The organism is Streptomyces chryseus (assembly GCF_014650755.1).
Taxonomy (GTDB): domain Bacteria; phylum Actinomycetota; class Actinomycetes; order Streptomycetales; family Streptomycetaceae; genus Streptomyces; species Streptomyces chryseus.
This window is the reverse complement of sequence record NZ_BMVO01000009.1, coordinates 1-56730: the sequence shown is the minus strand read 5'-3', so window position 1 is coordinate 56730 and position 56730 is coordinate 1. Positions and strand designations below refer to the sequence as shown.

Sequence of the window (56730 nt, the reverse complement as noted above, 5' to 3'; positions counted from 1 at the left end):
CGACGGCCGGTTCGGGTCTGGCGGGGCTCGCGGAGCGGCTGGACGCGGTCGACGGGATCCTGGTGGTCGACTCGCCGGTGGGCGGCCCGACGACCGTCACGGCGGAGCTGCCCTGGCGGGGCTGACCCGGAACCGACAGGGGCGGCCGCCGGGCCGCCCCCCGCCCCCGCTTTCCCCCCTCGGCCCCGCCGCGTCCTCCCCTGACCTGTCGCCGCCCGCGCGAGGCGACCAGCGGACTTCTCCCGAGTCGTACGCCACTAATCCGCACGCCTGGCCGCACGCCGGTTCGGATGCTGGGATGCTGGGGGCGTCGTGGTGAGGAGCAGTCAATTGCTGGGGGGCTACAGGGCCGTGGAGGACAGGGTGCGGGTCGTCATCGCCGAGGACTCGGTGTTGCTTCGGGAGGGTCTGACCCGGCTTCTGACCGATCTCGGGCACGACGTCCTCGCGGGCGTCGGAGACGCGGAAGCGCTGATCAAGACCATCGGGGACCTGGCGGCCCAGGACGAGCTGCCGGACGTGGTGGTCGCGGACGTACGGATGCCGCCGACCCACACCGACGAGGGCGTGCGGGCGGCGGTGCGGCTGCGCAAGGAGCACCCGGGCATCGGGGTCCTGGTGCTGTCGCAGTACGTCGAGGAGCAGTACGCGACGGAGCTGCTCGCGGGGTCGAGCCGGGGCGTCGGCTACCTGCTCAAGGACCGGGTGGCCGAGGTGCGCGAGTTCGTGGACGCGGTCGTCCGCGTGGCCCGGGGAGGGACCGCGCTCGACCCCGAGGTCGTGGCGCAGTTGCTGGGCCGCAGCCGCAAGCAGGACGTGCTGGCCGGGCTGACGCCCCGCGAGAGGGAGGTCCTGGGCCTCATGGCCGAGGGCCGGACGAACTCGGCGATCGCCGGACAGCTCGTGGTGAGCGACGGCGCGGTCGAGAAGCACGTCAGCAACATCTTCCTTAAGCTCGGACTCTCCCCGAGCGTGGGTGACCACCGCCGGGTGCTGGCGGTTCTGACGTACCTGAGGAACTGAGCACACGGGTCCTAGGACCGAAGGATGACTACGGAGCGTCGTCGAGCAGAACGCCGGGGGGCGAATGAACCATGGCAAAACAGGGCAATAGCGCGTCTCAAAACGGGGTCCAGTATGCGATTGACCCAGGGAAGGGCACCCTTACCGACGTAGGGTGGGCCCTGGGGCCACCGGCTGGCCGGCCGGCCCCGAGCAGCCGCCTCGAGGGAGGTCCAGTTCAGTGACCAGCCAGGTCAGTAGCCCGGCCGAGAAGGCCGACGGATCCGACGGCGCCGAGGGTGCCGAGAGTGCCGAGAGTGCCGAGAGTGCCGACGCAGCACATGACACCGTCGTCGGGGAACAGCGCAGCACGCCGGGCCGCAGGGCCTCCGACAAGGAGGTCCGCCGCCTGGACCGGGTGATCATCCGGTTCGCGGGTGACTCCGGTGACGGAATGCAGCTCACGGGTGACCGCTTCACCTCGGAGACGGCGGCCTTCGGGAACGATCTGTCGACGCTGCCGAACTTCCCGGCCGAGATCCGGGCGCCCGCCGGCACCCTGCCGGGCGTGTCCAGCTTCCAGTTGCACTTCGCGGACCACGACATCCTGACGCCGGGCGACGCGCCCAACGTCCTGGTGGCCATGAACCCGGCCGCGCTGAAGGCGAACATCGGGGACGTGCCGCGCGGCGCCGACATCATCGTCAACACCGACGAGTTCACCAAGCGCCCGATGGCGAAGGTCGGCTACGAGACCTCCCCGCTGGAGGACGGCTCCCTGGAGGCGTACAACGTCCATCCGGTGCCGCTGACCACGATGACGATCGAGGCGCTCAAGGACTTCGGCCTGTCCCGGAAGGAGGCCGAGCGCTCCAAGAACATGTTCGCGCTCGGGCTGCTGTCCTGGATGTACCACCGGCCGACCGAGGGCACCGAGAGGTTCCTGCGCGCGAAGTTCGCCAAGAAGCCGCAGATCGCCGAGGCCAACGTCGCGGCGTTCCGGGCCGGCTGGAACTTCGGCGAGACCACCGAGGACTTCGCCGTCTCGTACGAGGTCAACCCGGCGACCCGGGCCTTTCCCCCGGGGACGTACCGCAACATCTCCGGGAACCTGGCCCTGTCGTACGGGCTGATCGCCGCGGGCCAGCAGGCTGACCTGCCGCTCTACCTGGGCTCGTACCCGATCACGCCCGCCTCCGACATCCTGCACGAGCTCAGCAGGCACAAGAACTTCGGCGTGCGGACCTTCCAGGCGGAGGACGAGATCGCCGCCATCGGAGCGGCGCTCGGCGCGGCGTTCGGCGGGCAGCTCGCGGTGACCACCACCTCGGGACCCGGCGTGGCGCTGAAGTCGGAGACCATCGGCCTCGCGGTGTCGCTGGAGCTGCCGCTCCTGGTGGTCGCCATCCAGCGCGGCGGCCCCTCGACCGGTCTGCCGACCAAGACCGAGCAGGCCGACCTGCTCCAGGCGATGTACGGGCGCAACGGCGAGGCCCCGGTACCGATCGTCGCGCCGCGCACCCCCGCCGACTGCTTCGACGCGGCCATGGACGCGGCGCGGATCGCGCTGACCTACCGGACGCCGGTGTTCCTGCTGTCCGACGGCTACCTGGCCAACGGCAGCGAGCCGTGGCGGATCCCGGAGATCGACGAGCTCCCGGACCTGCGCGTGCAGTTCGCGACCGGCCCCAACCACGAGCTGGCCGACGGCACCGAGGTCTTCTGGCCGTACAAGCGCGACCCGCAGACGCTGGCGCGCCCGTGGGCGGTGCCCGGCACGCCGGGTCTCGAACACCGCATCGGCGGCATCGAGAAGCAGGACGGCACGGGAAACATCTCGTACGACCCGGCCAACCACGACTTCATGGTCCGCACCCGCCAGGCCAAGATCGACGGCATCGAGGTCCCCGACCTGGAGGTCGACGACCCGGACCACGCCAGGACCCTGGTGCTGGGCTGGGGCTCGACGTACGGACCGATCACGGCCGCCGTACGCCGGCTGCGCGCCGCCGGGACGCCCATCGCGCAGGCGCACCTGCGCCACCTCAACCCGTTCCCCCGGAATCTGGGCGAGATCCTGGCGCGTTACGAGAAGGTGGTCGTGCCCGAGATGAACCTCGGACAGCTGGCCACCCTGCTCAGAGCGAAGTACCTGGTCGACGCCCACTCGTACAACCAGGTCAACGGAATGCCGTTCAAGGCCGAGCAGCTCGCCACGGCTCTCAAGGAGGCCACCCATGACTGAGGCGCTCTCACTGGTCCCCAAGGCCGAGGCCAAGCAGTCGATGAAGGACTTCAAGTCCGACCAGGAAGTGCGCTGGTGCCCCGGTTGCGGCGACTACGCGGTCCTCGCCGCCGTGCAGGGCTTCATGCCCGAGCTCGGCCTGGCGAAGGAGAACATCGTCTTCGTCTCCGGGATCGGCTGCTCGTCCCGCTTCCCGTACTACATGAACACCTACGGGATGCACTCGATCCACGGCCGCGCGCCCGCGATCGCCACCGGCCTCGCGTCCTCACGGCGCGACCTGAGCGTGTGGGTGGTGACCGGTGACGGCGACGCGCTGTCCATCGGCGGCAACCACCTCATTCACGCCCTGCGGCGCAACGTCAACCTGAAGATCCTGCTGTTCAACAACCGGATCTACGGGCTGACCAAGGGCCAGTACAGCCCCACCTCCGAGGTCGGCAAGATCACCAAGTCCACGCCGATGGGCTCGCTCGACGCGCCCTTCAACCCGGTGTCGCTGGCGATCGGGGCCGAGGCCGGGTTCGTCGCCCGTACGGTCGACTCCGACCGCAAGCACCTCACCGAGGTACTGCGGCAGGCCGCCGACCACCCCGGCACGGCGCTGGTGGAGATCTACCAGAACTGCAACATCTTCAACGACGGCGCGTTCGACGCCCTGAAGGACAAGCAGCAGGCCGAGGAGGCCGTGATCCGGCTGGAGCACGGACAGCCGATCCGCTTCGGGGCCGACGGCTCCAAGGGCGTCGTACGGGACCCGGCGACCGGCGACCTCAAGGTGGTGACGGTGACCGCCGAGACCGAAGCGCGGATCCTGGTCCACGACGCGCACGCCGCCTCGCCGACGACGGCGTTCGCCCTCTCGCGGCTGGCCGACCCGGACACGCTGCACCACACCCCCATCGGGGTGCTGCGCAGCGTCGAGCGGCCGGTCTACGACACGCTGATGGCCGACCAGCTCGACGCCGCCATCGAGCAGCACGGCAAGGGCGATCTGAGCGCGCTGCTCGCGGGCAACGACACCTGGACCGTCGTCGGCTGAGTCCTTCCTTTCCGATATGCGAAGAGGGGCGCCCCGTCCTTGGACCGGGCGCCCCTCTTCGCGTCCGCGCGCCACCGGCTGTCATGACCGTCACGCAATACGGACATGACAAGGACGGCAGGCCGGCGTTACCTTCAGCAGATTGGTGTGCGCGCGTCGGGAGGGCCTGTGAAGTCGGTCAACGAACAGCGGTCGGGATTGCTGTACGGCATCGGCGCGTACGGGATGTGGGGGCTCGTCCCCCTCTTCTGGCCGCTCCTCAAGCCCGCCGGGGCGATGGAGATCCTGGCCCACCGCATGGTCTGGTCGCTGGCCGTGGTCGGCGTGGTCCTCGTGCTGGTACGCCGCTGGGCGTGGGTCGGGGAGCTGGTCCGCCAACCCCGGAAGCTGGGGCTCATAGCCGTCGCCGCGACCGTCATCACCGTCAACTGGGGGCTCTACATCTGGGCCGTCAACAACGGCCAGGTCGTCGAGGCCTCGCTCGGCTACTTCATCAACCCCCTGGTCACCATCGCGATGGGCGTCCTGCTGCTGAAGGAACGCCTGCGGCCGGCGCAGTGGGCGGCGGTCACAGTGGGCTTCGCCGCGGTGCTCGTGCTGGCGGTCGGCTACGGGCGGCCGCCGTGGATCTCGCTGGTCCTGGCGTTCTCGTTCGCGACGTACGGGCTGGTCAAGAAGAAGGTCAACCTCGGGGGCGTGGAGTCGCTGGCCGCCGAGACCGCCGTCCAGTTCCTGCCCGCGCTCGGCTACCTGCTGTGGATCGGGTCGCAGGGGAACGCGACGTTCGGTGCGCAGGGGCCCGGCCACGCGGCGCTGCTCGCCGTGACGGGCATCGTGACCGCCGTGCCGCTGGTGTGCTTCGGTGCGGCGGCGATACGCGTGCCGTTGTCGACGCTGGGGCTGTTGCAGTACCTCGCGCCGGTCTTCCAGTTCGGGCTGGGTGTCGTGTACTTCCACGAGGCGATGCCGCCGGAGCGGTGGGCCGGCTTCTCGCTGGTGTGGGCGGCGCTGGCCATGCTGACCTGGGACGCGCTGCGCTCGGCCCGGCGGGGTCGGGCGCAGGCGCTGCGGTTGGCGGCGGTCGCCGCCGCCGGGGCGGCGGGCGGTTCGTCCGGCCCCGTGCCCGCGGAGCCCGCGCCGACGCCGGCGTCGAAGTCGGCGTCGAAGTCGGCGTAACTGGAGCGCGACGGGCTCGTCAGGCGCACGGTGCATCCGGTGGTGCCGCCGCGTGTGGAGTACGAACTCACGCCGCTCGGCGCGACGTTGCACACCACGATCCGCTCACTGGTGACGTGGACCGAGCAGCACCAGAACGAGATCGCGGCGGCCCGCGCCGACTACGACGCCCGGACGACGGGCGAAGAGCAGCCGGCCGCGGGCGTCGCCGCGACGGATGCCGCCCGCTGAGCCGGTGGGGTGATCAGGGGGCCGGCGGCAGTACGCACTTCATGCTCCTCCTTCGCCCGCCCCGCTCAGGGCCTGGCGCGCCCGGTGGGCCCGCGCCTTGCTCCGGTTCCCACAGCGTTCCATCGCGCACCAGCGACGGCGACCGGGGCGCGAGGTGTCGACGAACAGCAGGTGGCAGTCGTGCGAGCCGCATTCGCGGATCCGGTGGGCGTGCGGTCCGGTGAACAGGTCGACCGCGTCGCGGGCCACCGTCGACAGCAGCTGGTCCCCCGTGGCTCCCGGCGCCCACGCCCGTACGGCGCCCACGCCCGCGCCCACGTCGATGCGGGCGACCAAGGGCTCGCGCGCCGCCCGCTCGTTGACCACGTCCAGGTCACGGGCGGCCAGGGCGCGGCCGTGGGCCCGGTCCCCGGCGAGCCGGTGGAGGGCGTCCCGCAGGGCGCGCGCGTCCGCGAGCTCGCCCGGGCCCACCGTGAGGTCGAGGCCGCCCGGCAGCCGGCTCCTCGCCGCCCAGCGGGCCAGGTCGGCCGGCTCGTGCAGCACCTCGTACCGGGCGAGCAGCCCGGGGCCGCCGGTCGGCAGCAGCTCAAGGCACAGGGCGCCTGGGTCGAAGAGGTAGGGGCGGCCCTCCGGCGTACGCAGGGTGAGGCCGGGCGAGTCTGTTGCGGGCTCCATCACGTAACCACTATAACTGGTTAGCATGACACTGCACTGGAAGCTCGTCGTGGACGCCAACGACCCGCACGCGCAGGCCGACTTCTGGGCCGCCGCCCTCGGCTACGCGGTGGAGGACAACGACGCGCTCATCGAGCGCCTCATCGGCATCGGCGCCGCGCCGCCGGAACTGACCGTGGAGTCCCACGGCCGCCGCGCCTGGCGGGATCTGGTCGCCGTCCGGCATCCGGACGACCCGTACGACGAGGACAGCGGGATGGGGCTCGGCCGCCGGATCCTCTTCCAGCGCGTACCGGAGCGCAAGACGGTCAAGAACCGGCTGCACATCGACGTGCACGCCGAGCCCGGCACCCGGGACGCGGAGGCCGCCCGCCTGGAGACGCTCGGCGCGGCGGTCGTCCGCCACGTGAAGGAGCCCGGCGGGGAATGGACGGTCATGAGCGACCCCGAGGGCAACGAGTTCTGCGTCCAGTGACGCTTCGGGCCGGCCCGAAGCTCTGACTTGGCTCAAGTCGGGGTTGGACCGTCCCGCCGGGCGGCATGGTCCCCGCATCAGCGACCGACGGGGGACCCGATGAAGGACGCCATACGCCCGGCCGGCGCGGCACTCGCCGCCTTCGCCTTTCTCAGCGGTACGGCCGCCTGCGCCACGCCGACGGCTCCCGAGCCGCAGCGGACCCTGAGCGCGCCCTCCCGGCCGCCCGGTGATCAGCAGCTGGCCCAGGTCGCCGCCGGGGCCCTGAGCGACCCGGACGACGTCGACGAGGAGGGCACGTTCGTCCTGTCGGCCACCGGCCCGGTCGGGGGCACCGACAGCCGCAGCCAGATCGCTCCCGGCACTCCCCTGGTCGTCGAGGCGGCCTGCGTGGGCGAGGGCTCCGTGACGCTCACCGTCACCTCGGGCCGGGCGACGGCCCGGCAGCACCTCACCTGCGCCGGCACGCCGCACGCGAGGACCTTCGCCCTCACCACCCGCGCGGGCTCGATCGCCTTCACCGCCGACCGGGGCCCGGCCACACGCGGCGGTCTCGCGTACCTCGCACGCCGTCCGGCATCCGAACAGCGCTGACCGGTTTCCGCTCTTGACGCACAGTCAAACTCTCGCTGAACATTCAGCACGCACAGCTCACGTACAGCCATGCTCAGCCCTGCGCACCACCAGCTCCAACGCCCCGCGCCGCCACCCGCGTCACGGGGCGTCTCGCACGTTCCGTCTGTCCCCGTACGGAATCCCGGAGCCCCCACATGAACCTCTCCCGTACCTCCCGCCTCTCCACTTCCAGACGCACCGTGGCCGCCGTCGCCCTCGCCCTCACCGGCCTGGTCTCCGCCACCGCGCCCACCGCGTCCGCCGCCCCGGCGGCGGCCCTCGCGGCCCCCGACATACCCCTCGCCAACGTCAAGGCGCACCTGACCCAGTTCCAGTCGATAGCCACCGCCAACGGCGGCAACCGCGCGCACGGCCGCCCCGGCTACAAGGCGTCCGTCGACTACGTCAAGGCCAAGCTGGACGCCGCCGGATTCACCACCTCCGTCACGACGTTCACCTCCGGCGGCGCGACGGGCTACAACCTCATAGCCGACTGGCCGGGCGGCGACCCGAACCAGATCCTGATGGCCGGCGCGCACCTCGACTCGGTCTCCTCGGGCCCCGGCATCAACGACAACGGGTCCGGCTCCGCCGCCGTCCTGGAGACCGCGCTCGCCGTCTCCCGCGCCCAGCTCAAGCCGACGAAGCACCTGCGGTTCGGCTGGTGGGGCGCTGAGGAACTGGGCCTCGTCGGCTCCAAGGCGTACGTCAACAGCCTCCCGGCCACCGAGCGCTCCAAGTTCTCCGGCTACCTCAACTTCGACATGATCGGCTCGCCGAACCCCGGCTACTTCGTCTACGACGACGACCCGGCCATCGAGAAGACCTTCAAGGACTACTACGCGGGCATCGGCGTCCCGACCGAGATCGAGACCGAGGGCGACGGCCGCTCCGACCACGCGAGCTTCAAGAACGTCGGCATACCGGTCGGCGGCCTGTTCACCGGCGCCAGCCGTACGAAGTCGAGCGCCCAGGCCCAGAAGTGGGGCGGCACGGCGGGCACCGCCTTCGACCGCTGCTACCACTCGTCCTGCGACACCACGGCGAACATCAACGACACCGCCCTGGACCGCAACAGCGACGCGATCGCCCACGCCGTCTGGACCCTGGGCAGCGGGCCGGTCGTCCCGCCCGGCGACGCGTACGAGAACACCGCCGACGTCGCCGTCCCGGACAACGGCGCGGCCGTCACCTCCACCGTCACCGTCGCGGGCCGTACGGGCAACGCCCCGGCCGCGCTCAAGGTGGGCGTGGACATCAAGCACACCTGGCGCGGCGACCTGGTCGTCGACCTGGTGGCGCCCGACGGCACGGCGTACCGGCTGAAGAACTCCAGCAGCAGCGACTCGGCCGACAACGTGATCGCCACCTACACGGTGGACGCGTCCGCCGAGGCGGCCAACGGCGCCTGGAAGCTCAGGGTCCAGGACATCGCCGCGCAGGACACCGGCTACGTCGACAGCTGGAAGCTCACCTTCTGATCCCGCCCCCGTGCGGTACGGCCCGGCCCCGGCGGGGGCCGGGCCGCCTCACGCCGTGATGTCCTTCGTCGTGAAACGCGCCCAGGCGGCGGAGCCGAACACCGCGGCGTACACGGCCTGCAGCGTGAGGTTGTCCAGCACCTCGTCCCAGTACACCGGCTGGCGCAACAGGTCCGCGAAGGACAGCCAGTAGTGCGGGAAGAGATACGGGTGGATCACGCTCAGCTGCGGGATCGTGTCCAGGATCTGCACCGTGATCAGGAGCCCGACGGTCGTCGCCATCGCCGCGACGCCGCTGTGGGTGAGCGTCGAGACGAACAGGCCGATCGCCGCCAGCCCGATCAGCGAGGCCGCCACCACCGCCGCGATCAGCACCGCCCTCAGCAGGCCCTCCCCGAAGCCGATCCGCGTGCCGGAGATCGTGGTGACCTCGCCGAGCGGGAAGAGCAGGGCCCCGGTGGCCAGTGCCGACACGGCGACGACCAGGGTCGCGACCAGGCAGAAGACCAGCGTGGACGCGTACTTCGCGAACAGCAGCCGGGTGCGTCCGGCCGGGGCGACCAGCAGATAGCGCAGCGTGCCGGCGTTCGCCTCGCCCGCCACCGCGTCGCCCGCGACGACGCCTACGGCCATCGGCAGGAAGACCGGCAGGGTCGCGGCGAGCGCCGCGAAGACCAGGAACAGACCGTTGTTGGTGATCTGGGTGAGGAAGGCCGGCCCGCCCCCTTCCGCTCCCCCGCCGCCGACCGGCGAACCGTCGCTCGTCTCGATCTTCACCGCGATGCCGATGAGGACGGGTACGGCGGCCAGCACCGCCAGCAGCGCGAGGGTGCGCCAGCGCCGGAAGGTGAGGGTCAGCTCGGACCGCAGCAGGCCCAGGGTCCACAGCGCGCCGGGACCCCGCGCACCGTCCTCCCGCCGGACCGTCGTCTCAGCCCGCGACATCGAAGCCCTCCCCCGTCAGCGCCACGAAGGCGTCCTCCAGCGAAGCGCGTTCGACGCCGAAGGACCTCACCCGTACGTCGGCCCGTACGAGCGCGGCGTTGAGGTCCGCCGGCTCGACGTCGCCGGGCGGCAGCTCCCCGGTCACCCGCTCCCGCGCGACCGTCAGGTCGGCGACCCCGTGCTCCTTGAGCACCCGCGCCGCCTGCGCCGTGTCCGGTGTGGTGACGACGAGCCGCCCGCGCGCACCGGCCGCCAGCTCGGTGACCGGGCCCTGGACGACGAGCCGGCCCCGGGACATCACCGCCGCGTGGGTGCACACCTGCTCGATCTCGTCGAGCAGGTGCGAGGAGAGGAAGACCGTCGTACCGTCGGCCGCCAGTTCCCGTACCAGCGAGCGGATCTCGCGCATGCCCTGCGGGTCGAGACCGTTCGTCGGCTCGTCGAGCACAAGCAGCCTGCGCGGCTGGAGCAGCGCGGACGCGAGCCCCAGCCGCTGCTTCATGCCCAGCGAGTACGCCTTGGCCTTCTTGCCGCCCGCCGCCGTCAGCCCCACCCGGTCGAGCGCCGCCGCGACCCGCGCCCGGCGGGTGCGCGGGTCGGCCGCCGGGTCGGCGGAGTCGTACCGGATCAGATTGTCGCGACCCGACAGGAACCCGTACAGCGCCGGTCCCTCGATCAGCGCGCCGACCTGCGGCAGGACGCTGCGGGCGGCGCGGGGCACCGGGTGGCCGAGCAGCGCCGCCGTACCGGAGGTCGGCGCGATCAGCCCCATGAGCATCCGGATGGTGGTCGTCTTGCCCGAGCCGTTGGGCCCGAGGAAGCCGAAGACGCTGCCGGCCGGCACGCTGAGGTCGAGGGAGTCGACGGCGAGCTGCCCGCCGCGGAAACGCTTCGTGAGCCCCCGTGTCTCGATCACGGCGGCGGACACGGCGTCACGGTCCACGGCGGACAACTCCTGCACCCCGGTCTTCCCCGCTCGCCTACTTCGCCGCGTTGGCGGCCCGGACCAGCGCGTCCTGGGTGACCGCGCCGACGTACATCTTGCCGTCGTCCGTCATCAGGGCGTTGACGAGACGCGTCTTGAAGACCGTTCCCGAGCCGAACTCGCCGGACACCTTGTCGCCCAGCGCGTCCAGGAACTGCTCGGCCTCCGGGGGCACCTCGCCCTTCTCGGGCGCCTTGAAGTCCTTCGCGCCGCCGGGGGACGAGATCTCGGCGACCGTGGTCCAGCCCTCGCCGACGACGTTGAGGCCCTCGAAGTCCTTCAGGTCCTCCTCGCCCTTGAACTCCTTGCCGAACTCCTTGCCGAACTCCTTCTCGTGGCCCTGCTGCTCGTCGGCCTCGGTCACCTTCGCGCCCTTGGGCGGGCTGAAGCTGAAGGTGTCCGCTGCCGGCTTGGCGAAGTCGACCTTGGTGAAGCCCGCGTCGACCGCGGCCTTGCCCCCGCCGGTCGGCGCGAGCGTGAACTTGAGCGGTACGCCGTTCTCCGCGTCGACCGCGATCCGGACGGACTCGATCGTCGAGCCGGACTGCTTGGGCTTGATGAGCAGCTGGTACGCGTCCCGGCCCGCGACCTGCGCCGTACCGTCGACCGTCACGGACGTGGTCTTGTCCGCGGCCTTCAGCGCCTCCTCGGCCAGTGCCTTGGGGGTCGTGGGGACGCCCTCGGGCAGCTTCTCGTGCTGGTCGGCGTCCTTGCCCGAGCCCTTGGCCGACTCCTTGGCGCCGGCGGGGGCCTCGGCGTGGAACGCCTCGTTCGAGGCACTGTCGTACGCCCACACCTCACCGGCGTTGTGGATGAGGCTGTACTCCGCGGCGTCGTCCAGGATCGAGACCCGCTGCTTGTCCGGACCGTCGGCCGCGACACGCAGTGTGTGCGTACCGGAGGCCAGTTCCATCAGCTTGGCCTGCGGGTCGGCCGACGAACCCTCGCCGTCACCCTCGCCCTTGGGCGCCAGGCTGCCCGTGATGCCGCCGAGCGAGGGGATGCCCAGGTCGGTGGTGATCTTCACGGTGCCGGAGAGCTGCTGCGTGTCCGACGCCGCGATCTTCTCGATCACCTGCTGAGCGGTGATCTTCGGCAGGTCGGGGTCGCCGGAGTCGGCGAGCGCCGGGACAAGCCCGAAGGTCGCCGCCGCCACCCCCGCCACCGCGACCGGGACGATGTAGCGCGCGGCCTTCCGGCGCCCCGCGGTGAAGTCCCCGCCCTCGGTGGTCTGTGCGCTGTCGTTCGGTGCCATCTGTGCCCTACCTCCGTGGTTGGCGGCCGTCGTCAGTTGCACTCGTCCACCCCGCGCCGCCATTCTCACCCGTACGGGTGGGGAGTGGTGCTTACCATCTGACCAAATCGGCGGGCGGGAAGCGTCAGACCCCGGGATCAACTCATGTACTGCTCGGGGATGACACACGGCGCCGGCGCCTCCCCCGTCAGAGAGGGAAGGCGCCGGTTGTCCCTTGCATCCAGTTCGCGGTCAGCGCTGGATGAAGACGTAGTCCGCCCGGTACGGAACGGCCGCGAGCGCGCCCGGCTCGCAGTCGCCGGCCGGCGCCGTGCCGCCCACCGTGTTCAGCCGCAGGATCTCGGTGGTCCGCGCGAACAGCCCGTGCTTCGCGCCGGACCGCTGGGCCCGGAGGTCGAGCTCGGGGATGTTGCCGGCGCCGTTCGGGCTCCTGGCGATGAGCGAGCCGGTGACCGCGCTGCGGTCCGGCGCGACCCACTGCGGCGTACCGGAGCCGGGCCGTACGAAGGAGTGGGCGATGCCGCCGGCGAGTACGGCGCGTACGTCGTGCTGCTGGAACGCGCGCGTGCCGTCCGCCCCTTCCTGGCAGGCGTAGATCTGCTCGCCCTTGACGACCGGGGCCTGGAAGCCGTGCAGCGCGCGGGAGAGGTCGAACCCGTCGGTGACCCGGTGGAACTGGCCGCGCACCGCGCCGCCCGGGAACTCGGCGGTGTGCAGGTTGGCGTAGAAGCCGGTGGGGTTCGCCTCGAAGTCCGCCAGCACGGCCGCGTCCGCGACCTCGACCGCGCCGGTCGCGGTCCGCCACCCGCTCAGGCCCTTGCCGAGCCCCTTGCCCTTGCCTGTTTCGCCCTCGCCCTTTCCTAGCTGCCCGGTGAAGTCGATCTTGAGGCCGCCGTTGGCACCCTTGCCGCCCTGGTGGATGTGGAGCGCGGTGGGCTTGTCGGTGCCGCGCCACTTCACGGCGAACGACACCGTGGTGCCCTTGACCCTGACGAACTCCAGCGCGACGCCGTCCTTGTCGCCCGCGGCGGGTCCGCCCTCCACCGGCACCTCGTTGGCGCCCCGCAGGCCGGCCACGAAGTACGACGCGGCACGCTCGCCGTTCCCGCCGGTCCGCGGGTGGGAACCCCCGCTGTCGGCGACGGCCGGGATCACGGCCGTCATGACGCCCGCCGCCGCGACCGCGGCGACTCCGATGACGGTGCTCCGGCGACTGCGCGTCCTCGCGATACCGCTCATGCCCGGACATCTCCCCGTTCCAGTGCCGCCGCCCGTCGCGTCGGCCTCCGACCAGGGATACGGAGTGAATCCGGGCGAACACTCAACGCGACCATGTGGCCTGGGTCACATGTGCGCCGTTATCCGGCGCGGTGCACCACCGCGTCGCACAGCTCCTCCAGAGCCGCCTTCGCGTAGCACTCGGGCAGTGGCGCGAGCGAGGCCCTGGCCTCCTCGGCGTACCGGATGGTGTCGCGCCGCGCCTGGTCGAGCGCGGGGTGCGCGCGCAGTCGCCGCAGCACCTCGCCGAGCCGGGCGTCGTCCGTGAGGTCGCCGTCCAGCAGGGCGCACAGCTCGACGTCCTCCGGGCGGCCGTGCTCGGCGGCCCGGGCGCGCAGCAGCAGCACCGGCAGGGTGGGGATGCCCTCGCGCAGGTCGGTGCCGGGCGTCTTGCCGGACTCGTGGCTGTCGCTGGCGATGTCCAGTACGTCGTCGGCCAGCTGGAAGGCGGTGCCGAGGCGCTCGCCGTACTGCGTCAGGATGTCGACGACGCGCTCGTCGGCGCCCGCCATTATGGCGCCGAAGCGCCCCGAGACGGCGATCAGCGAGCCGGTCTTGCCCGCGATGACGTCCAGGTAGTGCCCGACGGGGTCCTGGCCCTCGCGCGGGCCGGCCGTCTCCAGGATCTGGCCGGTGACCAGACGCTCGAACGCGTCCGCCTGGATGCGTACGGCCTCCGGGCCGAGGTCCGCCAGGATGCGCGAGGCGCGCGCGAAGAGGAAGTCGCCGGTCAGGACGGCGACGGAGTTGTCCCAGCGGGCGTTGGCGCTGGGGACGCCGCGGCGTACGTCCGCCTCGTCCATCACGTCGTCGTGGTACAGCGTCGCCAGGTGGGTCAGTTCGACGACCACGGCGGAGGGCACGATGCCCGGCGCGTGGGGGTCACCGAACTGCGCGGCCAGCATCACCAGCAGCGGGCGGAACCGCTTGCCCCCGGCCCGGACCAGGTGGCGGGCGGCCTCCGTGATGAAGGGGACCTCGCTCTTGGTGGCGTCGAGCAGCCCTTCCTCGACAGCTGCGAGTCCGGTCTGGACATCGGTCTCAAGAGCCTGGTCCCGCACGCTCAGTCCGAACGGCCCGACGACGGTCACGAGGGTCACTCCTGTCTGCTGACGATCACATGGATTGCCGATGTGTCGCTGTCTTCACTCAAGTCAGCCTATCCGGTCGCCTTTCGATCACAGTGAGCGCCTTCCCGTGGCCCTGAGCACAGTCCGATGAGCGACGAAACACTCCCTTCCTCCCGATATCAGGAGCAGTATCCGCTTCGTCCCGCACCGCTTCCACCTCCCCGCACGCAGCCACGGAACGTGAAGCCGTACGGGGAGATGCCCCGCCTCAGGCGCACCCCGCACCCCGTCCACCGAGGCCCGTGACGCGCCCGCGCCGCCCTCCCGAGCACCCCTTGGGCACACCGGCCCCAATTCCCCACTCCAGCAGGCCCCTTCCGGACATAAGGAACTATTTAAGCACTGCCGTCCCAGGCGACTCCCACGTAACGTGTTGTCCTCCACGACCTGGAAAGCGAGGCAGCACCGATGCCCGAGCAGAGCCCGCTCGACCTGGCCGAAGGCGACCTCTTCGGCCCGCACAACCTCCCCTACGGCGTCTTCTCCACCGCGGACGAGCCCGAGCGCCGCCGGGTCGGTGTGCGGATCGGCGGCCACGTACTGGACGCGGGGGCGGCGGCGCTCACCCTGGGCTCTCCGTACGCGGCGCTGCTCGCCCGGCCGACGCTCAATCCGCTGCTCGCGGCGGGGCGCACCGCCTGGCGCGACGTACGCCGGGCACTCACCGCGTGGGTCACCAGCCCGGCGCACCGCGCGGACATCGAGCCGCTGCTGCACCCGGTGACGGCGGTCACCCTGCACCTCCCGTACGAGGTCGCCGACTACGTCGACTTCTACGCCAGCGAGCACCACGCCACGAACGTCGGCAGGATCTTCCGCCCCGACGGCGACGCGCTGACCCCCAACTGGAAGCACCTGCCGATCGGTTACCACGGCCGGGCCGGCACGGTCGTCGTCTCCGGTACGGATGTCGTGCGCCCCAGCGGCCAGCGCAAGGCGCCGACGGATCCGGCGCCGGTCTTCGGTCCGTCGGTCAAGCTGGACATCGAGGCGGAGGTCGGCTTCGTGGTCGGCGCGCCCTCCACGCACGGCACGCCGGTCCCGCTCGCGGACTACCGGGAGCACGTCTTCGGCCTGTTCCTCCTCAACGACTGGTCGGCGCGGGACATCCAGGCGTGGGAGTACGTGCCGCTCGGCCCCTTCCTGGGCAAGTCCTTCGCCACCTCCGTGTCGGCGTGGGTGACCCCGCTCGAAGCGCTGGACGCGGCCCATACAGCGCCCCCGTCCCGCGACTTCCCCCTCCTGCCCTACCTGGACGACTCCGACGAGGAGGAGCCGGGCGGCTACGACATCCGCATCGAGGTGAAGATCAACGGCGAGGTGGTCTCGGCCCCGCCCTTCGCCACGATGTACTGGACGGCGGCGCAGCAGCTGGCCCAGATGACGGTGAACGGCGCATCGCTGCGGACGGGTGACCTCTACGGTTCCGGCACGGTCAGCGGTCCCGAGGTGAACCAGCGGGGCTCGCTCCTCGAACTCACCTGGAACGGCCGGGACCCGATCGAACTCGCCACGGGCAAGCGGACGTTCCTGGAGGACGGCGACGAGGTGACGATGACGGCGTGGGCGCCGGGCCCGCACGGCACGAGGGTCGGCCTGGGCGAGGTCACGGGGCGGATCGTTCCGGCATCGGAGTGACGGAGTGAGCGAGCCTCCCCCGTACACACGAACGGGGGAGCCGCTTGCGAGTACCCGCCGTACGCTGGACAGACCCGCCAGACTCCGTCCCATGGGAGCACTGATGAGCGTCGTACCCGAGGACCCGGAGCCCAGGTGGCCGGTCCCGCCCCCGGGCGGCTGGACCGCCGACGACCTGGACCGGCTTCCGAATCTGCCTCCGCACACGGAGCTGATCGACGGGAGCCTCGTCTTCGTGAGTCCACAGACCCTCTTTCATTCGCGGGCGGTCGACTTCTTCAACTGGCACCTGCAGTCCGTCGCCCCGCCGGAGCTGGAGGTGGTGCGCGAGTTCACCATCGACATCGACCGCTACAACCGGCCCGAGCCCGACGTGATCGTCGTGAACGGGGACGTCATCGAGGACCCGGAGCAGACCCGGTTCCCCGCCGGGTCGGTGCGGCTGGCGATCGAGGTCGTCTCCGCCGAGTCCAGGTCGCGGGACCGTGAGACCAAACCGGTGAAGTACGCGCGCGCCAAGATCCCCCACTTCTGGCGGGTCGAGAACAACGGTGGCAACGCTGTCGTCTACGTCTTCGAGCTGGAGCCGAGCACCGGGGCGTACACGAGCACGGGAATCTTCCACGACCGCATGAAGGTCTCGGTCCCGTTCGCCGTCGATCTCGACCTCAGCCGCATCACCCCTCGCCGGAAGGCCGGCGGCCAGCAGTAGGACGTGCTGGGCCCTCCGGGCCCAGCTCCTCCCCGCCACTGGCGCTCACTGCGACTCGGGCAGCTCCGTGTCCCACTCGGGCTCCGCGTCCCAGTCCCACTCCGCCGCCCCGCCGTCCGCACCCGGTGACGCCGAGGCCACCGCCTCGGCCGGGGCCACCGACCCGACCGGGCCTGCCGGTGCCGCCACCGGAGCCGACGCTCCCGCTCCGGCCGGCGCGCCCAGTACCCCGAGCACGCCCTCCCCGTACGTGGCCAGCTTCTTCTCGCCGAGCCCGGCGATGCCACCCAGCTCCGCCACCGAACCCGGCCGGACCGTCGCGATCTCCCGCAGCGTCGCGTCGTGGAAGATCACGTACGCCGGTACGCCCTGCTCCCGCGCCTGCTCCGCCCGCCACGCGCGCAGCGCTTCGAAGACCGGGACGGCCTCCGCCGGGAGGTCCGCGTTGGCGGAGGCCGCCTTCGCCTTGCGCTCGCCCTTCGCGGCCCGAGCGGCCGGCACCGGCTTCGCCTCCTTGCGCAGCCGCACCTCCCGCTCCCGGCTCAACACGGACGCGCTCGCGTCGGTCATCACCAGCGTGCCGTACTCACCCTCGACGGCCAGCAGCCCCTGCGCGAGCAACTGCCGCACCACGCCCCGCCATTCGACCTCGGACAGCTCCTCGCCGATGCCGAACACAGAAAGCTGGTCGTGGTCGAACTGGATGACCTTCGCGGTCTTGCGCCCCAGCAGGATGTCGATGATCTGGCCCGCCCCGAACTTCTGCCGGCGCTCCCGCTGCAACCGCACCACCGTCGACAGCACCTTCTGCGCCGGCACCGTCCCGTCCCACGTCTCGGGCGGCGTCAGGCACGTGTCGCAGTTGCCGCAGGACGCCGCACCGGGCTCCTGCCCGAAGTAGGCGAGGAGCTGCGCCCGGCGGCACTGCGCCGTCTCGCAGAGCGCCAGCATCGCGTCGAGGTGCGACGCCGCACGCCGCCGGAACGCCTCGTCGCCCTCGCCGCCCTGGATCATCTTGCGCTGCTGCACGACGTCCTGGAGGCCGTACGCCATCCACGCCGTGGACGGCAGCCCGTCACGCCCGGCGCGGCCCGTCTCCTGGTAGTAGCCCTCGACGGACTTCGGAAGGTCCAGGTGCGCGACGAACCGCACGTCCGGCTTGTCGATGCCCATGCCGAAGGCGATCGTCGCGACGACGACCAGCCCCTCCTCGCGCAGGAACCGCGACTGGTGCGCCGCGCGCGTCCCCCCGTCGAGCCCCGCGTGGTACGGCACCGCGTCGATGCCGTTGCGGCAGAGGAACTCCGCCGTCTTGTCGACGGAATTGCGCGAGAGGCAGTAGACGATGCCCGCGTCGCCCGCGTGCTCCTCGCGCAGGAACGACAGCAGCTGCTTCTTCGGGTCCGACTTCCCGACGATCCGGTACTGGATGTTGGGGCGGTCGAAGCTCGCCACGAAGTGCCGCGCCTCCGGCATCCCGAGCCGCTGCGTGATCTCCCGGTGCGTGGCGTCCGTCGCGGTCGCCGTCAGCGCGATCCTCGGCACCTCCGGCCAGCGCTGCCCCAGCACCGACAGGGTCAGGTAGTCCGGCCGGAAGTCGTGGCCCCACTGGGCCACACAGTGCGCCTCGTCGATCGCGAAGACGGAGATCTTGGCCCGGGACAGCAGGTCCAGCGTCGCGTCCAGACGCAGCCGCTCCGGCGCCAGGTACAGCAGGTCCAGCTCCCCGGCCAGGAACTCCGCCTCCATCGCGCGCCGCTCGCCGAAGTCCTGCGTGGAGTTGATGAACCCGGCCCGCACACCGAGCGCCCGCAGCGCGTCGACCTGGTCCTGCATCAACGCGATCAGAGGGGAGATCACGATGCCCGTACCCGGCCTGACCAGCGCCGGGATCTGGTAGCAGAGCGACTTGCCGCCGCCGGTCGGCATCAGCACGACGGCGTCCCCGCCGGCCACGACATGCTCGATGACCGCCGCCTGCTCACCGCGGAACGCGTCGTACCCGAAGACGCGGTGCAGCGTCTCCAGGGCGTCGCTCCGCGTCACCGCACCGGCTTCGACCGCCTCGACCATGCCACCTGTCCCGTCCATCGCTCTGTCCCCCGTACGTTCCGTGCCCGGCTCCCCACGATAGGGGCACGCACTGACACCACCGCCCAAAAGCTGCCGCCCGGCACCCCTGCGAGGAGGGGAACCGGGCGGCGATCACGCACCGACGGTCGGCCGTGCGGTCAGCGGACGAAGACGCCCGCCTGGCCGGCCAGGTCCAGGAAGTACTGCGGCGCGACGCCGAGCACCAGCGTCACCGCGACGCCCACCCCGATCGCCGCCGTCGTCAGCGGCGACGGCACGGCGACCGTGGGGCCGTCCGCCTTCGGCTCGCTGAAGAACATCAGGACGATCACCCGGATGTAGAAGAACGCGGCGATCGCGGACGAGATCACACCGACCACGACCAGCGCCCCGGCCCCGCCCTCGGCCGCCGCCTTGAAGACCGCGAACTTGCCGGCGAAGCCGGACGTCAGCGGGATTCCGGCGAAGGCCAGCAGGAACACCGCGAAGACGGCGGCCACCAGCGGCGAGCGCCGGCCCAGGCCCGCCCACTTCGACAGGTGCGTCGCCTCGCCGCCCGCGTCCCGCACGAGCGTGACCACGGCGAAGGCGCCGATCGTCACGAAGGAGTAGGCGAGCAGGTAGAAGAGGACGGACGAGATGCCCTCGGGCCTGGTCGCGATCACACCGGCCAGGATGAACCCGGCGTGCGCGATCGACGAGTACGCCAGGAGCCGCTTGATGTCGGTCTGGGTGATCGCGACGATCGCGCCGCCCAGCATGGTGACGATCGCGATGGCCCACATCACCGGACGCCAGTCCCACCGCAGGCCCGGCAGTACGACGTACAGCAGCCGCAGCATGGCGCCGAAGGCGGCCACCTTGGTCGCGGCGGCCATGAAGCCGGTGACCGGGGTCGGAGCGCCCTGGTAGACGTCCGGGGTCCACATGTGGAAGGGGACCGCGCCGACCTTGAAGAGCAGCCCCATGAGGATCATCGCGCCGCCGATCAGCAGCAGCGCGTCGTTGCCCATGGTGTCGGCGAGCGCCGGGTCGATCTGCTTGACCGTCCCGTCGACGACGCTCGCGATCCTGGCGTACGACACCGAGCCCGCGTACCCGTACACCAGGGCGATGCCGAACAGCAGGAACGCCGACGAGAAGGCCCCCAGGAGGAAGTACTTCACCGCGGCCTCCTGCGACATCAGCCGCTTGCGGCGGGCGACGGCGCACAGCAGGTACAGCGGGAGCGAGAAGACCTCCAGCGCCACGAACAGCGTCAGCAGGTCGTTGGCCGCCGGGAAGACGAGCATCCCGGCGACCGCGAACAGCATCAGCGGGAAGACCTCGGTCGTGGTGAAACCGGCCTTGACCGCCGCCTTCTCGCTCTCACTGCCCGGTACGGACGCGGCCTGCGCGGCGAACGAGTCGACACGGTTGCCGTGCGCGTCCGGGTCGAGCCTGCGCTCGGCGAAGGTGAACACGGCAACCAGCGACGCCAGCAGGATCGTGCCCTGGAGGAAGAGCGCCGGGCCGTCGACGGCGATGGCGCCCTCCGCCGCGATCTGCGCCTTCGTGGTGCCGTACCCGCCGGCCGCGAGCGCAACGACGGCCGCGAACGCGGCGGTGATGGCGACGACCGACAGGAACAGCTGCGCGTAGTACCGGGCCTTGCGCGGCACGAAGGCTTCGAGCAGTACGCCGACGACGGCCGCGCCCACGACGACCAGCGTCGGCGACAGCTGGGCGTACTCGATGTGCGGGGCCGTGAAACCGCCCTCGGCGCCGGGCGCCGCGACCGTCGTCCACAGGCTGTGGACAGCTGATGCGCTCACTTGGCCGCCTCCGCCTCAATCTCGGGGGTGGGGTCCGTTTTGCGGACGTCGTTCATGGTGTGCTGCACGGCCGGATTGACGACGTCCGTCAGCGGCTTGGGAAAGACGCCGAGGAGCAGCAGCAGCGCGATCAGCGGCGCCACGACCACCAGCTCCCGGGCCTTGAGGTCGGGCATGGTCCGCACCTCGGCCTTGACCGGCCCCGTCATCGTCCGCTGGTAGAGGACGAGGGTGTAGAGCGCGGCGAGGACGATGCCCAGCGTGGCGACGATCCCGGCCACCGGGTACGCCGCGAACGCGCCGACCAGGACGAGGAACTCGCTGACGAACGGCGCGAGGCCCGGCAGCGACAGCGTCGCCAGGCTGCCGACGAGGAACGTCCCGGCGAGCACCGGGGCGACCTTCTGCACCCCGCCGTAGTCCGCGATGAGCCGCGATCCGCGCCGGGTGATGAGGAAGCCGGCCACCAGCATCAGCGCGGCGGTCGAGATCCCGTGGTTGACCATGTAGAGCGTCGCGCCCGACTGGCCCTGGCTCGTCATCGCGAAGATGCCGAGGACGATGAAGCCGAAGTGCGAGATCGAGGCGTACGCGATCAGCCGCTTGATGTCCCGCTGTCCGACCGCGAGCAGCGCGCCGTAGATGATGCTGATCAGCGCCAGCACGATGATCGCGGGCGTCGCCCACTTGCTGGCCTCCGGGAAGAGCTGGAGGCAGAAGCGCAGCATCGCGAAGGTGCCGACCTTGTCGACGACCGCCGTGATCAGCACGGCGACCGGGGCGGTCGCCTCACCCATGGCGTTGGGCAGCCAGGTGTGCAGCGGCCACAGCGGCGCCTTCACCGCGAACGCGAAGAAGAAGCCGAGGAACAGCAGCCGCTCCGTGTTGGTCGCCATCTCCAGCTCGCCGCTCGCCCGCGCCTCGACGATCTCCGAAAGCGAGAAGCTCCCGGCGACCACGTACAGACCGACGACGGCGGCCAGCATGATGAGTCCGCCGGCCAGGTTGTAGAGGAGGAACTTGACGGCGGCGTACGAGCGCTGGGTGGCCGCCGCCCCGTCGGTGCCGGCGTGCGCCCGGTCCCCGAAGCCTCCGATGAGGAAGTACATCGGGATGAGCATGGCTTCGAAGAAGATGTAGAAGAGGAAGACGTCGGTGGCCTCGAAGGAGATGACCACCATCGCCTCGACCATCAGGATCAGGGCGAAGAAGCCCTGAGTGGGCCGCCAGCGCGAGCTCTTGGTCTCCAGGGGGTCGGCGTCGTGCCAGCCCGCCAGGATGATGAAGGGGATCAACAGCGCCGTGAGCGCGATGAGCGCGACGGCGATGCCGTCCACGCCCAGTTCGTACCTGACCCCGAAGTCGGGGATCCAGGCGTGGGATTCGGTGAGCTGGTAGCGGTCACCGCCGGGCTCGAAGCGGATGAACACGGCGGCCGCCAGAACCAGCGTGGCGAGCGAGAACAGCAGCGCCAGCCACTTGGCGGCCGTGCGGCGCCCGGCGGGCACGGCGGCGGTCAGCACCGCGCCGACCGCCGGGAGCGCCGCCGTGACCGTCAGAAGAGGAAATGACATCGTGATCAGACCGCCCTCATCAGCAGGGTCGCGGCAATGAGGATCGCCGTACCGCCGAACATCGAGACCGCGTACGAGCGGGCGTAGCCGTTCTGCAGCTTGCGCAGCCGGCCGGAGAGCCCGCCGACCGAGGCCGCCGTTCCGTTGACCACTCCGTCGACCAGGGTGTGGTCGACGTACACCAGCGAGCGGGTGAGGTGCTCGCCGCCGCGGACCAGGACGACGTGGTTGAAGTCGTCCTGGAGGAGGTCGCGCCGGGCGGCGCGGGTCAGCAGCGAGCCGCGCGGGGCGACGACCGGGACGGGCCCGCGTCCGTATTGGAGGTACGCGATCGCGACGCCGGCCAGCAGGACGACGACCGTCATGCCGGTGATGACCGGGACGCTGATCGGCGGGTGCGGGTGCTCGAACTGCGTCACCGGCTCCAGCCAGTTCACGAACCGGTCGCCGATGCTGAAGAACCCTCCCGCGAAGACCGAACCGAAGGCGAGCACGATCATCGGGATCGTCATCGACTTGGGCGACTCGTGCGGGTGGGGCCCCGACGCGTCAGCGGCATGATCAGACACGGCGCCGGGCGTGACCTCGATGCCGGGCTCGACACTCGCCGCCTTGTCCGGGTCGGGGGCGGGCTGCCAGCGCTTCTCGCCGAAGAACGTCAGGATCATCACGCGCGTCATGTAGTACGCCGTGATGCCCGCGCCCAGCAGCGTCACCGTGCCGAGGATCCAGCCCTGCGTGCCGCCCGAGGCGAAGGCCGCCTCGATGATCTTGTCCTTGGAGAAGAAGCCGGACAGCCCGGGGAAGCCGATGATCGCGAGATAGCCGAGTCCGAACGTCACGAAGGTCACCGGCATGTACTTCCGCAGGCCGCCGTACTTCCTCATGTCGACCTCGTCGTTCATGCCGTGCATGACCGAACCGGCGCCGAGGAAGAGGCCCGCCTTGAAGAAGCCGTGCGTCACCAGGTGCATGATCGCGAAGGCGTAGCCGATGGGGCCGAGGCCCGCCGCGAGGATCATGTAGCCGATCTGCGACATCGTCGAGCCGGCCAGCGCCTTCTTGATGTCGTCCTTCGCGCAACCGACGATCGCACCGAAGAGGAGCGTGACCGCGCCGACCACCACGACCGCCGTCTGGGCGTCGGGGGCGGCGTTGAAGATCGCGCCGGACCGGGTGATGAGGTAGACGCCGGCGGTCACCATGGTGGCGGCGTGGATGAGGGCGGAGACCGGGGTCGGGCCCTCCATCGCGTCACCGAGCCACGACTGGAGCGGCACCTGCGCCGACTTGCCGCACGCGGCGAGCAGCAGCATCAGCCCGATGGCCGTCATCTTGCCCTCGGTCGCGTCCCCGGCTGCCCCGAGGACCGGCCCGAAGGCGAAGGTCCCGAAGGTGGTGAACATCAGCATGATGGCGATGGACAGGCCGATGTCGCCGACGCGGTTGACGATGAACGCCTTCTTGGCCGCCGTCGCCGCGCTGGGCTTGTGCTGCCAGAAGCCGATGAGCAGGTACGACGCCAGGCCGACGCCCTCCCACCCGAAGTACAGCAGCAGATAGTTGTCGGCGACGACCAGCAGGAGCATCGCCGCGAGGAAGAGGTTCAGGTAGCCGAAGAAGCGGCGACGGCGCTCGTCGTGCTCCATGTAGCCGATCGAGTACAGGTGGATCAGCGTGCCCACACCCGTGATCAGCAGCACGAACGTCATCGACAGCTGGTCGAGCTGGAACGCGATGTCCCCCTGGAAGCCCTCCACGGGAACCCAGGTGTAGAGGTGCTGACGCATCGTCCGCGCCTCGACGTCGTACCCCAGCATCGCGCCGAACAGGACCAGTCCGAGCACGAACGAGGCCGCCGCGAGCGCTGTGCCGATCCAGTGGCCGACCCGGTCGAGCCGCCGCCCGCCGCACAGCAGGACCGCCGCTCCGAGCAAAGGCGCCGCTACGAGCAGCGCAATCAAGTTCTCCACGATTCTTGCGACCCCTTACAGCTTCATCAGGCTGGCGTCGTCGACCGAGGCCGAGTGGCGGGACCGGAACAGCGACACGATGATCGCCAGACCCACCACGACCTCGGCGGCGGCGACCACCATCGTGAAGAACGCGATGATCTGACCGTCGAGATTGCCGTGCATCCGGGAGAAGGCGACGAACGCGAGGTTGCAGGCGTTGAGCATCAGCTCGACGCACATGAAGACGACGATCGCGTTCCGCCGGATCAGCACTCCCGCCGCGCCGATGGTGAACAACAGCGCCGCGAGATACAGGTAGTTGACCGGATTCACTTGGCGACCTCCGATTCGTCCTGGTCCCGGCCGTTCGCACGGCCGGCCTCGCGGCCGAGCCGCTCCTCGGAGCGCTGCTCCAGCGCCTTGAGGTCGGCCATCGCCTCGCTCGACACGTCGCGGATCTGACCGCGTCCGCGCAGCGTCTTGTTGACCGTGAGCTCCGACGGCGTGCCGTCCGGCAGCAGACCGGCGATGTCCACCGCGTTGTGCCGGGCGTACACCCCGGGCGCGGGCAGCGGCGGCAGGTGCTTGCCGCGTACGCGCTCCTGGGACATCTCCCGTTGCGTCTTCGCGCGCTCGGTGCGCTCGCGGTGCGTGAGCACCATCGCGCCGACCGTCGCCGTGATCAGCAGGGCGCCGGTGAGCTCGAAGGCGAAGACGTACTTGGTGAAGATGAGTTCGGCCAGGCCCTCGACGTTGCCGCCGGCGGCGGCGTTCGCCGTGCCCAGCCCGTTGAAGGTGGACAGCGAGGCCTGCCCGATGCCGGCCATCAACAGGATCCCGAACCCGAGACCGCAGCCGGCGGCCAGCCAGCGCTGGCCCTTGAGCGTCTCCTTCAGGGAGTCGGCGGCGGTGACACCGACGAGCATGACGACGAAGAGGAACAGCATCATGATCGCGCCGGTGTAGACGACGATCTGGACGACGCCGAGGAAGTACGCGCCGTTGGCGAGGTAGAAGACGGCCAGGACGATCATCGTCCCGGCCAGGCACAGCGCGCTGTGCACCGCCTTCTTCATCAGGATCGTGCACAGGGCGCCGATGACGGCGACCGTACCGAGGATCCAGAACTGCACGGCCTCGCCCGTCGACGTGGCGGAGGCGGCGAGAGCGTTCATCCCCCGACCACCTTCTCCGTCGTCGGCTCGCCCTCACCGAAGGTCGACGCGGCCTCCTGGGGCCGCTCGCCCCTGCTGTGCGCCACCTGCCGCTCCGTGTTCGGCGCGGCTTCGGTCACCAGGCCCCGGTAGTAGTCCTGTTCGTCCGTGCCGGGGAAGATCGAGTGCGGCGCCTCGACCATGCCCTCCTCCAGGCCGGCGAGGAGCTGCTCCTTGGTGTAGATGAGCGACTCGCGGCTGCTGTCGGCCAGTTCGAACTCGTTGGTCATGGTCAGCGCGCGGGTGGGGCACGCCTCGATGCACAGCCCGCACAGAATGCAGCGGGCGTAGTTGATCTGGTAGACGCGGCCGTAGCGCTCGCCCGGGGAGTAACGCTCCTCCTCGGTGTTCTCCGCGCCCTCCACGTAGATCGCGTCGGCCGGACAGGCCCAGGCGCACAGCTCGCACCCGATGCACTTCTCCAGACCGTCCGGGTGGCGGTTGAGCTGGTGCCGGCCGTGGAAGCGCGGCGCCGTCGTCTTCTGCTGTTCCGGGTACTGCTCGGTCAGCCGCTTCTTGAACATGGCCTTGAAGGTCACGCCGAAGCCGGCCACCGGATTCTGCCAGGGCGTCCGGGGGGCTTCCCCCGGCTTTGGGGTGTCAGGCATCGTCGGCCTCCTTGCCGTCACTCTTAGTGTCCGGCCCACCACTGACAATCAGCTCGCGCTCGTGGCGCGGCCGCCTGCGGGGCACCGGTGGCAACTCCTGCCCGGGCAGCGGAGGCACCGGGAATCCGCCCGCCATCGGGTCGAAGGCGGGTGGTTCGTCCCCGTCCTTCGCGGCCCTCTCCTTCTCCTTCTTGTCGCGGAAGATGTCCGCGACGAAGGACAGCAGCAGGATCGCGACGATCGCCCCGGCGACGTACAGCACGATGTTCTGGAATTCCATGTTCTCGTTGCGCATCGCGCGCACCGTGGCGACCAGCATCAGCCAGACCACCGAGACCGGGATCAGGACCTTCCAGCCCAGCTTCATCAGCTGGTCGTAGCGCACGCGGGGCAGCGTGCCGCGCAGCCAGATGAAGAAGAACAACAGCAGCTGGACCTTGACGACGAACCAGAGCATCGGCCACCAGCCGTGGTTCGCGCCCTCCCAGAAGGCGCTGATCGGGTACGGGGCCCGCCAGCCGCCCAGGAAGAGGGTGACCGAGACCGCCGAGACGGTGACCATGTTGACGTACTCCGCCAGCATGAACAGCGCGAACTTGATCGACGAGTACTCGGTGTTGAAGCCGCCGACCAGGTCGCCCTCGGACTCCGGCATGTCGAAGGGGGCGCGGTTCGTCTCGCCCACCATCGTGACCACGTAGATGATGAAGGACACCGGCAGCAGGATGATGAACCAGCGGTCCTGCTGCGCCTCGACGATCGCCGAGGTCGACATCGACCCGGAGTAGAGGAACACCGAGGCGAAGGCCGCGCCCATGGCGATCTCGTACGAGATCATCTGCGCGCAGGAACGCAGGCCGCCGAGCAGCGGGTACGTGGATCCGGAGGACCAGCCCGCGAGGACGATGCCGTAGATGCCGACCGCCGCGACGGCGAGGATGTAGAGCATCGCGATCGGCAGGTCGGTCAGCTGCATCGTGGTGCGCTGCCCGAAGATCGAGACCTCGTTGCCGGCCGGTCCGAACGGGATGACCGCGATCGCCATGAAGGCCGGGATCGCCGCGACGACCGGGGCAAGGATGTAGACCACCTTGTCCGCCCGCTTGACGATCACGTCCTCCTTGAGCATCAGCTTGACGCCGTCCGCGAGGGACTGGAGGAGGCCCCACGGACCGTGCCGGTTGGGGCCGATGCGCAGCTGCATCCAGGCGACGACCTTGCGCTCCCACACGATGGAGAAGAGCACGGTGATCATCAGGAAGGCGAAGCAGAAGACGGCCTTGACCGCGACGAGCCACCACGGGTCGCGCCCGAACATGGACAGGTCCTCGGCCGCGAGAAGCATCGTGTTCACGCGAGCACCTCCGGTACGTCGGTGACGGAGGCGGGGGCGGCCGGGCCGATGTGGACGACCTGTCCGGGGACCGCGCCGGTGTCGGTGGCGACGCCGCCGCCCGTGGAGTTCAGCGGCAGCCACACCACGCGGTCCGGCATCGCCGTGACCAGGAGCGGCAGTTCGACGGTTCCGGCAGGGCCGGTGACGGCGAGCAGGTCGCCGTCCTTCACGCCGGTACCGGCCGCGGTGGTCGCGGAGAGCCGGGCCACCGGCGTGTGGCGGGTGCCCGCGAGCGCCTCGTCGCCGTCCTGGAGCCGGCCCTGGTCGAGCAACAGCCGGTGCCCCGCGAGCACTGCCTCGCCGGCGCCGGGGCGCGGCAGCGGCAGGGCGGACTCGGCGGGGTCGGTGGCGTGGGCCCCGCCCCAGGCGCCGAGGCGGTCCATCTCGCGGCGTACGGCCCGTACGTCCGGCAGCGCGAAGTGACTGTATTTGTCAGCGCCTCCGGCGCGGGCGAGAGCATCCGCCAGCATGTGCAGCACGCGCGCGTCGCCGGGGGCGAGCGTGCGCGTCATCTGGTCGGGCTTGAGCGCGGCCTCGAACATCCGGGCCCGGCCCTCCCAGTTGAGGAAGGTGCCGGACTTCTCCGCGACGGCGGCGACCGGAAGGACGACGTCCGCGCGGTCGGTCACCTCGCTGGGCCGCAGTTCCAGCGAGACGATGAACCCGGCCTGGCCGAGGGCTTCCCGCGCGCGCGGCGGGTCGGGAAGGTCCGCGACCTCGACGCCCGCGACGAGCAGCGCGGCCAGTTCACCGGTGGCCGCGGCCTCGATGATCTGGCCGGTGTCGCGCCCGTATCGGCTCGGCAGTTCGGCCACGCCCCAGACCGCCGCGACCTCGTCCCGCGCGCGCGGGTCGGTCGCCGGGCGGCCGCCGGGCAGCAGCGAAGGCAGCGCGCCCGCCTCGACGGCCCCGCGCTCACCGGCCCGGCGCGGGATCCACACCAGGGCGGCGCCGGTCGCGGTGGCGGCCCGTACCGCGGCGGTGTACGCGCCGGGCACGGCGGCCAGCCGCTCGCCTACGACGATCACGGCGCCCTCGCCGCGCAGCGCTTCGGCGGCGGCGTTCCCGTCGCCGCCCAGCTCGGTGCGGTCGGCGATCGCGTCGAGCCACTCCGGTTCGGTGCCGGGCGCGGCGGGGAGCAGTGTGCCGCCCGCCTTCGTCAGGCCCCGGGTGGCGTGCGTCGCGACGGCGAAGGTGCGCTGCCCGTGCTTGCGGTGGGCCTTGCGCAGCCGCAGGAAGACGCCGGGGGCCTCCTCCTCGGACTCGATGCCGACGAGCAGTACGGCGGGCGCCTTCTCCAGCGCCGTGTACGTGACACCGCTGCCGTCGAGGTCGCGTCCGCGCCCGGCCACCCGCGACGCCAGGAAGTCGGCCTCCTCGCCGCTGTGCGCGCGGGCCCGGAAGTCGATGTCGTTGGTGTCCAGGGCGACGCGGGCGAACTTGGCGTACGCGTACGCGTCCTCGACGGTGAGCCGGCCGCCGGTCAGGACACCGGCCCGCCCACGCGCCGCCGAGAGCCCCCGGGCCGCCGCTTCCAGCGCCTCGGGCCAGCTCGCCGGCTCCAGTACGCCCGCCTCATTGCGTACGAGCGGAGTGGTGAGGCGGTCGGGGCGCTGCGCGTAACGGAAGCCGAAGCGCCCCTTGTCGCAGATCCACTCCTCGTTGACCTCGGGGTCGTCGGCCGCCATGCGCCGCATGACCTTGCCGCGCCGGTGGTCGGTGCGGGTCGCGCAGCCGCCCGCGCAGTGCTCGCAGACGGACGGCGACGACACGAGGTCGAAGGGCCGCGACCGGAAGCGGTACGCCGCCGAGGTCAGCGCGCCCACCGGGCAGATCTGGATGGTGTTCCCGGAGAAGTACGACTGGAAGGGGTCGCCCTCGCCGGTGCCGACCTGCTGGAGCGCGCCGCGCTCGATCAGCTCGATCATCGGGTCGCCGGCGATCTGGTTGGAGAAGCGGGTGCAGCGCGCGCACAGCACGCACCGCTCGCGGTCCAGCAGCACCTGCGTGGAGATCGGGACGGGCTTCTCGAACGTCCGCTTCTTGCCCTCGAAGCGGGACTCCGCGTCGCCGTGGGACATGGCCTGGTTCTGGAGCGGGCACTCGCCGCCCTTGTCGCAGACCGGGCAGTCCAGCGGGTGGTTGATCAGCAGCAGTTCCATCACACCGCGCTGCGCCTTCTCGGCGACCGGCGAGGAGAGCTGGGACTTGACGACCATGCCGTCGGTGCAGGTGATGGTGCACGACGCCATGGGCTTGCGCTGGCCCTCCACCTCGACGATGCACTGACGGCAGGCGCCGGCCGGATCGAGGAGCGGGTGGTCGCAGAAGCGCGGGATCTCGATGCCCAGCAGTTCGGCGGCCCGGATGACCAGCGTCCCCTTGGGGACGGAGATCTCGATGCCGTCGATCGTCAGGGACACCAGATCTTCGGGCGGGACCGCCGCCTCGCCGCCTCCGGAGGGAGCACTTGTCGTGACGGTCATGCGTTCACCTCCGTGGGGTGGGCGGGCTTGTCGGCCCAGACGGTCGACTTGGCCGGGTCGAAGGGGCAGCCCTTGCCGGTGATGTGCTGCTCGTACTCCGCCCGGAAGTACTTGAGCGAGGAGAAGATCGGGGACGCGGCGCCGTCGCCGAGCGCGCAGAACGACTTGCCGTTGATGTTGTCGGCGATGTCGTTCAGCTTGTCGAGATCGCTCATGCGGCCCTTGCCGGCCTCGATGTCGCGCAGCAGCTGCACGAGCCAGTACGTCCCTTCGCGGCAGGGCGTGCACTTGCCGCAGGACTCGTGGGCGTAGAACTCGGTCCAGCGGGTCACCGCCCGCACCACGCACGTCGTCTCGTCGAAGCACTGGAGCGCCTTGGTGCCGAGCATCGAGCCCGCCGCGCCGACGCCCTCGTAGTCGAGCGGTACGTCGAGGTGCTCGTCGGTGAACATCGGCGTCGAGGAGCCGCCGGGCGTCCAGAACTTCAGCCGGTGGCCGGCCCGGATGCCGCCACTCATGTCGAGCAGCTGGCGCAGCGTGATGCCGAGCGGGGCCTCGTACTGGCCGGGGCTGGTGACGTGGCCGCTCAGCGAGTACAGCGTGAAGCCCGGGGACTTCTCGCTGCCCATCGAACGGAACCAGTCCTTGCCCTTGTTGAGGATCGCGGGAACGGACGCGATGGACTCGACGTTGTTCACCACAGTCGGACACGCGTAAAGACCCGCGACGGCGGGGAAGGGGGGACGCAGCCGGGGCTGGCCGCGCCGGCCTTCGAGCGAGTCGAGCAGCGCGGTCTCCTCACCGCAGATGTACGCGCCCGCGCCCGCGTGCACGGTGAGTTCGAGGTCGAGACCGCTGCCGAGGATGTTCTCGCCGAGGTAGCCCGCCGCGTATGCCTCCCGCACGGCCTCGTGCAGCCTGCGCAGTACGGGGACGACTTCGCCGCGCAGGTAGATGAACGCGTGGTTCGACCGGATCGCGTAGCAGGCGATCACGATGCCCTCGATGAGGGAGTGCGGGTTGGCGAAGAGGAGCGGGATGTCCTTGCAGGTCCCCGGCTCCGACTCGTCGGCGTTGACCACGAGGTAGTGCGGCTTGCCGTCGCCCTGCGGGATGAACTGCCACTTCATGCCGGTGGGGAAGCCCGCGCCGCCGCGACCGCGCAGACCGGAGTCCTTGACGTACGCGATGAGGTCGTCCGGGGACATGGCGAGGGCCTTGCGCAGGCCCTCGTACCCCTCGTGCCGCCGGTAGGTGTCCAGGGTCCAGGACCCGGGCTCGTCCCAGAACGCCGACAGGACGGGTGAGAGCAGCTTCTCCGGGCTGGTCTCGTTGATCTCGGCTGCCAAGGTCATCACTCCCCCTCCTCGGTTTCCGGTCCGGCCGGGTGAGCGGGGTCGGACGCCGAGGTCTGCTGCGGAGCGTCGTGCGAGCTGAGGTGCTCGGACGGCGAAGGATCGTGCGGCGGCCCGTCGTGCGGGGTCTCCGCGCGCGGGTGGACCACACGGTGCTGCGGCGTCTCGCCCTTGGCGAGCTTGAGGCCGATGAGCGAGGCGGGCCCGGCGCCCCCGGTCGCCTCGACCGCGCCGGGGCGCTCGTCGGGGAAGCCGGCCAGGATGCGGGCGGTCTCCTTGTACGTGCACAGGGGCGCGCCGCGGGTGGGCCGCACGGGTCGTCCCGCCCGCAGGTCGTCGACGAGGCGCTTGGCGGACTCGGGCGTCTGGTCGTCGAAGAACTCCCAGTTGACCATCACCACGGGTGCGAAGTCGCAGGCCGCGTTGCACTCGATGTGTTCGAGGGTGACGCTGCCGTCCTCGGTCGTCTCGTTGTTGCCGACGCCGAGGTGCTGCTTCAGCTCGTCGAAGATCGCGTCGCCGCCCATCACCGCGCACAGCGTGTTGGTGCAGACGCCCACCTGGTAGTCGCCGCCCGGCTTGCGCCGGTACATCGAGTAGAAGGTGGAGACGGCGGTGACCTCGGCGGTGGTCAGGCCCAGCGTCTCGGCGCAGAACCGGACGCCGGTGCGGGTGACGTACCCCTCCTGCGACTGCACGAGGTGCAGCAGCGGCAGCAGGGCGGACCGGCTGTCGGGGTAGCGGGCCACGACCTCCTTGGCGTCCGCGTCGAGCCGGGCGCGTACGTCGGCCGGGTAGTCGGGAGCGGGGAGCTGCGGCATCCCCAGGCTCACCTCTTGATTCGCTGGTGTGGCGGTCACCGGTCGACGCCTCCCATCACGGGGTCGATGGACGCGACGGCGACGATGACGTCGGCGACCTGGCCGCCCTCGCACATCGCCGCCATGGCCTGGAGGTTGGTGAAGGACGGGTCGCGGAAGTGGACCCGGTAGGGGCGGGTGCCGCCGTCGGAGACGACGTGCACGCCGAGTTCGCCCCGGGGCGACTCGACGGTGACGTACGCCTGCCCGGGCGGCACCCGGAAGCCTTCGGTCACCAGCTTGAAGTGGTGGATCAGGGCCTCCATGGAGGTGCCCATGATCTTCTTGATGTGGTCGAGCGAGTTGCCGAGGCCGTCGGGGCCGAGCGCGAGCTGCGCGGGCCAGGCGATCTTCTTGTCGGCGACCATCACGGGGCCCGGCTCGCGGAGCCGGTCCAGGCACTGCTCGACGATCCGCAGCGACTGCCGCATCTCTTCGAGCCGGATCAGGAAGCGGCCGTAGGAGTCGCACGTGTCGGCGGTCGGCACGTCGAAGTCGTACGTGTCGTAGCCGCAGTACGGGTCGCTCTTGCGCACGTCGTGCGGCAGGCCCGCCGAGCGCAGGACCGGGCCGGTCGCGCCGAGCGCCACGCAGCCGGTGAGGTCGAGGTACCCGACGTCCTGCATGCGGGCCTTGAAGATCGGGTTGCCGGTGGCGAGCTTGTCGTACTCCGGCAGGTTCTTCTTCATGGTCTTCACGAGCTCGCGGAGCTGGTCCATCGCGCCCGGGGGCAGGTCCTGGGCGAGGCCGCCGGGCCGGATGAACGCGTGGTTCATGCGCAGACCGGTGATCAGCTCGAAGGCATCGAGAATCAGTTCACGATCACGGAAGCCGTAGATCATGATCGTGGTGGCGCCCAGCTCCATGCCGCCGGTGGCGATGCACACCAGGTGCGAGGAGATCCGGTTGAGCTCCATCAGCATCACGCGGATGATGCTCGCCCGGTCCGGGATCTGCTCCTCGATGCCGAGCAGCTTCTCGACGCCCAGGCAGTACGCCGTCTCGTTGAAGAACGGCGTCAGGTAGTCCATGCGCGTGACGAAGGTCGTGCCCTGCGTCCAGTTCCGGAACTCGGTGTTCTTCTCGATGCCGGTGTGCAGGTAGCCGATGCCGCAGCGGGCCTCGGTGACCGTCTCGCCGTCGATCTCGAGGATGAGGCGGAGCACGCCGTGGGTCGAGGGGTGCTGGGGGCCCATGTTGACGACGATGCGCTCGTCGTCGGCCTTGGTCGCCGCCTGGACGACCTCGTCCCAGTCGCCGCCGGTGACGGTGTAGACGGGACCTTCGGTGGTCTCGCGCGCTGATGCGGGTGGGGTATTCACGAGTACGACCTCCGCTGGTCCGGAGCGGGAATCTGGGCGCCCTTGTACTCGACGGGGATGCCGCCGAGGGGATAGTCCTTGCGCTGCGGGAAGCCCTGCCAGTCGTCCGGCATCATGATCCGGGTGAGGGCGGGGTGCCCGTCGAAGACGAGGCCGAAGAAGTCGTACGTCTCGCGCTCGTGCCAGTCGTTGGTCGGGTAGACCGAGACCAGCGAGGGCACGTGGCGGTCGCTGTCCGGGGCGCTCACCTCCAGCCGGATCAGCCGGCCGTGGGTGAGCGAGCGCAGGTGGTAGACCGCGTGCAGCTCGCGGCCCGCGTCCTCGGGGTAGTGGACGCCGCTGACGCCCGTGCACAGCTCGAAGCGCAGGGCCGGATCGTCGCGCAGCGTCTTCGCCACCCGCAGCAGGTGCTCGCGCGCGATGTGGAAGGTGAGCTCGCCACGGTCGACGACGGTCTTCTCGATGGCGTTCTCCGGGAGGAGGTCCTGCTCCTCCAGGGCGCCTTCGAGCTCGTCGGCCACCTCGTCGAACCAGCCGCCGTAGGGGCGGGTGGCCGGTCCCGGCAGGCGTACGGAGCGGACGAGGCCGCCGTAGCCGGTGGTGTCGCCGCCGTTGCGCGCGCCGAACATGCCGCGCTGGACGCGGATCTCCTCGCCGTGATCACCGCGCTGGCCGGGCAGGTTCTGCGCGCCCAGGTCCTTGTCGGGGTTCGGCTCGTTGACGTCGCTCACCGCAGCAGCCCCTTCATCTCGATGGTGGGGAGCGCCTTGAGGGCCGCTTCCTCCGCCTCGCGAGCCGCCTCTTCCTGGTTCACGCCGAGCTTGGAGTTCTGAATCTTGTGGTGGAGCTTCAGAATCGCGTCGATCAGCATCTCGGGGCGGGGCGGGCAGCCGGGCAAATAGATGTCAACAGGAACAATATGATCAACACCCTGCACAATTGCGTAGTTATTGAACATTCCGCCTGAAGAGGCGCACACACCCATGGAGATGACCCACTTGGGGTTGGGCATCTGGTCGTAGACCTGCCGCAGCACCGGCGCCATCTTCTGGCTGACCCGGCCCGCGACGATCATGAGGTCGGCCTGCCGCGGCGAACCGCGGAAGACCTCCATACCGAAGCGGGCGAGGTCGTACCGGCCGGCGCCCGTCGTCATCATCTCGATGGCGCAGCAGGCGAGGCCGAAGGTCGCGGGGAAGACGGAGGACTTCCGCACCCAGCCCGCGGCCTGTTCGACGGTGGTCAGCAGAAAGCCGCTGGGCAGCTTCTCTTCGAGTCCCATTGGTGACCCCTCAGCCCCTCAGTCCCATTCCAGGCCGCCGCGCCGCCACACGTACGCGTAGGCAACGAAGACGGTGAGCACGAAGAGCAGCATCTCGACGAGCCCGAAAAGCCCCAGGGCGTCGAAGGAGACGGCCCAGGGGTAGAGGAAGACGATCTCGATGTCGAAGACGATGAAGAGCATCGCCGTCAGGTAGTACTTGATGGGGAAGCGGCCGCCACCGGCGGGTGTGGGTGTCGGCTCGATGCCGCACTCGTACGCTTCAAGCTTTGCCCGGTTGTAGCGCTTTGGGCCGATAAGCGTGGCCATGACCACGGAGAAGATCGCAAACCCTGCCCCGAGGGCGCCGAGCACGAGGATGGGCGCGTAGGCATTCACGCTCCTCGCTCCTTCCAGTCGTCCTTGACCGTTGGACCGCACCCCGGGCCTGCGTTCTCACGCCGCCTCGACGATCTTCGCCACGCGAAGATCACGTATATGTGAGGCAGTTCACAAGCCCGGCTGCTTCGCATCCTATGCCTGCCGGTCTGTGATCTGCGACACGGGTTGCGACAACGTCTTTGTGATCTCCACCACCAGACGAACGATCATTAAGACGGCTGTGCGGTGATCTTCATACGCGAAGTGCACGAGTGGCTACCAGACGTGACAAACGATGGTGTTACCGCTGGTCGCAAGGGGTGCGCGCTATCAAGCGATGTCCAGTACAGGCAAATTCGCACGAGACGGCCGGTCAGTGATAAAGGAAAGCCGCCTCATCACTCCGGGGGAGCGGCGCGGACCGATGTGGACGCGTGCACGCGTTCACGAGCGCACGAGAGCCGGGAAGGGTTGCCGATCTGTGACCTGCACCACTCGCCCGGGCCCTCCATACAAGCGGGCTTGGCCAACGGTGTGAACGGATGGTAAGTGACGGGCAATTGGGACGTAACGCGGAAAGCCCATGATCACAGGCATGATCACCAGTGCCCGTAATGCCCGTTACGGCGTCAATAAAGGCCGTCGGCAGCCGGATTCGGGCCGCCGGGGCGCAACTGTGGCGCAGCACACCTTTCTTGAAGGGAACCGCGAACGCCTGATAGCGGTTGTCCCATGTCCCTCACCGCTCACATACCCAGCCACCGGAAACCCCGTCGCAACGCCTCCAAAATCGCGCTGCGTGCCGGAGTTGCCGGTGGCGTCCTCAGCACCATCGGTGTGGCCGGCGCTGCCGGGCCGGCGAATGCCGAGCCGGTGACCGCCACCATCGAAATGCCCACGATCACCGCGGAACTGGCGAGCACCGTCGCGGTCTCCGCCGAGGCCACCCAGCAGGTCGCGCACGCCTACGACCTCCAGGCCCAGCAGGACGCCGCCGCCGCCAAGGCCGCGAAGACCGCCAAGAAGGAAAAGGCGGAAGCCGAGCGCAAGGCCGAGGCCGAGCGGAAGGCCGAAGAGGCCGCGAAGAAGAAGGCCGCTGAGGAAGCGGCGGAGAAGGACGCCGCGAAGGAGCGCGCCTCGCGTTCTACGGAGCGTACGACGCTCAGCGCCTCCGCCTCCGTCGGCTCCTCCGTCTCCACCGGAACCGGCAGCGCCGCGACCGTCGTCGCCTTCCTCAAGGCGCAGCTCGGTGACGCGTACGTCATGGGCGCCTCCGGCCCCAACGCCTGGGACTGCTCCAGCCTCGTCCAGGCCGCGTACCGCACCGTCGGCGTCGACCTCCCGCGCGTCTCGCAGGACCAGTCGCTGGCCGGCACCCAGGTGGGCACGTCCAACCTCCAGGTCGGCGACATCCTCTACTGGGGCGGCGCCGGATCGGCGTACCACACGGGCGTCTACATCGGCGACGGCCAGTACCTCGACGCCGCCAACCCGAGCAAGGGCGTCGTCATCCAGGACCTTTCGGGCTACCCCGCGACCGGTGCGGTCCGGGTGCTCTGAGCTTCTTCCCGTACGACGGAGGGCCGTCGTTCCCCCGCCCGGGAACGACGGCCCTCCGTCGTGCGTTCACCCAACGACCGCCGACGCTCAGCCCTTGCGGAACAGCTCGACCAGGCGCGCGTAGCTGTCCCCGCCGTAGCCGCTGTCGACCGCCCGCCCGATCAGCGCCTGCGACAGCTCGGGCAGCGTCCCGTCGATGCCCCGGTCCCTCCCCGCGTGGACCAGGTGCCCGACGGCCGCGCGGTGTACGTCGAGCGTGGCGTCGTCGCCCGGGTAGTGACCCGCGTCCACCTGCCCGGCGTACGCCTCCATGAAGCCGGTCACCGCAGCGCTCAGCCACCGGACCGCGACCGGGGTGAACGCGGTCGCGGACACCCCGTCCGCCCCCGTCAGGGCCGTGGCGTGCAGCCAGCCGCTCAGCGTGGCCCACATGACGCCGAGCAGCGCCACGTCGTAGAGGGAGGCGACTCCGGCGTCCTCGCCGAGGTCGACGGGATCGCCCAGGGCCGCCAGCGTGTCCCGGTGGGCGGCGAGGGCGGCGGGTGAGCCACTGTAGAGGAACATGCTCGCCGGGCTGCCGACCCCCGGCGGCGTCGACATGACGGCGCCGTCCAGGTAGTCGAAGCCGTGCCCGGCCGCCCAGGCCGCCGCCGCCCTGGCCTGCTCCGGGGAGCCGGAGGTGAGGTTGACGACCGTACGGCCGGCGAGCGACCCGGCCACCGGCGCGAGGAGTGCGCGCACGGCGTCGTAGTCGAGGACGCAGACGACCACGAGCCCGGCGGCCGACACCGCGTCACCCGGCGTTGCCGCGCGGACGGCTCCCCGGGCGACGAGCGGGTCCGCCCTGCCCGCGGTGCGGTTCCAGACGGTCGTGGGGTGACCGGCGGACAGGAAGGCGTCTGCGAGCGCGGTCCCCATCCGCCCCAGTCCCAGAACGGTGACGTGTTCGCGGTTCATGGCGATATACCCCAAGTGTGCGATGTGCGTGCTTTCTTGACGTGATCAACCCTCCCAGCGCCCGCCGGGCGCCGACAGTGGCAGGACTGCCCACCTCCGCAAAATTCCTGCCTCGCCCGTCGTACGCTCGACCGCATGCACACCGTCGCCATAGCCGTGGTCGAGGACGCGGGCATCTCCCTCTGGGAGCTGTACGAACTCTCCATCGCCTGCACGGTCTTCGGCATCCCGCACCCCGACCTCGCCGACCCCTGGTACGACCTGCGCCTGTGCGGTACGAGGAAGGCCGCCCCCACCGCCGGTTTCTCCCTCACCACCCCCCACGGGCTCGACGCCCTCGCCGGAGCGGACACCGTGATCGTGCCGTCGGTCCCCGAGGCGTGCGCCGAGGGCGGCGAGGACGTACCGCCCGAGCTCGTCGCGGCGCTGCGCGCGGCCGCCGGATCCGGGGCCCGCATGGTGTCCCTGTGCACCGGCGCGTTCGCACTCGCCGCCGCCGGGCTCCTCGACGGCCGCCGCGCCACCGCCCACTGGCAGCACACCGCGGCGCTCGCCGCGCGCTACCCGAAGGTCCTGGTCGACGACTCCGTCCTCTACACCGACGACGGCGACGTGCTCACCAGCGCGGGCGCCACCGCCGCCCTCGACCTCTGCCTGCACCTGGTACGCCGCGACCTCGGGGCTCAGGTCGCCGGCCAGCTGGCCCGCCGCCTGGTCGTGCCCGCCCACCGCGCGGGCGGACAGGCCCAGTTCATCGACCAGCCCGTCCCCGAGACGGACGACGACAACCTCGGCCCCGCCCTCCAGTGGGCGACGGCCCGCCTCCACGAGCCGCTCACCGTCGAGGACATGGCCCGCCGGGCCCGGATGAGCCCGCGCACCTTCCACCGCCGCATCCAGGAATCGACCGGCACCACCCCGCTCAAGTGGCTGCTCGCCCGCCGCCTGGCCCGCGCCCAGGCCCTCCTCGAAACGACCGACCTCCCGATCGACCGGGTCAGCGAGGAATGCGGGCTGGGCACGGCGGCGAACCTCCGCCGCCACTTCACCCTCCGGGTCGGCGTCTCCCCCAGCGACTACCGCCGCAACTTCGCCGGGGCGTCACCGCTCGCCTGACGTTCCCGCGCGGTCCGCGCCGTACTCCCCGCGCCCCGGCGTCGCCCCACGCCTGACAAATGTCATGGGTTCTCGTGCACGGGATCGTCCTGCGGGCTGAGGGCCCGGCGCCGCCGCGCGCCGAGGATGGTGGCACCGCGTACGACCGGTGCGCGAGTCGACCCCACGGGAGTGACCATGAGCCCCGCCCGCCCCAACGCCCGCCGCCCGGAGCGCCGGAGAGCCCGCCTGGCCGCCGCGGCCTCGGCCGCCGCGCTGTCGCTCGCGGTCGGCGTCGTGCCGACACAGGCGTTAGCCGCCGGGCCGGTGGCGGCCGGCCCCGCGACCGCCCTGCCCGGCTCGTCCGCCGCACCGCCGGGCGCGGCCGGCCACCGCCTCGACCGGGCGGCCCTGCGCGACTCCCTCGCGGCGATCCACCGGGCCGGCATGTACGGGGCGTTCTCGTCCGTCCGCGACGGTTCCGAGCAGTGGCACGGCGCCACAGGGCTGGCCGACGTGGACACCGGGCGCCGGATGCGGCCCGGCTTCGAGCACCGGATCGGCAGCATCACCAAGACCTTCACCGCCGTGGCCGTCCTCCAGCAGGTCCACAAGGGACGCGTCGGGCTGGACGCGCCGATCGGGCGCTACCTGCCCGAGCTGGTGCCCGGCGAGCGCGGTCGCCAGGTGACCGTGCGCATGCTGCTCAACCACACCAGCGGGATAGCCGACTACGTGCTCCCGGCCTTCCCCGGCATCGTCGAGAACCCCGGCGAGGTCCTGGAGGCCAACCGCTTCCGCCGCCTGGACCCCGAGCACCTCGCCCGCCTCGGACTCGCCGCGCCGCCGGTCGCCGAGCGCGGGAAGCACGCGTACGCCAACACCAACTACGTACTGCTCGGGCTGCTGCTGGAGAAGGTCACGGGCCAGGACGCGGAGACGTACATCACCCGCGACGTCATCCGTAAGGCCGGGCTGCGGCACACGTACTTCCCCGCGTCGCCCCGCCTGTCCGGGCCGCACGCCAAGATGTACGAGTCGATGTTCGGCCTCATAGAGCCCGCCCGCGACTTCAGCGTCTACGACATGTCCTGGGCCGGTACGGCAGGCGCGATGGTGTCGACGACGCGGGACCTCAACGACTTCTACCGTCAGCTCCTCGGCGGCAAGCTCCTCGGCCCCGCCGGACTGCGCGCCATGAAGACCACCGTCCCCGCCTACGACACGGAGCCGGGCGAGGAGGCCGCGATGCGCTACGGCCTCGGCATCTACACCCTGCGCATGCCCGACGGTCGCTGGTACTGGGGCCACGACGGCGGCGTCTTCGGCGCCGGGACCTGGGCGCTGTCCACCGAGGACGGCCGCAGGCAGGTCGCCGTCGGCTACAACCTGATGAAGTACCAGCGGTTCGAGGACGACGGCCGGCCGAAGCCGGACCCGATAGGCGACGCGCTGTTCCAGTACGTCGGCGGAGCACTCGGCGGCGCCCCGGGCAAGCCCTCCGCCGCTCTGCGCCGGGCCGCGCCCGGTCCGCTGTCCCCGCTCAGCTCCCCGGCCCCCCACGGGCTGCCGCGCTGAGCGTCAGCGCGGCGGCCGGAGCTTGTGCGTACGGATGGTGTCCCGCAGCCGGGCCGCCTTGCCACGCACGAGGTCGGCCGGGAGGCGGCCGTCGTCCGGGTGCGCGTACGGCTCGCTGCGGCAGACGCGGCACAGGCCGCCCGGCAGTGAATCCGGCGTGCCGGGGACGTGGCAGTCGGTGCACTGCATGGCGTATCTGCCCCGGACGGGGGCCGGGAGCTCGGGCGGCATCCGGCTGATCAGCCGGTTCCGGACGAAGCCGAAGGGGTGGCGGACGGGGTCCGGCAGCATCGTCGCGACGGCCGCCACGAGCTGCGCCTCGGTCGCGCCCCGCCGGAACCAGTCCCCGGCCACCCCCGCCAGCGCCTCGCACTCCAACGCGGACAGAGCGAGCCGGGGGTGCTGGTGCACGAGCCGGGCGAGCGCGTCATGACCGCGCGCCTGCGGATCCCGCAGGGGCGCGGGGCGGCCATCCCGGACTGCGGGACGTCGCCCCCGAGGAACGCGGCCCACCAGGCGTCCGGCCGGGCGGTACGCGTGAAGAAGGTCCGGTACACCCACCGCGCCCCCTCGGCGTCCTGCACGTCCCGGCGTACGCGCCGCAGGTGCCCGGCCTCCGAAAGCCGCCGCAGTACGGTGCCGACGGCGCACTGCCCGTAGCCCTCCAGCTCCCTGGCCAGCGCCTTGATGGAGATGTCCGCGCCCTCGGGCAGCCGGTCGATGTAACCGGCGATGGCGGCTTCCCTCTTGGGCAGATGTGCGAAATCCCCGGCGCGGCGCGGCTCCTGGTCGGGCGCGGACCGCTTTCCGAACCCGGGCTTGGCCATCGGGTGGGCGGGCGCGTGCAGGGCGGGACTAAGCTGCTGAACAGCCATGAGATCGACCTCGTAACGATCTTGTGGTCAGACCCCTGTGCGGTGTTCCACCACCGCATGGGGGTCGTTTCGTCGTGCCGCACGCTACACCTTCGCGGCGCTGCGTGGCGACTCGGCCACGCAACGTCATCGCCGCTGCTGCGGACGCGAGTTGGCGCGCCGGACGCGGGGTGGGTGGGAAGGATCCCCACCCCCCATTCCTAGCAAAAGAGTCTCAGACCTCGCCCCCCGAAGCTCAAGCGCCGCCCCCGCCTTGTCACGTTCCGTGGCCGCCCGTCGCGCTCCGCACATACGATGGGCCGGGGACAGCGGGGATCAACAGTGGTGCGACGCAGGGGAGTTCCATGGTGAACAAGCCCAACAAGGGTCTGAGCTTCGCGCAGGGCAAGGTCGGATGGCCGTTCTTCGGCTCCGAACTCAGGCGGCGGCGAGAAGCGGTACCGCTCACCCAGCAGCAGCTCGGGGACCGGGTCTACGTCTCGGGGACGTACATCGGCCTGATCGAGGCGGCCGTCCGCAAGCCTCAGCTCGACCTCGCCCGGCGCATCGACAGCGAGCTGGGAACGGACGGACTCCTGGCCCGCATGTGCAAGGAGCTGATCGACAACAGCCCGCACCCGGCCTACTTCGCCGATGCCGCCACCTTGGAAGCGGATGCCATCACGATCAGCGAGTACGCGCCGACGCTTGTCCCCGGGCTGCTTCAGACGGACGAGTACGTGCGCGCGCTCATGGCTCCCACTGCGGCACTGATCCTCGACCACGACATGGACACGTGGGCACGAGCGCGGGCGGCTCGGGCCGCTCTGCTCGACGGTCCGACAAGGCCCGTGTTGTGGGTCGTCCTCCACGAGACCGTGCTCCGCATCCCGGTGGGCGGCCGGGAGGTCATGGCCCGCGAGCTCTCCCACATTGCCGCACTGGTGCGGCGCGGACGCATCCTGGTTCAGGTTCTGCCCTTCTCCGCCGGGGCGCACGCGGCGAGCAGCGGCATGTTCGCGGTCATGACGTTCGACGACGCGCCACCCGTCGCATACTCGGAGGGGCAGCACTCCGGCCAACTGGTCGACATGCCGCCGCTGGTCGCCAAGTACCAGCGGTCATACGATCTGATCCGGGCCGCCGCGCTTTCACCAGAGGCGTCCCTGGCCCTGATCGAATCGGCGGCGGAGGACTTCGCACCATGAGCAACGCGCATGACCTGAGCACTGCGACGTGGCGCACGTCTTCCCACAGCAACGCCGAGGGCGGGAGCTGCGTCGAAGTGGCCGACGGACTGACCGGTGTGATGCCGGTGCGGGACAGCAAGTTCCCCGGCGGCCCCGCGCTCACCTTCGGCACAACCGCGTGGTCGTCCTTCATCACCGCCGTGAAGGACGACCGATTGGCCTGCGGCTGAACGGTCTGACCTGCATCACACGCGAAAGTCAGGAGTTCGGGGCGACCTTCGCCAGGCCGTTGATGATGCGGTCCATGGCGTCGCCGCCCGTCGGGTCGGTCAGGTTGGCCAGCATCTTCAGCGTGAACTTCATCAGCACCGGGTGCGTCAGGCCGCGCTGGGTGGCGATCTTCATGACCGTCGGGTTGCCGATGAGCTTCACGAAGGCGCGGCCCATCGTGTAGTAGCCGCCGTAGGTCTCCTTGAGGACCTTCGGGTAGGCCTGGAGGGCCAGCTCGCGCTGGGCGGGGGTCGCGCGGGCCTGCGCCTGGACGATGACGTCGGCGGCGATCTGGCCCGACTCCATGGCGTACGCGATGCCTTCGCCGTTGAACGGGTTCACCATGCCGCCCGCGTCACCGACCAGCAGCAGGCCCTTGGTGTAGTGCGGCTGGCGGTTGAAGGCCATCGGCAGCGCGGCGCCGCGGATCGGCATCGTCATGTTCTCCGGGGTGTAGCCCCAGTCCTCCGGCATCGACGCGCACCACGCCTTCAGCACCTCGCGCCAGTCCAGCTCCCGGAACGCCTTGGAGGAGTTGAGGATGCCGAGGCCGACGTTGGACGTGCCGTCGCCCATGCCGAAGATCCAGCCGTAGCCGGGCAGCAGGCGGTCCTGCGGGCCGCGGCGGTCCCACAGCTCCAGCCAGGACTCCAGGTAGTCGTCGTCGTGGCGCGGGGAGGTGAAGTACGTACGCACCGCCACGCCCATCGGGCGGTCCTCGCGGCGGTGCAGGCCCATGGCGAGCGACAGGCGCGTGGAGTTGCCGTCGGCGGCGACGACCAGCGGGGCGTGGAAGGTGACCGGGGTCTTCTCCTCGCCCAGCTTGGCGTTGACGCCGGTGATGCGGCCCGTACGGGGGTCGATGACGGGCTCGCCCACGTTGCAGCGCTCGTACAGGCGGGCACCGGCCTTCTGGGCCTGCCGGGCGAGCTGCTCGTCGAAGTCGTCGCGCTTGCGGACGAGGCCGTAGTCCGGGTACGAGGCCAGCTCCGGCCAGTCGAGCTGGAGGCGGACGCCGCCGCCGATGATGCGCAGGCCCTTGTTGCGCAGCCAGCCCGCTTCCTCGGAGATGTCGATGCCCATCGACACCAGCTGCTTGGTGGCGCGGGGCGTCAGGCCGTCGCCGCAGACCTTCTCGCGCGGGAACGCGGTCTTCTCCAGCAGCAGGACGTCGAGCCCGGCCTTGGCCAGGTAGTAGGCGGTGGTGGAGCCGGCGGGTCCGGCCCCGACGACGATCACATCTGCGGTGTGCTCGGAGAGGGGCTCGGTCACGGCGGGATCTCCCGTAAGACTCGGCGTCGCGTGCCGTGGGGCACAGGTCAGGGGCAGTCTATTGCGGCGCGGCGAGCGGCCTTCGGAAGGGTGCGCGCGGAGTACGGGGTCAGCCGAGCGTCCAGGTGGACAGCGCGGCGTCGAAGATCTCGCGGGAGTGCTGCCAGTCCCGGTCCCGGCTCTTGATGTAGATCGAGTAGTCGGTGCCGTTCGGTGCGATGTAGCCCTGGTCGATGGCGTGCAGGGTCTCGCCCGTCTGCTTGTCGGTGAAGGTGTACTCCCAGATCGCGCCCGGACGGCCCTGGAAGGTGTTCCGTTCGAGGCGCAGCCGCCGGAAGTCCCGCTGGTTGACCCTGGCCTTCCGCTCGATGGTGAGGAAGTTGTCGTACGAGGAGGCGTACGGGGGGCTCGGGACGACGCCGATGAGCAGGTGCTCCATGCCGGTGGAGCCGGCGTAGGTGATCTGGCCGGACGTCTCGTCCGTACGGGACCAGACGTCCGGCACGGCCAGGGAGAAACCGGCGGGGTCGGTCACCGTGCGGAAGCCGGAGGGGGCTTCGGGGACCTCGGGGGTTTCCCGGCGCTGCGGGCTCTCGGTGACTGGCGGGGCTTCGGAGGCGGGCGGGTTCTCCTGCGGCGGAGCCGCGGGCGCGGGCGTCGACGGGGCCGGCGGCGTCGACGCCCGGGGGCTGTCGCTCCCGGCCACGACGGGCTTGTCGTCCAGCGACCGGGACGGCGGCGTGTCCGTGCCGTCGTCGCTGAGCACCAGCACACCGGCGGTCGCGCCGCCGCCGATGACGACGGCGGCTGCCAGCGTCGCCGTCCAGACGAAGGCGGGGCCGCGACGGCGCGGCGCGGCGGGCGGCGGCGGCTGGGGCACGGGAGCCGGGATGTGGTGCGCCGGGGGCGCGGGGGCGGGGCCGGCCGTCGCCGTCTCCATGGCCTCCAGGGGCACCGGCGGTGCGTACTGCGGCTGCGGGCGTTCGCGGCCGCACCTCAGGCAGTAGCGGGCGTCGTCGGAGACCTCGGTCCCGCAGTGCGGGCAGTGCAGCGGCATGGGCCTATCTTGCCCGGCGTGCGGGTCGCGTCAACTCGCCTCGAACAGCGAGGGGTTGCCGAGACGCCGCTAGAACACCGACAGGCCGGTCAGAGTCGTGAAGCGGTCCAGGGCCGTCACGCCCGCCACCGAGTTGCCGCGCTCGTCCAGGCCGGGGCTCCACACGCACAGCGTGCACCGCCCCGGGACCACCGCGACGATGCCGCCGCCCACGCCGCTCTTGCCCGGCAGCCCCACCCGGTGGGCGAACTCGCCGGCCGCGTCGTACGTCCCGCACGTCAGCATCACCGCGTTGATCTGCTTCGCCTCGCTGCGCGTCAGCAGGCGCGAGCCGTCCGCGCGCAGCCCGTGGCGGGCCAGGAAGCGGGCCGCCAGGGCCAGGTCCGCGCAGCTCATCTCGATCGCGCACTGCCAGAAGTAGTGGTCGAGGAGGGTGGACACCGGGTTGGTGATGTTGCCGTACGACGCCATGAAGTGCGCCAGGGCCGCGTTGCGGTCCCCGTGGGCGGACTCCGACTCCGCCACCTCCGGGTCGAACGCCAGGCCGGGGTTGCCGGACTCCTGGCGGAGGAACTCCAGCAGCTCCGAGCTCGCGTCGCCCGTCAGGGTCTGGAGGCGGTCCGTGACGACGAGCGCGCCCGCGTTGATGAACGGGTTGCGCGGGATGCCGTTCTCGTACTCCAGCTGCACCAGGGAGTTGAACGGGTTGCCCGACGGCTCGCGGCCGACGCGCTCCCACAGGTCGTCGCCGGCGGCCAGGACCAGCGCGAGCGTGAAGACCTTGGTGATCGACTGGGTGGAGAAGGGGCGCTGCCAGTCGCCGACGCCGTACACCTTGCCGTCGACGTCGGCGATGGCCATGCCGAAGCGGCGCGGGTCGACGGAGGCCAGCGCCGGGATGTACTCGGCGGGCCTGCCGCTGCCGATCTGCGGCGCCATGTCCCGCGCGATCCGCTCCAGGACCGACTGGTAGTCCACGGGGACCTCTACTGCGGCTTGACGCCGCGGTGCAGGGCGACGACGCCGCCCGTCAGGTTGCGCCAGGCGACCTTCGACCAGCCGGCCTGCTGGAGCCGGGACGCCAGGGCCGCCTGGTCGGGCCAGGCGCGGATCGACTCGGCGAGGTAGACGTACGCGTCGGGGTTGCTGGACACGGCCCGCGCGACGGGCGGCAGCGCGCGCATCAGGTACTCGGTGTAGACGGTGCGGAACGGGGTCCACGTCGGGTGCGAGAACTCGCAGATCACGACCCGGCCGCCGGGCTTGGTGACCCGGTACAGCTCGCGCAGCGCCGCGTCCGTGTCCTGCACGTTGCGCAGGCCGAACGAGATCGTCACCGCGTCGAACACGTCGTCGCGGAACGGCAGCTTCGTCGCGTCACCGGCGGTCAGCGGCAGATGGGGGTGGCGCTTCTTGCCCTCCCGCAGCATGCCGAGGGAGAAGTCGCACGGAACGACGTACGCACCGGTGGCGGCGAACGGCAGGGAGGACGTGGCCGTGCCCGCGGCGAGGTCGAGGACCTTCTGCGCCGGGCGGGCGTTCACGGCCTTGGCGACCTCCTTGCGCCACACCCGGTCCTGCCCGAGCGACAGGACGTCGTTGGTGAGGTCGTAGTTCGCCGCCACGTCGTCGAACATCGACGCGACTTCGTGCGGCTGCTTGTTCAGGGATGCGCGGGTCATGCTCCGTATTCAAGCAGTACGTCCCGAAGCCTCCGTCAGCGGAATCGGCCTTCGCCGCGTACCCGGCCGTACCGCGCGGGAGGGGTCACACCCGCCCGCGGTACACCAGCCGCCCGTCGAGCGCGGTGACCAGGCACGGCCCGTCGCCCCGCTGCCCCGCGAACACGGCGAAGTCCGCGACACCGGACGGGACCAGCGCCCGGGGGCGCGCCTCCGCCGGGGGGTGCTCGTACCACCGGATCCCGGACCGCTCGACGGCGTTGCGGACCTCGGGCCGGGGGAAGGGCCCGGCGAGCACGGTGGTGCCGCGCGCCAGCAGCCGCTGCACCCCGCGCCGGGCGCCGGCCCCCCAGCGGGCGGCGGTCATGTCCAGCGCTTCGAGGTCTGCGCCGGTGAGCGGCTCGGTGCCGAGGCTTTCCGCCTCGCGCGGGTCGGGCCAGTAGGCGGCGCCGAGGAGCGCGGCGGCGTCGGGCTCGTACCGGCCGGGGGTCAGCAGCCCGTCCCACTCGCGGACGCGGGCCCGGTCGCCGTACGCGGCGTACAGCTCCTCGTACGGCCCGACGGCGGCGAGGCGGCGGCCGTCCACGACGACCGCGTGCCCGGCGTCCGTCCGCTCCTCGCCGGGGTGGTCCGCGACGAGCCGGACGCCTGCGAGGGGGCGGTGAAGGGTCAGCACGGGCGCGCCTAGTTGGTGCTGAGGATCTTCAGCTCGGGGTGGGCCGTGCCGCCCTCGATGGCCGTGGAGGAGAGGTGGGAGACGACGTGGTCGTCGACCGGGTCGTTCGCCGGGTCGTCGTGCACAAGGATGTGCTCGTACGTCGTCGTGCGCTGCGCGGGCACGCGTCCCGACTTGCGGATGAGATCGATGATCTCCGTCCGGTTCGACCGGTGCTTGGCCCCGGCGGACGAGACGACGTTCTCCTCCAGCATGATCGACCCGAGGTCGTCGGCGCCGTAGTGCAGCGAGAGCTGGCCGACCTCCTTGCCGACCGTCAGCCACGAGCCCTGGATGTGGGCCACGTTGTCGAGGAAGAGGCGCGCGACGGCGATCAGGCGCAGGTACTCGAAGAGGGTGGCCTGCGTCCGGCCCTTCAGCGCGTTGTTCTGCGGCTGGTAGGTGTACGGGATGAAGGCGCGGAAGCCGCCCGTCCGGTCCTGTACGTCGCGGATCATCCGCAGGTGCTCGATGCGCTCGGCGTTGGTCTCGCCCGTACCCATCAGCATCGTCGACGTCGACTCGACGCCCAGGCGGTGGGCCAGCTCCATGATCTCCAGCCAGCGCTCGCCGGACTCCTTGAGCGGCGCGATGGCCTTGCGCGGCCGCTCGGGCAGCAGCTCGGCGCCGGCGCCGGCGAACGAGTCGAGGCCGGCGGCGTGGATGCGGCGGATCGCGTCCTCGGCGCTCACGCCGGAGATGCGGGCCATGTGCTCGACCTCGGACGCGCCGAGGGAGTGGATGACGAGCTGCGGGTACGCCGCCTTGATCGCGGCGAAGTGCTCCTCGTAGTACTCGACGCCGTAGTCCGGGTGGTGACCGCCCTGGAACATGATCTGCGTGCCGCCGAGCTCGACGGTCTCGGCGCAGCGGCGCAGGATGTCGTCGAGGTCGCGGGTCCACACCTTGTCGCTCTTGGGCGCGGCGTAGAAGGCACAGAACTTGCACGCGGTGACGCACGCGTTCGTGTAGTTGATGTTGCGCTCGATGATGTACGTCGCGATGTGCTCGGTACCGGCGTAGCGACGCCGGCGCACGGCGTCGGCGGCCTGGCCGAGCGCGTGCAGCGGCGCGTGGCGGTAGAGCTCCAGCGCCTCTTCCGGGGTGATCCGCCCACCCTCAGCGGCGCGGTCGAGGACGGCTGTGAGGTCGGCCTTCTCAGTCACCGGAGTGTCCCTTTCGGCAGGGTGTGGACGGACCGGCCCAGCCTACGCCAGCCGTCGGGACGGCCTGCGGGCGGTGGGCGCCCCGCCGCCCGCCCCGACGCGTTCGGGGCGGGTGACGGGGGCGCCGCGGCCGTGCTGGTCGTGCCGTGCCGTGTCGTGCCGCGGGTCAGCGGCCGAACGGGCGCGAGACGCCGTTCTCGGCGTCGAGGAGCTGCTTGACCCTCTTGTCGATCGCCGCGGCCTGGGCGCGGCAGCGGTTGGCCTCCGCGTGGGCGCCGAGGCGGTCGAGCTGATTGGCCTTGTCCTTCAGGTCCCGGGACTGCTGCTGCAGCTCCCGGATGTTGACCGTGATGGAGCCGCGAGCGGCCATCGCGGTCACGCTCTGCTGACCGGCGGCCGGGGCGGCCTGGGCGGGCAGAGCGGTGAAGAGGACGCCTCCGGCCATCGCTGCGGTCACAGCGAGCGTGGAAATGCGTCGAAGCATGCGCTTCCCCCTGGTCTGGTGAGAAATGAGGTCATTACCAGCTGGTAACCCCATCCTACGCGATCTTGAGAAGTGGTCGCGTCAGCCCAACCCGCCCGCCAGACAGCCCATTTCACCAGCGCGCCGTCCGACGTCGCGGCTCCAGGGGTACGAGCCGGATCAGGCCGTCTGCTCGAAGGACTTCAGCGTGCGGGTGAAATCCCGGGTCGACAGCAGCAGCTTGTAGATGATCGCCAGTTCGAAGACCAGCAGCAGCACACCCGCACCGATCGTCACAGGCGCCACCGCATCGACCGCCGGGGCGACGATGAACACGGCCATCTGGAACTCGATGCCGCTGACCAGGTGCGTACGGATGCGGCGTCGCAGCAGGAAGGTCCGGAACCGGGCGTACCAGGGGAAGCGATGACGGAACTCCTGGTGCAGGTCGACGACCGTCGGCTTCCGCGGCTTCACCGGGGCCGCGAATCCCTGCGCGGAGGCATCCGCGGCGGCCTCGGCGGCCTCGGCGGAGGCTTCCTCCTCCGCCATGGTCTGCTCGTGTTCGGTGTCCGCCTCGGGGTTGTCGCGCAGCATGTCCTCCATGAAGGCGAGTTCCCGCTGGTTCTCAGCCTTGCGGGCCGCGCGCACCCGGGTCTTGATCTGCTTGCGCATCCCGTGACGGATCTTGAAGATCTGCAGCGCGTCGACGTAGCGCAGCATGTCGAGGAAGACGACGGCGAGCGCCAGCCACAGGAAGATGATCTCGCCGGTCCGGGTGAACTGGCCGCCCATCAACGCCACGGCACAGGCCAGGACCCGTACCCGGTCGAAGACGTAGTCCAGCCAGGCACCGAACACCGAGCCGGTACCGGTGAGCCGGGCGAGCTTGCCGTCCATGCAGTCGAGGATGAAGCTCACGTGGTACAGCGCGGCACCGACCAGCAGCCAGCCCCAGCTCCCCGCCGCGAAGCAGCCCGCTGCGCCGAGGCCGAGGAGCAGCGCGACCCAGGTGATCTGGTTCGGGGTGATCCGGGTCCACATCGCGGTCCAGCGGACCAGTGGGGTGGCGACCGGGTCCACGAGCAAGACGGTCCACCAGGCGTCGCGCTTCTTCTCAGTGGTACGGCGCACCTCGGCGAGGGCCGGCATTTCTCGGAGCATGATCAACTTTCCTGGCGTCTGAGTGTTCGCCCGACGCTAAGAGGTTTGTTCAGCAAGAAGCCAGACGCACGACATACAACCTTTACCCAGGGGTAACGGTCTGCCTGATCACCCGAGTCGACGGCATTCCCAGACCCGAAACCGCAGGCGGGGGACGCCGCGCTGCGGGGTGACGCGGATCACGCGGTCCACGGGGTCAGGTGAGCAGCTCGACCGTGACATCGGCCGGGAAGCCGGTCGTCGGACCGGTCCTGCGGGCGAATTCCCGTACGCCCGCCAGCTGCTCGGGGCCGAAACGGAAGTCGAGCGTCGTGAAGTAGCGCTCCAGCAGCTCCGCGTCGAAGACCTCCCAGCGGGCGGCCTGCTCGGCGACCTTGCCGACCTCCTCCAGGGACAGGTCGCGCGACGTCAGGAACGCCTCGTGCACCTTCTTCACGACCCCGGGCTCACGCCGGAGGTAGTCCTTGCGCGCCGCCCAGACCGCGAAGACGAACGGCAGCCCCGTCCACTCCTTCCACATCTGCCCCAGGTCGTGCACCTGCAGGCCCAGACGCGGAGCGTCGTGCAGCGCGGCCCGCAGCGCCGCGTCACCGATCAGCACCGCGGCCTCGGCCTCCTGCATCATCACGCCGAGATCGGGCGGGCACCGGTAGTAGTCGGGGCGTACGCCGTACTGCTCGGCTAGCAGCAGCTGCGCCAGGCGCACCGACGTACGGGACGTCGAACCGAGCGCGACCCGCGCCCTGTCGAGCTGCTCCAGCGGCACCTGGGACACGATCACGCACGACATGACCGGCCCGTCGCAGCCGACCGCGAGGTCGGGAAAGGCGACGAGGTCGTCGGCGTTGCGCAGGAATTCGACGAGGGTGACGGGCGCGATGTCGAGATCGCCGCGCACGAGTTGCTCGCTCAGCCGCTCAGGGGTGTCCTTCGACAGCTCGAAGTCGAGAAGCGCTCCGGTACGGGCCAGCCCCCAGTAAAGGGGCAGGCAGTTCAGGAACTGGATGTGGCCGACACGTGGCCGGCTGCGACGGTGGTCGACAGCAGTTGAATTGTCCACATCGTGAGGCTAGACCTGTCCCCGTCCGGTCCCGACAGCGGGGCGGTTCGGGGCGGGTCGGTTACCAGGGAAAGACCTGCTGGAAGACGCTCTGACGGACGCTGTCAAACTTCCGGGTGACGTGATCTTTCCCTCTTCCACTCTCCTCGAAGTGCGTGCTACGCTCGCCGCAAGTTGCAGTTTGGTTTCCCTTGCAGTACAGAGCCTGCGGAGCATGTGACCCGCAGGCTTTTGTAGTTTTCAGACTTCTTTGCAGGTTCTGGAGCAGGGCAACCCTTTGGCCCATGGGAGGGCTTATGGCTACCGGAACCGTCAAGTGGTTCAACGCTGAAAAGGGCTTCGGCTTCATCGCCCAGGACGGCGGCGGCCCGGATGTCTTCGTCCACTACTCCGCGATCAACGCGTCTGGTTTCCGCTCGCTTGAGGAGAACCAGCAGGTGAACTTCGACGTCACGCAGGGCCCCAAGGGCCCGCAGGCGGAGAACGTCACCCCGGTCTAGTTGCCCGGGCCGACCTGATCGCGGTCGGAGTATGCAGTACCCAAGGAGCCCCGTTCCGTCAGGAACGGGGCTCCTGCCTGTGGTGGGCGGCGGATACCCCGTTCACCCCGTGCCGGTGCCGGTCGCGTACAGCGCCTCTATCTCGGCGGCGTACCGCTCGGCGACCGCCCGCCGCCGGACCTTCAGCGTCGGCGTGAGCACGCCGGCGTCCACCGTGAAGTCCTCGTCGAGTACGGCGAAGGCGCGGATCCGCGCCGGACGGGAGACCCGCGCGTTCGCCGCGTCGACCGCCTCCTGGACCACGGCGCGCAGCGCCTCGCGGTCCCCCGGGTCGCGGCCTTCGCGGGCCGCCCAGCCGGCGACCTCCTGGGCGTCGAGGGTGACGAGCGCGACGGGGTACGGACGGCGGTCGCCCACCATCACCACGTGCGACACGAGCGGGGACTGCTGCTGGACGGCCTGTTCGACCGTGGTCGGGGTGAGGTTCTTCCCCGCCGACGTGATGATCAGGTCCTTCTTGCGGCCGGTGATCGTGAGGTAGCCGTCACCGTCCAGCGCCCCGAGGTCCCCGGTGTGCAGCCAGCCGTCCGCGTCGACCGTCTCACGCGTCGCCGCCTCGTTCGCGTGGTAGCCGGGGAAGACCATCGGCCCGCGTGCCAGCACCTCGCCGTCCTCCGCGATGCGCACCTCGCAGCCCGCGACCGGCCGGCCGACCGTCCCGTACCGGACCGCGCCCGGGTGGTTGAGCGAGATGACGCCGCCCGACTCGGTCATCCCGTACCCCTCGAAGACCTGGATGCCGCAGGCGCGCAGGAAGTCCATCGTCCGCGGGGCGATCGGGGCCGCACCGGTCAGCGCCCATCGCAGCCGCCCTCCGAAGACGGCCCTGACCAGGCTGTAGAGACGCTGGTCGGCCTCTTCGTACGCGGCTGTCAGCTCGTCGGGCAGCCGCCCCTCCGCCGCCAGCACCCCGATCCGCACCGCCTCCTCGAACCGCTCGCGGCCGCCCTCCCGCCCCTCGGCCAGCGACAGGACCGTCGCGTGCACCTTCTCGAAGAGCCGGGGCACGGACGGCAGATGCGTCGGCTTCACCTCGGCCAGCTCGCTCACCACGTCCTCGATCCGGCCGCCGAAGTAGCAGAGCTCGCCGCCGCGCAGGAGGGTCGTGAACTGGATGAGCTGGGCGAGCAGGTGGGCGAGCGGCAGGTAGAGGTACGTGCGGTCGCCCGGCCCGCCGCCGATCAGGTCCAGGTTGGCTTCCAGGACGGCCCCGAGGTTGCCGTGGGTGAGGCGGCAGCCCTTGGGGAGCCCGGTGGTCCCCGACGTGTAGACGATCGCCGCGAGGTCGCCGTCCCCGACGGCGGCAGCCCGCGCCGCCAGCTGATCGGGGGGCGCGGGGGGCGTGAGGGATGCGGCTGGTCCGGTGGGCGGGCGGAGTTCGTCCAGCAGGAGGACGTGGCGCACGTCCGGGGTCTTCGCGCGCACGCCCGCCACCCGGGCGGCCCGCTCGGCGTTCTCGCAGATCACGACCGTGGCACCGGAGTCCCCGAGCACCCAGGCCAGCTCCTCGTCACCCGCCGTGGGGTAGACGGGGACGACGACCGCGCCCACGGCGAGCACGGCGAAGTGCGCGTACGTCCACTCGACGCGGGTCTCGGAGAGGATCGCCACGCGGTCCCCCGCCCGGACTCCGGTGCCGGGCCCGGCCAGCCCCCCGGCGATCGCGCGGACCGTGTCGCGCAGTTCGGCGTACGAGACGGGCGGCATCCCCTTCGCCCGCAACGCCGGATGATCGCCGTACCGGTCCCCCGCCCAGGCGGTGAACACCGCGAGTGTGCCGGGCCGCCTCATACGAGCTGCTCGATTCGCCTCATGCGTCCGACGGTAGGTACGGCACGGGGCCACGGGGGATGACGGGAAACGTCACCGGCACTGACCTCGCCGCTCATCCCGGTTACCGTCGTTGACTATGGCGACCACGGCTGCGGGAGCGGTTTCGGCTGCGGGGACGGTGAGGGGCGCGGTTTCGGGGGCGGGGGCGGCTTCGGCGGCGGGGACGGTGACCACGGCCAAGAGAACGATCACCGTGCACCATGTACGGGCCGTACTGCGCGGCGCCGAGCGCCGGGGCATCGACACCGTGCCGCTGCTCCAGGCGGGCAACATCCCGCCCCTGCTGCTCGGCGACGACCGGGCGCGCGTCACGGCCGCGCAGTTCGCGGGCCTCTTCCGGGCGGTGTACCGGGCGACGCGGGACGAGTTCCTGGGGCTGGCGTCCGCACCGAGCAGGCCGGGCACGTTCGCGATGATGTGCTACGCCGCGCTGGGCTGCCGGGACCTGGGCGCGGCGGTCGAACGCGGGACGGCGTTCTACCGGCTGTTCCCCGGCGGCCCGGACCTCGCGCTGGAACACGGGGGCGGGGGGCCCGGGGCGGCGTTCAGCATCCGCAGTGCTCCGGACCGCGACGAGGACCGGTTCCTCAGCGAGTGCCTGCTGATCATCTGGCACCGGTTGTGCAGCTGGCTGATAGGGCGGCGCATCCCCCTGCGGTGGGCGGAGTTCCACTACCCGCCGCCGCCGCACAAGGACGAGTACGGCACCCTCTTCGGCTGCCCCGTCCGCTTCGGCGCCGGGCGCACGGCCGCCGGCTTCGACGCCCACTGGCTCGCCGCACCGCTCGTACGGGACGAGGCGGAGCTGCGTGTGATGCTCGGCCGCGCCCCCTTCGAACTGCTCAGCCGCCGCGAGTACGGCACGACCGTGGCCGAACAGGTCCGCCACACCCTGGCGCAGTCCCTGCGCGCGTCGCCCCGGCTGCCCTCCCTCGGCGAGACGGCGGCGCGGCTCGCGGTGAGCCCGGCGACGCTGCGCCGCCGCCTTCAGCGGGAGTCGACGTCCTTCCAGCAGCTCAAGGACGCGGTACGGCGGGACGCGGCGATCGCGGGCCTGACGGAGGGCCGCGAACCGATCGCGGAACTGGCGGCGCGGCTCGGCTTCTCCGAGGACACGTCGTTCCACCGCGCGTTCCGCCGCTGGACGGGGACCACACCGGCGGCTTATCGGGTGGGGGCGGTTGTGGATTCGGCTGTGGATTCGGTTGTGGAGTGAGGGTCGGTCCGGGGGTGGGGGCGGTCCGGGGGTGGGTTCGTCCTGAGTCTCAGGTGTCAGGTGCTGTGCGTACGGGCCAGCACGGCCCACACCGTCTTGCCGACCTGGCGGTCCCGCACGCCCCACTCGGAGGCGAGCGTGTCCACGAGCAGCAGCCCGAGCCCGCCCTCCTCGACGCCGCCGTCGGCGGCGGGCCGCCGCCGCTCCGGTCTGCGGTCGCCGCGCGTGTCGCTGACCTCGATACGGAACGTGTCGGCTCCGGCGCGGAGCAGCAGGCGCAGCTCGAAGTCGCGTCCCGGGACGTGCCCGTGCGTGACGGCGTTGGCAGCCAGCTCGGCGACCACGAGGGCTGCGGCCTCGGATGCCTCACTCCCGTACGCGATGCCCCACGCGTCGAGCTGATGCAGCGCGAGACGCCGGGCGAGACGGGCGCCACGGCGAGTCGAGCTGAAGCGCTGGAGAAACGCGAAGTCGGCGTGGACGAGCGGGGAAGCGGGCTCAGTATCGGCTTTCACGTCACTCAGCGTGGCCGCCCGGCCGTACCCTGACCAGGGACGACCACGCGACGCAGCGTGACTGTACGGGTACGGACGGGCAGCGGTACGAGCCGTCGGGCGTGACGTATCCGGGCAGGTGCGCGGAACGGTGCACAGATGGCAGACGCGGAGCGCGAAGAACGCCCGGCACGGCCGGCCGAGGAAGAGGGCACGTCGGAGCTGTTCACCACCCTCGGCAAACAGGTGAAGGTGCTGCGCGTACGAGCGGGCCTCTCCCAGAAGGAACTCGGCCGCGCCCTGCACTGCGGGGAGGACCTGATCTCCGCGATCGAGCGGGGCGTACGGATCCCCCAGCCGGACTTTCTCGACAGGGCCGACGAACTGCTGGACGCGGGCAGCCTGTTGAAGGTAGCCAAGGAGGACGTGAAGCGAGCGCAGGCGAAGTCACGGACGCGGCATCCGGACTGGTATCGCAATTACGCAAAGCTGGAGGGGGAGGCGATTGAGCTCCATAACTACGGCAATCAAGTCGTGCATGGCCTGCTGCAGACTGAGGCGTATGCGCGGGCCATCTTTACTCACCGTCGTCCACTACTCAGCGAAGAGACCATCGCCAAGCGGGTAGCTGACCGGATGTCCCGCCAGCAGGTCTTCGACCAATGGCCGTCGCCCACCTTCAGTTACGTCATGGAGGAGGTCGTACTGCAACGCCCCATCGGCGGGCGTGGAGTGCACGCACAACAGTTGCGTCAGTTGCTACGCATGGGCGGACTGCGCACAGTGGAACTCCAAGTGATGCCGACCGACCGCGATGAGCATCCGAATATGGACGGTGCGTTCACGCTCATTACCACCAAGAGCCAGCAACAGGTGGCGTACACAGAAGTGCAGGGGCACCCGCGCCTGGTCACCGAGACAGCCGAAGTCCGTTCGATTGCCGACCGCTATGGGATCATGCGGGCGCAGGCGCTCACCCCACGGGAGTCACTGGCTCTGATCGAGAAGATGCTGGGAGACCGATGAACACCAACGCACTCGACTGGTTCAAGAGCAGCTACAGCAGCGGCGAGGGCGGCAACTGCGTCGAAGTCGCCGTCCAGTGGCGGAAGTCCAGCTACAGCGGCGGTGAGGGCGGCGAGTGCGTCGAGGTCGCGGCCTGCCCCGGGACGGTCCACGTCCGGGATTCCAAGGTGCCTCAGGGGCCGCAGCTCGCTCTCGCCCCGGCCGCTTTCGCCGCCTTCGTCGAGGCGGCCGGAACCGGAGTGCTCAGCCGGGGTTGAGGAGCAGCGCCGGGTGGGGTCGGGGGCGTTGGTTGCGTCTGCTGGAGGGGCCGCCCTTTCCGGGAGTGTGGCGGTGG

The 56730-nt window shown here is 70.8% G+C and carries 54 protein-coding genes and 1 pseudogene (1 of these 55 only partly in view); 20 read left to right on the top strand and 35 right to left on the bottom strand.

Annotated features, from left to right (window positions below; genetic code table 11):
- From IE185_RS16120 to IE185_RS16095, 6 genes and pseudogenes are all read left to right on the top strand, one after another.
- On the top strand, positions 1–125 hold the 3' end of the coding sequence (locus tag IE185_RS16120; RefSeq protein ID WP_189715383.1) for a sensor histidine kinase. The gene continues 1222 nt to the left of window position 1, outside the view; 125 of the gene's 1347 nt are visible here — the last part of the coding sequence; its start codon lies off the left edge, out of view; its stop codon occupies positions 123–125.
- A gap of 238 nt (positions 126–363) precedes the next feature.
- Positions 364–1023 (top strand): response regulator transcription factor, encoded by a 660-nt coding sequence (locus tag IE185_RS16115; RefSeq protein WP_138896819.1) that lies wholly within the window; start codon positions 364–366, stop codon positions 1021–1023.
- Between the two features lie 220 nt (positions 1024–1243).
- Positions 1244–3247, top strand: a complete 2004-nt coding sequence (locus tag IE185_RS16110; RefSeq protein ID WP_138896818.1) for a 2-oxoacid:acceptor oxidoreductase subunit alpha — start codon at positions 1244–1246, stop codon at positions 3245–3247.
- A complete protein-coding gene (locus IE185_RS16105; protein WP_138896817.1) occupies positions 3240–4289 on the top strand; it encodes a 2-oxoacid:ferredoxin oxidoreductase subunit beta in 1050 nt (349 codons plus the stop codon). The genes IE185_RS16110 and IE185_RS16105 overlap by 8 nt, the downstream gene beginning before the upstream one ends.
- 168 nt (positions 4290–4457) lie before the next feature.
- A complete protein-coding gene (gene rarD / locus IE185_RS16100; RefSeq protein WP_138896816.1) occupies positions 4458–5465 on the top strand; it encodes an EamA family transporter RarD in 1008 nt (335 codons plus the stop codon).
- Positions 5466–5696, top strand: a pseudogene (locus tag IE185_RS16095) (winged helix-turn-helix transcriptional regulator); the annotation flags it as partial.
- A 39-nt stretch (positions 5697–5735) separates the two neighbouring features.
- Here the strand turns inward: IE185_RS16095 and IE185_RS16090 are convergent.
- Positions 5736–6371 carry a CGNR zinc finger domain-containing protein gene (locus IE185_RS16090; RefSeq protein WP_229843545.1) on the bottom strand — a complete coding sequence of 212 codons (636 nt, stop codon included), beginning with the start codon at positions 6369–6371 and terminating at the stop codon, positions 5736–5738.
- 25 nt (positions 6372–6396) lie between these two features.
- Here IE185_RS16090 and IE185_RS16085 point away from each other — a divergent pair, with 25 nt between their 5' ends.
- The 3 genes from IE185_RS16085 to IE185_RS16075 all read left to right on the top strand — a co-directional run bounded on the left by IE185_RS16085 (position 6397) and on the right by IE185_RS16075 (position 8942).
- Positions 6397–6846: a VOC family protein gene (locus IE185_RS16085; RefSeq protein WP_138896814.1), complete on the top strand. Its 450-nt coding sequence runs from the start codon at positions 6397–6399 to the stop codon at positions 6844–6846.
- Between the two features lie 99 nt (positions 6847–6945).
- Entirely contained in the window at positions 6946–7440 is a 495-nt protein-coding gene (locus tag IE185_RS16080) for a DUF6023 family protein (RefSeq protein ID WP_138896813.1), read from the top strand.
- Positions 7441–7616: 176 nt separating this feature from the next.
- Positions 7617–8942, top strand: a complete 1326-nt coding sequence (locus IE185_RS16075; protein WP_138896812.1) for a M28 family metallopeptidase — start codon at positions 7617–7619, stop codon at positions 8940–8942.
- Between the two features lie 48 nt (positions 8943–8990).
- Here IE185_RS16075 and IE185_RS16070 read toward each other — a convergent pair whose 3' ends face one another.
- From IE185_RS16070 to IE185_RS16050, 5 genes are all read right to left on the bottom strand, one after another.
- Positions 8991–9887 (bottom strand): ABC transporter permease, encoded by an 897-nt coding sequence (locus IE185_RS16070; protein ID WP_189715381.1) that lies wholly within the window; start codon positions 9885–9887, stop codon positions 8991–8993.
- A complete protein-coding gene (locus IE185_RS16065; protein WP_229843544.1) occupies positions 9874–10830 on the bottom strand; it encodes an ABC transporter ATP-binding protein in 957 nt (318 codons plus the stop codon). The genes IE185_RS16070 and IE185_RS16065 overlap by 14 nt, the downstream gene beginning before the upstream one ends.
- Before the next feature lie 37 nt (positions 10831–10867).
- Entirely contained in the window at positions 10868–12127 is a 1260-nt protein-coding gene (locus tag IE185_RS16060) for a LolA family protein (protein ID WP_138898246.1), read from the bottom strand.
- Positions 12128–12358: 231 nt separating this feature from the next.
- On the bottom strand, positions 12359–13366 hold the full coding sequence (locus IE185_RS16055) for a CHRD domain-containing protein (RefSeq protein ID WP_189715379.1): 1008 nt from the start codon (positions 13364–13366) through the stop codon (positions 12359–12361).
- 119 nt (positions 13367–13485) lie between these two features.
- A complete protein-coding gene (locus IE185_RS16050; protein WP_138898244.1) occupies positions 13486–14496 on the bottom strand; it encodes a polyprenyl synthetase family protein in 1011 nt (336 codons plus the stop codon).
- 447 nt (positions 14497–14943) lie between these two features.
- On the opposite strand from IE185_RS16050, the gene fahA reads away from it, so the two are divergent.
- The gene (fahA, locus tag IE185_RS16045) at positions 14944–16173 is read left to right on the top strand and encodes a fumarylacetoacetase (protein ID WP_138899224.1); all 1230 of its coding nucleotides are present in this window, start codon (positions 14944–14946) and stop codon (positions 16171–16173) included.
- Positions 16174–16276: 103 nt separating this feature from the next.
- Complete coding sequence (locus IE185_RS16040; protein WP_138899225.1) at positions 16277–16885, top strand: Uma2 family endonuclease; 609 nt, start codon at positions 16277–16279, stop codon at positions 16883–16885.
- A gap of 45 nt (positions 16886–16930) precedes the next feature.
- Here the strand turns inward: IE185_RS16040 and recQ are convergent, their stop codons facing one another.
- The 15 genes from recQ to IE185_RS15965 form a co-directional block, all read right to left on the bottom strand.
- Positions 16931–18976 carry a DNA helicase RecQ gene (gene recQ, locus IE185_RS16035; RefSeq protein WP_189715377.1) on the bottom strand — a complete coding sequence of 682 codons (2046 nt, stop codon included), beginning with the start codon at positions 18974–18976 and terminating at the stop codon, positions 16931–16933.
- A 140-nt stretch (positions 18977–19116) separates the two neighbouring features.
- Positions 19117–20772, bottom strand: a complete 1656-nt coding sequence (nuoN, locus tag IE185_RS16030; protein WP_138894738.1) for an NADH-quinone oxidoreductase subunit NuoN — start codon at positions 20770–20772, stop codon at positions 19117–19119.
- Positions 20769–22346, bottom strand: coding sequence for an NADH-quinone oxidoreductase subunit M (locus IE185_RS16025; protein WP_138894737.1), 1578 nt, complete (start codon positions 22344–22346; stop codon positions 20769–20771). Before IE185_RS16025 ends, nuoN begins: the two co-directional genes overlap by 4 nt.
- 5 nt (positions 22347–22351) lie before the next feature.
- Entirely contained in the window at positions 22352–24319 is a 1968-nt protein-coding gene (gene nuoL / locus IE185_RS16020; protein ID WP_138894736.1) for an NADH-quinone oxidoreductase subunit L, read from the bottom strand.
- 15 nt (positions 24320–24334) lie between these two features.
- On the bottom strand, positions 24335–24634 hold the full coding sequence (nuoK, locus tag IE185_RS16015) for an NADH-quinone oxidoreductase subunit NuoK (protein ID WP_069927518.1): 300 nt from the start codon (positions 24632–24634) through the stop codon (positions 24335–24337).
- Positions 24631–25476: an NADH-quinone oxidoreductase subunit J gene (locus IE185_RS16010; protein WP_138894735.1), complete on the bottom strand. Its 846-nt coding sequence runs from the start codon at positions 25474–25476 to the stop codon at positions 24631–24633. The genes nuoK and IE185_RS16010 overlap by 4 nt, the downstream gene beginning before the upstream one ends.
- Positions 25473–26123 (bottom strand): NADH-quinone oxidoreductase subunit NuoI, encoded by a 651-nt coding sequence (gene nuoI, locus IE185_RS16005; RefSeq protein ID WP_138894734.1) that lies wholly within the window; start codon positions 26121–26123, stop codon positions 25473–25475. The genes IE185_RS16010 and nuoI overlap by 4 nt, the downstream gene beginning before the upstream one ends.
- Positions 26116–27468, bottom strand: coding sequence for an NADH-quinone oxidoreductase subunit NuoH (nuoH, locus tag IE185_RS16000; protein ID WP_138894740.1), 1353 nt, complete (start codon positions 27466–27468; stop codon positions 26116–26118). The genes nuoI and nuoH overlap by 8 nt, the downstream gene beginning before the upstream one ends.
- A gap of 5 nt (positions 27469–27473) precedes the next feature.
- Positions 27474–30005, bottom strand: a complete 2532-nt coding sequence (locus IE185_RS15995) for an NADH-quinone oxidoreductase subunit G (RefSeq protein ID WP_138894733.1) — start codon at positions 30003–30005, stop codon at positions 27474–27476.
- Complete coding sequence (gene nuoF / locus IE185_RS15990; protein WP_189715375.1) at positions 30002–31363, bottom strand: NADH-quinone oxidoreductase subunit NuoF; 1362 nt, start codon at positions 31361–31363, stop codon at positions 30002–30004. The genes IE185_RS15995 and nuoF overlap by 4 nt, the downstream gene beginning before the upstream one ends.
- The gene (gene nuoE / locus IE185_RS15985; protein WP_373303730.1) at positions 31360–32181 is read right to left on the bottom strand and encodes an NADH-quinone oxidoreductase subunit NuoE; all 822 of its coding nucleotides are present in this window, start codon (positions 32179–32181) and stop codon (positions 31360–31362) included. The genes nuoF and nuoE overlap by 4 nt, the downstream gene beginning before the upstream one ends.
- Before the next feature lie 35 nt (positions 32182–32216).
- Positions 32217–33542: an NADH-quinone oxidoreductase subunit D gene (locus IE185_RS15980; protein WP_138894730.1), complete on the bottom strand. Its 1326-nt coding sequence runs from the start codon at positions 33540–33542 to the stop codon at positions 32217–32219.
- Positions 33539–34273, bottom strand: a complete 735-nt coding sequence (locus IE185_RS15975) for an NADH-quinone oxidoreductase subunit C (RefSeq protein WP_138894729.1) — start codon at positions 34271–34273, stop codon at positions 33539–33541. Before IE185_RS15975 ends, IE185_RS15980 begins: the two co-directional genes overlap by 4 nt.
- Complete coding sequence (locus tag IE185_RS15970; protein ID WP_069927526.1) at positions 34270–34824, bottom strand: NuoB/complex I 20 kDa subunit family protein; 555 nt, start codon at positions 34822–34824, stop codon at positions 34270–34272. The genes IE185_RS15975 and IE185_RS15970 overlap by 4 nt, the downstream gene beginning before the upstream one ends.
- Positions 34825–34842: 18 nt before the next feature.
- Entirely contained in the window at positions 34843–35202 is a 360-nt protein-coding gene (locus IE185_RS15965; RefSeq protein ID WP_003956195.1) for an NADH-quinone oxidoreductase subunit A, read from the bottom strand.
- 714 nt (positions 35203–35916) lie between these two features.
- On the opposite strand from IE185_RS15965, the gene IE185_RS15960 reads away from it, so the two are divergent.
- Positions 35917–36744 (top strand): C40 family peptidase, encoded by an 828-nt coding sequence (locus IE185_RS15960; RefSeq protein WP_138894728.1) that lies wholly within the window; start codon positions 35917–35919, stop codon positions 36742–36744.
- 87 nt (positions 36745–36831) lie between these two features.
- Here the strand turns inward: IE185_RS15960 and IE185_RS15955 are convergent, their stop codons facing one another.
- A complete protein-coding gene (locus tag IE185_RS15955) occupies positions 36832–37701 on the bottom strand; it encodes an NAD(P)-dependent oxidoreductase (RefSeq protein ID WP_138894727.1) in 870 nt (289 codons plus the stop codon).
- 135 nt (positions 37702–37836) lie between these two features.
- Between IE185_RS15955 and IE185_RS15950 the strand changes: the two genes are divergently transcribed.
- Positions 37837–38817 (top strand): helix-turn-helix domain-containing protein, encoded by a 981-nt coding sequence (locus IE185_RS15950; RefSeq protein ID WP_138894726.1) that lies wholly within the window; start codon positions 37837–37839, stop codon positions 38815–38817.
- Between the two features lie 177 nt (positions 38818–38994).
- A complete protein-coding gene (locus tag IE185_RS15945) occupies positions 38995–40374 on the top strand; it encodes a serine hydrolase domain-containing protein (RefSeq protein ID WP_138907199.1) in 1380 nt (459 codons plus the stop codon).
- A gap of 3 nt (positions 40375–40377) precedes the next feature.
- Here the strand turns inward: IE185_RS15945 and IE185_RS33175 are convergent, their stop codons facing one another.
- Complete coding sequence (locus IE185_RS33175; protein WP_229843543.1) at positions 40378–40605, bottom strand: hypothetical protein; 228 nt, start codon at positions 40603–40605, stop codon at positions 40378–40380.
- An 8-nt stretch (positions 40606–40613) separates the two neighbouring features.
- Entirely contained in the window at positions 40614–41249 is a 636-nt protein-coding gene (locus tag IE185_RS15940) for a hypothetical protein (RefSeq protein WP_229843542.1), read from the bottom strand.
- Positions 41250–41593: 344 nt separating this feature from the next.
- On the opposite strand from IE185_RS15940, the gene IE185_RS15935 reads away from it, so the two are divergent.
- Positions 41594–42436 carry a helix-turn-helix domain-containing protein gene (locus tag IE185_RS15935; protein ID WP_138899007.1) on the top strand — a complete coding sequence of 281 codons (843 nt, stop codon included), beginning with the start codon at positions 41594–41596 and terminating at the stop codon, positions 42434–42436.
- Complete coding sequence (locus IE185_RS15930; RefSeq protein ID WP_138899006.1) at positions 42433–42648, top strand: DUF397 domain-containing protein; 216 nt, start codon at positions 42433–42435, stop codon at positions 42646–42648. The genes IE185_RS15935 and IE185_RS15930 overlap by 4 nt, the downstream gene beginning before the upstream one ends.
- Before the next feature lie 28 nt (positions 42649–42676).
- On the opposite strand, the gene IE185_RS15925 is transcribed toward IE185_RS15930, so the two are convergent.
- From IE185_RS15925 to IE185_RS15885, 9 genes are all read right to left on the bottom strand, one after another.
- A complete protein-coding gene (locus tag IE185_RS15925; RefSeq protein WP_138899005.1) occupies positions 42677–43960 on the bottom strand; it encodes a geranylgeranyl reductase family protein in 1284 nt (427 codons plus the stop codon).
- A gap of 109 nt (positions 43961–44069) precedes the next feature.
- Positions 44070–45017 (bottom strand): zinc ribbon domain-containing protein, encoded by a 948-nt coding sequence (locus IE185_RS33700; protein WP_189715373.1) that lies wholly within the window; start codon positions 45015–45017, stop codon positions 44070–44072.
- Positions 45018–45086: 69 nt separating this feature from the next.
- Positions 45087–45995 (bottom strand): glutaminase, encoded by a 909-nt coding sequence (locus IE185_RS15915; RefSeq protein WP_138897196.1) that lies wholly within the window; start codon positions 45993–45995, stop codon positions 45087–45089.
- Positions 45996–46003: 8 nt separating this feature from the next.
- On the bottom strand, positions 46004–46699 hold the full coding sequence (locus IE185_RS15910; protein ID WP_138897197.1) for a demethylmenaquinone methyltransferase: 696 nt from the start codon (positions 46697–46699) through the stop codon (positions 46004–46006).
- An 85-nt stretch (positions 46700–46784) separates the two neighbouring features.
- Positions 46785–47375 carry a hypothetical protein gene (locus IE185_RS15905; RefSeq protein ID WP_138897198.1) on the bottom strand — a complete coding sequence of 197 codons (591 nt, stop codon included), beginning with the start codon at positions 47373–47375 and terminating at the stop codon, positions 46785–46787.
- An 8-nt stretch (positions 47376–47383) separates the two neighbouring features.
- Positions 47384–48580, bottom strand: a complete 1197-nt coding sequence (gene mqnC / locus IE185_RS15900; protein WP_138897199.1) for a cyclic dehypoxanthinyl futalosine synthase — start codon at positions 48578–48580, stop codon at positions 47384–47386.
- 166 nt (positions 48581–48746) lie between these two features.
- Positions 48747–49064, bottom strand: a complete 318-nt coding sequence (locus IE185_RS15895; RefSeq protein ID WP_138897200.1) for a hypothetical protein — start codon at positions 49062–49064, stop codon at positions 48747–48749.
- 159 nt (positions 49065–49223) lie between these two features.
- Positions 49224–50207 carry a CDP-alcohol phosphatidyltransferase family protein gene (locus tag IE185_RS15890; protein ID WP_189715372.1) on the bottom strand — a complete coding sequence of 328 codons (984 nt, stop codon included), beginning with the start codon at positions 50205–50207 and terminating at the stop codon, positions 49224–49226.
- Between the two features lie 196 nt (positions 50208–50403).
- Positions 50404–51267, bottom strand: coding sequence for a menaquinone biosynthetic enzyme MqnA/MqnD family protein (locus tag IE185_RS15885; protein WP_138897201.1), 864 nt, complete (start codon positions 51265–51267; stop codon positions 50404–50406).
- Positions 51268–51563: 296 nt separating this feature from the next.
- Between IE185_RS15885 and IE185_RS15880 the strand changes: the two genes are divergently transcribed.
- Complete coding sequence (locus tag IE185_RS15880; protein WP_003984261.1) at positions 51564–51767, top strand: cold-shock protein; 204 nt, start codon at positions 51564–51566, stop codon at positions 51765–51767.
- Between the two features lie 102 nt (positions 51768–51869).
- Here the strand turns inward: IE185_RS15880 and IE185_RS15875 are convergent, their stop codons facing one another.
- A complete protein-coding gene (locus tag IE185_RS15875) occupies positions 51870–53618 on the bottom strand; it encodes an AMP-dependent synthetase/ligase (protein ID WP_189715370.1) in 1749 nt (582 codons plus the stop codon).
- A 118-nt stretch (positions 53619–53736) separates the two neighbouring features.
- Here IE185_RS15875 and IE185_RS15870 point away from each other — a divergent pair, with 118 nt between their 5' ends.
- A complete protein-coding gene (locus tag IE185_RS15870; RefSeq protein WP_189715367.1) occupies positions 53737–54876 on the top strand; it encodes an AraC family transcriptional regulator in 1140 nt (379 codons plus the stop codon).
- A 56-nt stretch (positions 54877–54932) separates the two neighbouring features.
- On the opposite strand, the gene IE185_RS15865 is transcribed toward IE185_RS15870, so the two are convergent.
- The gene (locus IE185_RS15865) at positions 54933–55391 is read right to left on the bottom strand and encodes an ATP-binding protein (protein WP_138909755.1); all 459 of its coding nucleotides are present in this window, start codon (positions 55389–55391) and stop codon (positions 54933–54935) included.
- 138 nt (positions 55392–55529) lie between these two features.
- Here IE185_RS15865 and IE185_RS15860 point away from each other — a divergent pair, with 138 nt between their 5' ends.
- Positions 55530–56396 carry a helix-turn-helix domain-containing protein gene (locus IE185_RS15860; RefSeq protein ID WP_138899467.1) on the top strand — a complete coding sequence of 289 codons (867 nt, stop codon included), beginning with the start codon at positions 55530–55532 and terminating at the stop codon, positions 56394–56396.
- Positions 56393–56653 (top strand): DUF397 domain-containing protein, encoded by a 261-nt coding sequence (locus IE185_RS15855; RefSeq protein ID WP_138899468.1) that lies wholly within the window; start codon positions 56393–56395, stop codon positions 56651–56653. Before IE185_RS15860 ends, IE185_RS15855 begins: the two co-directional genes overlap by 4 nt.
- The last annotated feature ends 77 nt before the right edge of the window (positions 56654–56730 follow it).

Excerpts from the sequence above, each read along its gene's own strand:
- IE185_RS15960 (WP_138894728.1), top strand. The coding sequence starts at position 35,917 with ATGTCCCTCACCGCTCACATACCCAGCCACCGGAAACCCCGTCGCAAC.
- IE185_RS15950 (WP_138894726.1), top strand. The coding sequence starts at position 37,837 with ATGCACACCGTCGCCATAGCCGTGGTCGAGGACGCGGGCATCTCCCTC.
- fahA (WP_138899224.1), top strand. The coding sequence starts at position 14,944 with ATGCCCGAGCAGAGCCCGCTCGACCTGGCCGAAGGCGACCTCTTCGGC.
- IE185_RS16085 (WP_138896814.1), top strand. The coding sequence starts at position 6,397 with ATGACACTGCACTGGAAGCTCGTCGTGGACGCCAACGACCCGCACGCG.
- IE185_RS33700 (WP_189715373.1), bottom strand. The coding sequence starts at position 45,017 with ATGCCGCTGCACTGCCCGCACTGCGGGACCGAGGTCTCCGACGACGCC.
- IE185_RS15970 (WP_069927526.1), bottom strand. The coding sequence starts at position 34,824 with ATGGGACTCGAAGAGAAGCTGCCCAGCGGCTTTCTGCTGACCACCGTC.
- IE185_RS15880 (WP_003984261.1), top strand. The coding sequence starts at position 51,564 with ATGGCTACCGGAACCGTCAAGTGGTTCAACGCTGAAAAGGGCTTCGGC.
- IE185_RS16070 (WP_189715381.1), bottom strand. The coding sequence starts at position 9,887 with ATGTCGCGGGCTGAGACGACGGTCCGGCGGGAGGACGGTGCGCGGGGT.
- IE185_RS16025 (WP_138894737.1), bottom strand. The coding sequence starts at position 22,346 with ATGTCATTTCCTCTTCTGACGGTCACGGCGGCGCTCCCGGCGGTCGGC.
- IE185_RS15860 (WP_138899467.1), top strand. The coding sequence starts at position 55,530 with ATGGCAGACGCGGAGCGCGAAGAACGCCCGGCACGGCCGGCCGAGGAA.
- IE185_RS16080 (WP_138896813.1), top strand. The coding sequence starts at position 6,946 with ATGAAGGACGCCATACGCCCGGCCGGCGCGGCACTCGCCGCCTTCGCC.
- nuoH (WP_138894740.1), bottom strand. The coding sequence starts at position 27,468 with ATGCTTCTCGCGGCCGAGGACCTGTCCATGTTCGGGCGCGACCCGTGG.
- IE185_RS16010 (WP_138894735.1), bottom strand. The coding sequence starts at position 25,476 with ATGAACGCTCTCGCCGCCTCCGCCACGTCGACGGGCGAGGCCGTGCAG.
- IE185_RS16055 (WP_189715379.1), bottom strand. The coding sequence starts at position 13,366 with ATGAGCGGTATCGCGAGGACGCGCAGTCGCCGGAGCACCGTCATCGGA.
- IE185_RS15995 (WP_138894733.1), bottom strand. The coding sequence starts at position 30,005 with ATGACCGTCACGACAAGTGCTCCCTCCGGAGGCGGCGAGGCGGCGGTC.
- nuoE (WP_373303730.1), bottom strand. The coding sequence starts at position 32,181 with ATGCCGCAGCTCCCCGCTCCCGACTACCCGGCCGACGTACGCGCCCGG.
- IE185_RS15870 (WP_189715367.1), top strand. The coding sequence starts at position 53,737 with ATGGCGACCACGGCTGCGGGAGCGGTTTCGGCTGCGGGGACGGTGAGG.
- IE185_RS15910 (WP_138897197.1), bottom strand. The coding sequence starts at position 46,699 with ATGACCCGCGCATCCCTGAACAAGCAGCCGCACGAAGTCGCGTCGATG.
- IE185_RS15930 (WP_138899006.1), top strand. The coding sequence starts at position 42,433 with ATGAGCAACGCGCATGACCTGAGCACTGCGACGTGGCGCACGTCTTCC.
- IE185_RS16040 (WP_138899225.1), top strand. The coding sequence starts at position 16,277 with ATGAGCGTCGTACCCGAGGACCCGGAGCCCAGGTGGCCGGTCCCGCCC.
- IE185_RS15935 (WP_138899007.1), top strand. The coding sequence starts at position 41,594 with ATGGTGAACAAGCCCAACAAGGGTCTGAGCTTCGCGCAGGGCAAGGTC.
- IE185_RS15875 (WP_189715370.1), bottom strand. The coding sequence starts at position 53,618 with ATGAGGCGGCCCGGCACACTCGCGGTGTTCACCGCCTGGGCGGGGGAC.
- IE185_RS15940 (WP_229843542.1), bottom strand. The coding sequence starts at position 41,249 with ATGGCTGTTCAGCAGCTTAGTCCCGCCCTGCACGCGCCCGCCCACCCG.
- IE185_RS16060 (WP_138898246.1), bottom strand. The coding sequence starts at position 12,127 with ATGGCACCGAACGACAGCGCACAGACCACCGAGGGCGGGGACTTCACC.
- IE185_RS33175 (WP_229843543.1), bottom strand. The coding sequence starts at position 40,605 with ATGCCGCCCGAGCTCCCGGCCCCCGTCCGGGGCAGATACGCCATGCAG.
- IE185_RS16090 (WP_229843545.1), bottom strand. The coding sequence starts at position 6,371 with ATGGAGCCCGCAACAGACTCGCCCGGCCTCACCCTGCGTACGCCGGAG.
- IE185_RS16075 (WP_138896812.1), top strand. The coding sequence starts at position 7,617 with ATGAACCTCTCCCGTACCTCCCGCCTCTCCACTTCCAGACGCACCGTG.
- IE185_RS16105 (WP_138896817.1), top strand. The coding sequence starts at position 3,240 with ATGACTGAGGCGCTCTCACTGGTCCCCAAGGCCGAGGCCAAGCAGTCG.
- IE185_RS15890 (WP_189715372.1), bottom strand. The coding sequence starts at position 50,207 with ATGCTCCGAGAAATGCCGGCCCTCGCCGAGGTGCGCCGTACCACTGAG.
- IE185_RS15955 (WP_138894727.1), bottom strand. The coding sequence starts at position 37,701 with ATGAACCGCGAACACGTCACCGTTCTGGGACTGGGGCGGATGGGGACC.
- IE185_RS15945 (WP_138907199.1), top strand. The coding sequence starts at position 38,995 with ATGAGCCCCGCCCGCCCCAACGCCCGCCGCCCGGAGCGCCGGAGAGCC.
- nuoI (WP_138894734.1), bottom strand. The coding sequence starts at position 26,123 with ATGCCTGACACCCCAAAGCCGGGGGAAGCCCCCCGGACGCCCTGGCAG.
- IE185_RS15855 (WP_138899468.1), top strand. The coding sequence starts at position 56,393 with ATGAACACCAACGCACTCGACTGGTTCAAGAGCAGCTACAGCAGCGGC.
- IE185_RS15895 (WP_138897200.1), bottom strand. The coding sequence starts at position 49,064 with ATGCTTCGACGCATTTCCACGCTCGCTGTGACCGCAGCGATGGCCGGA.
- recQ (WP_189715377.1), bottom strand. The coding sequence starts at position 18,976 with ATGGACGGGACAGGTGGCATGGTCGAGGCGGTCGAAGCCGGTGCGGTG.